The sequence below is a fragment of the Chryseobacterium sp. UF-81 genome (assembly GCF_058245105.1).
This window is the reverse complement of sequence record NZ_JBSIBX010000014.1, coordinates 1-57,671: the sequence shown is the minus strand read 5'-3', so window position 1 is coordinate 57,671 and position 57,671 is coordinate 1. Positions and strand designations below refer to the sequence as shown.

The 57,671-nt window shown below is 37.6% G+C and carries 49 protein-coding genes and 1 CRISPR repeat array; of the genes, 22 read left to right on the top strand and 27 right to left on the bottom strand.

Annotated features, from left to right (window positions below):
- Positions 1–212: 212 nt before the first annotated feature.
- Complete coding sequence (locus AC4IFE_RS17515) at positions 213–851, bottom strand: MBL fold metallo-hydrolase (RefSeq protein ID WP_490758430.1); 639 nt, start codon at positions 849–851, stop codon at positions 213–215.
- Between the two features lie 70 nt (positions 852–921).
- Between AC4IFE_RS17515 and AC4IFE_RS17510 the strand changes: the two genes are divergently transcribed.
- Positions 922–2,136 (top strand): type IX secretion system plug protein, encoded by a 1,215-nt coding sequence (locus tag AC4IFE_RS17510; RefSeq protein WP_490758429.1) that lies wholly within the window; start codon positions 922–924, stop codon positions 2,134–2,136.
- Positions 2,137–2,530: 394 nt separating this feature from the next.
- Positions 2,531–4,495: a M4 family metallopeptidase gene (locus tag AC4IFE_RS17505; RefSeq protein WP_490758428.1), complete on the top strand. Its 1,965-nt coding sequence runs from the start codon at positions 2,531–2,533 to the stop codon at positions 4,493–4,495.
- A 74-nt stretch (positions 4,496–4,569) separates the two neighbouring features.
- Here AC4IFE_RS17505 and hemH read toward each other — a convergent pair whose 3' ends face one another.
- Genes hemH through AC4IFE_RS17490 form a run of 3 tightly spaced genes read right to left on the bottom strand, consistent with a single transcriptional unit; the run spans position 4,570 to position 7,030 of the window.
- Positions 4,570–5,598 (bottom strand): ferrochelatase, encoded by a 1,029-nt coding sequence (gene hemH, locus AC4IFE_RS17500; RefSeq protein ID WP_490758427.1) that lies wholly within the window; start codon positions 5,596–5,598, stop codon positions 4,570–4,572.
- 11 nt (positions 5,599–5,609) lie between these two features.
- The gene (locus tag AC4IFE_RS17495; RefSeq protein ID WP_490758426.1) at positions 5,610–6,140 is read right to left on the bottom strand and encodes an NADPH-dependent FMN reductase; all 531 of its coding nucleotides are present in this window, start codon (positions 6,138–6,140) and stop codon (positions 5,610–5,612) included.
- Between the two features lie 11 nt (positions 6,141–6,151).
- Positions 6,152–7,030 carry a NifU family protein gene (locus AC4IFE_RS17490; RefSeq protein ID WP_490758425.1) on the bottom strand — a complete coding sequence of 293 codons (879 nt, stop codon included), beginning with the start codon at positions 7,028–7,030 and terminating at the stop codon, positions 6,152–6,154.
- Between the two features lie 168 nt (positions 7,031–7,198).
- Here AC4IFE_RS17490 and AC4IFE_RS17485 point away from each other — a divergent pair, with 168 nt between their 5' ends.
- Positions 7,199–7,732, top strand: coding sequence for a gamma carbonic anhydrase family protein (locus AC4IFE_RS17485; RefSeq protein ID WP_490758424.1), 534 nt, complete (start codon positions 7,199–7,201; stop codon positions 7,730–7,732).
- Positions 7,733–8,042: 310 nt separating this feature from the next.
- On the opposite strand, the gene AC4IFE_RS17480 is transcribed toward AC4IFE_RS17485, so the two are convergent.
- Positions 8,043–8,492: a hypothetical protein gene (locus AC4IFE_RS17480; RefSeq protein ID WP_490758423.1), complete on the bottom strand. Its 450-nt coding sequence runs from the start codon at positions 8,490–8,492 to the stop codon at positions 8,043–8,045.
- 83 nt (positions 8,493–8,575) lie between these two features.
- On the opposite strand from AC4IFE_RS17480, the gene AC4IFE_RS17475 reads away from it, so the two are divergent.
- Positions 8,576–10,702 carry a helix-turn-helix domain-containing protein gene (locus AC4IFE_RS17475; protein WP_490758422.1) on the top strand — a complete coding sequence of 709 codons (2,127 nt, stop codon included), beginning with the start codon at positions 8,576–8,578 and terminating at the stop codon, positions 10,700–10,702.
- A gap of 25 nt (positions 10,703–10,727) precedes the next feature.
- Here AC4IFE_RS17475 and AC4IFE_RS17470 read toward each other — a convergent pair whose 3' ends face one another.
- Positions 10,728–11,027, bottom strand: coding sequence for a hypothetical protein (locus tag AC4IFE_RS17470; protein ID WP_490758421.1), 300 nt, complete (start codon positions 11,025–11,027; stop codon positions 10,728–10,730).
- Positions 11,028–11,366: 339 nt separating this feature from the next.
- On the opposite strand from AC4IFE_RS17470, the gene AC4IFE_RS17465 reads away from it, so the two are divergent.
- From AC4IFE_RS17465 to AC4IFE_RS17455, 3 genes are all read left to right on the top strand, one after another.
- Positions 11,367–12,371, top strand: a complete 1,005-nt coding sequence (locus tag AC4IFE_RS17465; RefSeq protein ID WP_490758420.1) for an LLM class flavin-dependent oxidoreductase — start codon at positions 11,367–11,369, stop codon at positions 12,369–12,371.
- A 67-nt stretch (positions 12,372–12,438) separates the two neighbouring features.
- The gene (gene ribB / locus AC4IFE_RS17460; RefSeq protein WP_490758419.1) at positions 12,439–13,560 is read left to right on the top strand and encodes a 3,4-dihydroxy-2-butanone-4-phosphate synthase; all 1,122 of its coding nucleotides are present in this window, start codon (positions 12,439–12,441) and stop codon (positions 13,558–13,560) included.
- 99 nt (positions 13,561–13,659) lie between these two features.
- Positions 13,660–14,241 carry a Crp/Fnr family transcriptional regulator gene (locus AC4IFE_RS17455; protein ID WP_490758418.1) on the top strand — a complete coding sequence of 194 codons (582 nt, stop codon included), beginning with the start codon at positions 13,660–13,662 and terminating at the stop codon, positions 14,239–14,241.
- 176 nt (positions 14,242–14,417) lie between these two features.
- Here the strand turns inward: AC4IFE_RS17455 and fmt are convergent, their stop codons facing one another.
- The 5 genes from fmt to folK all read right to left on the bottom strand — a co-directional run bounded on the left by fmt (position 14,418) and on the right by folK (position 21,048).
- Positions 14,418–15,362, bottom strand: coding sequence for a methionyl-tRNA formyltransferase (fmt, locus tag AC4IFE_RS17450; protein ID WP_490758417.1), 945 nt, complete (start codon positions 15,360–15,362; stop codon positions 14,418–14,420).
- 275 nt (positions 15,363–15,637) lie between these two features.
- Entirely contained in the window at positions 15,638–17,551 is a 1,914-nt protein-coding gene (locus tag AC4IFE_RS17445; protein ID WP_490758416.1) for a RecQ family ATP-dependent DNA helicase, read from the bottom strand.
- A 77-nt stretch (positions 17,552–17,628) separates the two neighbouring features.
- Positions 17,629–19,074, bottom strand: coding sequence for an OmpA family protein (locus AC4IFE_RS17440; RefSeq protein ID WP_490758415.1), 1,446 nt, complete (start codon positions 19,072–19,074; stop codon positions 17,629–17,631).
- Positions 19,075–19,107: 33 nt separating this feature from the next.
- On the bottom strand, positions 19,108–20,610 hold the full coding sequence (locus AC4IFE_RS17435; RefSeq protein WP_490758414.1) for an OmpA family protein: 1,503 nt from the start codon (positions 20,608–20,610) through the stop codon (positions 19,108–19,110).
- 21 nt (positions 20,611–20,631) lie between these two features.
- Positions 20,632–21,048 (bottom strand): 2-amino-4-hydroxy-6-hydroxymethyldihydropteridine diphosphokinase, encoded by a 417-nt coding sequence (gene folK, locus AC4IFE_RS17430; protein ID WP_490758413.1) that lies wholly within the window; start codon positions 21,046–21,048, stop codon positions 20,632–20,634.
- 20 nt (positions 21,049–21,068) lie between these two features.
- On the opposite strand from folK, the gene sppA reads away from it, so the two are divergent.
- Positions 21,069–22,823: a signal peptide peptidase SppA gene (sppA, locus tag AC4IFE_RS17425; RefSeq protein WP_490758412.1), complete on the top strand. Its 1,755-nt coding sequence runs from the start codon at positions 21,069–21,071 to the stop codon at positions 22,821–22,823.
- A 73-nt stretch (positions 22,824–22,896) separates the two neighbouring features.
- Here sppA and AC4IFE_RS17420 read toward each other — a convergent pair whose 3' ends face one another.
- The 7 genes from AC4IFE_RS17420 to rpmB form a co-directional block, all read right to left on the bottom strand.
- Positions 22,897–23,151: a GlsB/YeaQ/YmgE family stress response membrane protein gene (locus tag AC4IFE_RS17420; RefSeq protein WP_111960539.1), complete on the bottom strand. Its 255-nt coding sequence runs from the start codon at positions 23,149–23,151 to the stop codon at positions 22,897–22,899.
- Between the two features lie 70 nt (positions 23,152–23,221).
- Positions 23,222–24,175 carry a signal recognition particle-docking protein FtsY gene (gene ftsY, locus AC4IFE_RS17415; RefSeq protein WP_490758411.1) on the bottom strand — a complete coding sequence of 318 codons (954 nt, stop codon included), beginning with the start codon at positions 24,173–24,175 and terminating at the stop codon, positions 23,222–23,224.
- 9 nt (positions 24,176–24,184) lie between these two features.
- Complete coding sequence (locus AC4IFE_RS17410; protein ID WP_490758410.1) at positions 24,185–24,652, bottom strand: RidA family protein; 468 nt, start codon at positions 24,650–24,652, stop codon at positions 24,185–24,187.
- Positions 24,653–24,841: 189 nt separating this feature from the next.
- On the bottom strand, positions 24,842–25,798 hold the full coding sequence (locus AC4IFE_RS17405; protein WP_490758409.1) for an MBL fold metallo-hydrolase: 957 nt from the start codon (positions 25,796–25,798) through the stop codon (positions 24,842–24,844).
- Between the two features lie 80 nt (positions 25,799–25,878).
- Positions 25,879–26,031 carry a DUF4295 domain-containing protein gene (locus AC4IFE_RS17400; protein ID WP_002976755.1) on the bottom strand — a complete coding sequence of 51 codons (153 nt, stop codon included), beginning with the start codon at positions 26,029–26,031 and terminating at the stop codon, positions 25,879–25,881.
- A gap of 19 nt (positions 26,032–26,050) precedes the next feature.
- On the bottom strand, positions 26,051–26,233 hold the full coding sequence (gene rpmG, locus AC4IFE_RS17395; protein WP_007841812.1) for a 50S ribosomal protein L33: 183 nt from the start codon (positions 26,231–26,233) through the stop codon (positions 26,051–26,053).
- 6 nt (positions 26,234–26,239) lie between these two features.
- Positions 26,240–26,482, bottom strand: a complete 243-nt coding sequence (gene rpmB, locus AC4IFE_RS17390) for a 50S ribosomal protein L28 (protein WP_002976757.1) — start codon at positions 26,480–26,482, stop codon at positions 26,240–26,242.
- A gap of 240 nt (positions 26,483–26,722) precedes the next feature.
- On the opposite strand from rpmB, the gene AC4IFE_RS17385 reads away from it, so the two are divergent.
- Positions 26,723–28,435, top strand: a complete 1,713-nt coding sequence (locus AC4IFE_RS17385) for a T9SS type A sorting domain-containing protein (protein WP_490758408.1) — start codon at positions 26,723–26,725, stop codon at positions 28,433–28,435.
- A 260-nt stretch (positions 28,436–28,695) separates the two neighbouring features.
- On the opposite strand, the gene lnt is transcribed toward AC4IFE_RS17385, so the two are convergent.
- Positions 28,696–30,330 (bottom strand): apolipoprotein N-acyltransferase, encoded by a 1,635-nt coding sequence (gene lnt, locus AC4IFE_RS17380; protein ID WP_490758407.1) that lies wholly within the window; start codon positions 30,328–30,330, stop codon positions 28,696–28,698.
- A gap of 55 nt (positions 30,331–30,385) precedes the next feature.
- Between lnt and AC4IFE_RS17375 the strand changes: the two genes are divergently transcribed.
- On the top strand, positions 30,386–30,808 hold the full coding sequence (locus tag AC4IFE_RS17375; RefSeq protein ID WP_490758406.1) for a VanZ family protein: 423 nt from the start codon (positions 30,386–30,388) through the stop codon (positions 30,806–30,808).
- Here the strand turns inward: AC4IFE_RS17375 and proC are convergent.
- From proC to AC4IFE_RS17355, 4 genes are all read right to left on the bottom strand, one after another.
- Positions 30,789–31,592, bottom strand: a complete 804-nt coding sequence (proC, locus tag AC4IFE_RS17370; RefSeq protein ID WP_490758405.1) for a pyrroline-5-carboxylate reductase — start codon at positions 31,590–31,592, stop codon at positions 30,789–30,791. The two genes, AC4IFE_RS17375 and proC, sit on opposite strands and share 20 nt — an antisense overlap.
- Positions 31,593–31,672: 80 nt before the next feature.
- Complete coding sequence (gene murB / locus AC4IFE_RS17365; RefSeq protein ID WP_490758404.1) at positions 31,673–32,686, bottom strand: UDP-N-acetylmuramate dehydrogenase; 1,014 nt, start codon at positions 32,684–32,686, stop codon at positions 31,673–31,675.
- Between the two features lie 4 nt (positions 32,687–32,690).
- Positions 32,691–33,176: a hypothetical protein gene (locus AC4IFE_RS17360; protein ID WP_490758403.1), complete on the bottom strand. Its 486-nt coding sequence runs from the start codon at positions 33,174–33,176 to the stop codon at positions 32,691–32,693.
- Positions 33,177–33,185: 9 nt separating this feature from the next.
- The gene (locus tag AC4IFE_RS17355; RefSeq protein WP_490758402.1) at positions 33,186–34,391 is read right to left on the bottom strand and encodes a pyridoxal phosphate-dependent aminotransferase; all 1,206 of its coding nucleotides are present in this window, start codon (positions 34,389–34,391) and stop codon (positions 33,186–33,188) included.
- Positions 34,392–34,791: 400 nt separating this feature from the next.
- Between AC4IFE_RS17355 and AC4IFE_RS17350 the strand changes: the two genes are divergently transcribed.
- The 6 genes from AC4IFE_RS17350 to AC4IFE_RS17325 all read left to right on the top strand — a co-directional run bounded on the left by AC4IFE_RS17350 (position 34,792) and on the right by AC4IFE_RS17325 (position 41,260).
- Positions 34,792–36,588: a T9SS type A sorting domain-containing protein gene (locus AC4IFE_RS17350; RefSeq protein ID WP_490758401.1), complete on the top strand. Its 1,797-nt coding sequence runs from the start codon at positions 34,792–34,794 to the stop codon at positions 36,586–36,588.
- Between the two features lie 123 nt (positions 36,589–36,711).
- Entirely contained in the window at positions 36,712–37,194 is a 483-nt protein-coding gene (locus AC4IFE_RS17345; RefSeq protein ID WP_490758400.1) for a DUF1801 domain-containing protein, read from the top strand.
- Positions 37,195–37,240: 46 nt separating this feature from the next.
- The gene (locus tag AC4IFE_RS17340; RefSeq protein WP_490758399.1) at positions 37,241–37,912 is read left to right on the top strand and encodes a YiiX/YebB-like N1pC/P60 family cysteine hydrolase; all 672 of its coding nucleotides are present in this window, start codon (positions 37,241–37,243) and stop codon (positions 37,910–37,912) included.
- 249 nt (positions 37,913–38,161) lie between these two features.
- Complete coding sequence (locus AC4IFE_RS17335; protein ID WP_490758398.1) at positions 38,162–38,473, top strand: NIL domain-containing protein; 312 nt, start codon at positions 38,162–38,164, stop codon at positions 38,471–38,473.
- A gap of 309 nt (positions 38,474–38,782) precedes the next feature.
- A complete protein-coding gene (locus AC4IFE_RS17330) occupies positions 38,783–39,331 on the top strand; it encodes a LemA family protein (protein WP_490758397.1) in 549 nt (182 codons plus the stop codon).
- 3 nt (positions 39,332–39,334) lie between these two features.
- Positions 39,335–41,260, top strand: a complete 1,926-nt coding sequence (locus tag AC4IFE_RS17325; RefSeq protein WP_490758396.1) for a DUF2207 domain-containing protein — start codon at positions 39,335–39,337, stop codon at positions 41,258–41,260.
- Positions 41,261–41,337: 77 nt separating this feature from the next.
- Here AC4IFE_RS17325 and murA read toward each other — a convergent pair whose 3' ends face one another.
- Both murA and AC4IFE_RS17315 read right to left on the bottom strand, forming a co-directional pair.
- Positions 41,338–42,645: a UDP-N-acetylglucosamine 1-carboxyvinyltransferase gene (murA, locus tag AC4IFE_RS17320; protein ID WP_306844771.1), complete on the bottom strand. Its 1,308-nt coding sequence runs from the start codon at positions 42,643–42,645 to the stop codon at positions 41,338–41,340.
- Positions 42,645–43,322 (bottom strand): DUF4290 domain-containing protein, encoded by a 678-nt coding sequence (locus AC4IFE_RS17315; RefSeq protein ID WP_490758395.1) that lies wholly within the window; start codon positions 43,320–43,322, stop codon positions 42,645–42,647. The genes murA and AC4IFE_RS17315 overlap by 1 nt, the downstream gene beginning before the upstream one ends.
- A 188-nt stretch (positions 43,323–43,510) precedes the next feature.
- Here AC4IFE_RS17315 and AC4IFE_RS17310 point away from each other — a divergent pair, with 188 nt between their 5' ends.
- On the top strand, positions 43,511–44,944 hold the full coding sequence (locus tag AC4IFE_RS17310; protein WP_490758394.1) for an alpha-amylase: 1,434 nt from the start codon (positions 43,511–43,513) through the stop codon (positions 44,942–44,944).
- 99 nt (positions 44,945–45,043) lie between these two features.
- On the opposite strand, the gene AC4IFE_RS17305 is transcribed toward AC4IFE_RS17310, so the two are convergent.
- Complete coding sequence (locus AC4IFE_RS17305; protein WP_490758393.1) at positions 45,044–45,457, bottom strand: thiol-disulfide oxidoreductase DCC family protein; 414 nt, start codon at positions 45,455–45,457, stop codon at positions 45,044–45,046.
- A 12-nt stretch (positions 45,458–45,469) separates the two neighbouring features.
- A complete protein-coding gene (locus AC4IFE_RS17300; RefSeq protein ID WP_490758392.1) occupies positions 45,470–45,931 on the bottom strand; it encodes a heme-binding domain-containing protein in 462 nt (153 codons plus the stop codon).
- A 324-nt stretch (positions 45,932–46,255) separates the two neighbouring features.
- Here AC4IFE_RS17300 and katG point away from each other — a divergent pair, with 324 nt between their 5' ends.
- From katG to cas2, 5 genes are all read left to right on the top strand, one after another.
- Positions 46,256–48,535 carry a catalase/peroxidase HPI gene (gene katG, locus AC4IFE_RS17295; protein WP_490758391.1) on the top strand — a complete coding sequence of 760 codons (2,280 nt, stop codon included), beginning with the start codon at positions 46,256–46,258 and terminating at the stop codon, positions 48,533–48,535.
- Between the two features lie 132 nt (positions 48,536–48,667).
- Positions 48,668–49,903, top strand: coding sequence for a phage tail-like protein (locus AC4IFE_RS17290; RefSeq protein WP_490758390.1), 1,236 nt, complete (start codon positions 48,668–48,670; stop codon positions 49,901–49,903).
- A gap of 733 nt (positions 49,904–50,636) precedes the next feature.
- Positions 50,637–54,929 (top strand): type II CRISPR RNA-guided endonuclease Cas9, encoded by a 4,293-nt coding sequence (gene cas9, locus AC4IFE_RS17285; RefSeq protein ID WP_490758389.1) that lies wholly within the window; start codon positions 50,637–50,639, stop codon positions 54,927–54,929.
- On the top strand, positions 54,926–55,819 hold the full coding sequence (gene cas1, locus AC4IFE_RS17280; RefSeq protein ID WP_490758388.1) for a type II CRISPR-associated endonuclease Cas1: 894 nt from the start codon (positions 54,926–54,928) through the stop codon (positions 55,817–55,819). Before cas9 ends, cas1 begins: the two co-directional genes overlap by 4 nt.
- Positions 55,816–56,154 carry a CRISPR-associated endonuclease Cas2 gene (gene cas2 / locus AC4IFE_RS17275; RefSeq protein WP_490758387.1) on the top strand — a complete coding sequence of 113 codons (339 nt, stop codon included), beginning with the start codon at positions 55,816–55,818 and terminating at the stop codon, positions 56,152–56,154. Before cas1 ends, cas2 begins: the two co-directional genes overlap by 4 nt.
- Positions 56,155–56,211: 57 nt before the next feature.
- Positions 56,212–57,645: a CRISPR direct-repeat array (repeat unit 47 nt; unit sequence GCTGTGACTAATCACTAAGATAATAATTTTTGAAAGCAATTCACAAC).
- Positions 57,646–57,671 lie beyond the last annotated feature (26 nt).

The following is a 57,671-nucleotide window of genomic DNA, read 5'->3' as shown; positions in this document are numbered from 1 at the left end:
CCGCCGGGAAATTTTCCCGGCGGTTTTTTATTTTTGTTGAAGAGAACAGAGAGGTAGGAATCAAGATTTCTGACATGAGATTATAGACATGAGACTTTTCGCCGGTGAATTTTAATAAAAGTTTCAGGGGAACTAGCAACTGTCAACCGGCAACTCATTCCCAACTCTCATACTCTGAAACCCTGATACACTCGAATTCCGGGAACCCGAAACTATTTGAAAAACGGATTATACTGCTTTTCAAAGCCTATTGTTGTAGGATTTCCATGCCCCGAAAAAACTTTTGTTTCAGCATCCAGTACAAATAGTTTATTGGTGATGCCGTTGATCAGCTGTTCATGATTTCCTTTGTAAAGATCAGTTCTTCCGATGCTGCCTTCAAAAAGAACATCACCTGAGATCATGAATTTCTGGTCTTCATTATGATAAACCACACTTCCCGGAGAATGCCCGGGGACATGATAGATTTTGAATTTTTCTCCGTCCAGGTCTAAAACTTCCCCTTCGCTGATGTATTTGATATCTGCTTTTACGGGCTCAACAGAAAATCCGAATCTCATGCCGCTGGCCTGAAGCATATCCAATACTTCCTGGTCTTCTTTGTGCATATAGACAGGAACTTTAAAAGTATCAAAAGCCCACTGCAGGCCCAGAACGTGATCAATATGAGCATGGGTTAGAAGGATTTTTTCGATCTTAAGACCGTTTTCAGAAATAAAGCTTTCTATAGCTTTAGTTTCCTGCTCATTCATGTTTCCCGGGTCAATCAGCCAGGCATTTTTATTTTCATTGTAAAGGATATAAGTATTTTCGCTGGCAAAATTGAAAACGAAGCCTTGAATCTGAAGCATAACTGATATTTTTTATTTCAAAAATACGATATTATTAAGAAAATCCCGATTTTTCGTTATCTTCGTCATAATGAAAACTTTGCGAATACTTTTACTTTCTTTGGGCGGAATGGTTTTTGGACAAAACATCCAGAGTATACAATTATTCAACCCTCAGACGAACGATGAAACCCCTGTCATAAGGTTCGGCGAACAGCTGGTTTTAAGCTTTGACGATCTTACCAATGCCAGCGAAATCTACAGGTATACCATCAAGCATTATGACCGTAACTGGAATGATGACAATTTATTTTTTACAGAGATTGCCAATGGAAGTTTAAACGGGCTTTTAGATAAGTTTGAATATTCTTTTAATACCATACAGGCCTATACCCACTATAAGCTTACCTTCCCGAATGATAAGATGCAGCCGAAGATTTCCGGAAATTTTGAGCTGATTGTTTATAAAGATTCAGCTGACAGGCCCCTTTTCAAAAAGCGTTTTTATCTGGTGGAAGATGCTGCAACGGTTGCTTTGAATGTCTCAAGAATTGCAGATGCCAAAAAACCGAATATCAATCAAAGAGTGGAGGTAAAAGCGACTTCAAAAGCCGGAGATCTTTCTTCCAATGTCAATTCCATGACGTTGAATGTAATGCAGAATAACAATCCTAATGAGGTGGTTAACAATTTGAAGCCAAGCGCAACATTAGGTAACCAGTTGCTTTTTCAGCAGATGAATTTAACATTTTCCGGCAATAACGAATTCTATTATTTTGATAACAAGAATATGAATATGGCTGCTGATATGGTGAGTGCTACAGAATTAAAAGACGGTGTAAATCATACCTATTTACATCCGGTATGGGCCTTTCCCCTGAACTATCAGTATCAGCCTGACGTAAACGGAGCATGGTTCTATAGAAGAAATGACCTTGGACTGGAAAGGAATGCTGAAAGAGAGGCAGATTATTCATGGGTATATTTTTCTCTGGATTCTGACCCTGTGGATAAAGAAATTTATGTACTGGGAGGATTTAATAACTTCAAACCCGGCAAAGAAAATCAGATGCAGTATGATGCTGCTAATAAAAAATATGTTGCTAAAATTTTCCTGAAACAAGGATTTTACAACTATATACTCGCTACTAAAGAAAGCGACGGATCTCTGAACTTTGGAGAGATAAATGGTAATTTCTGGCAGACTGAAAACCTGTATCAGGCATTTCTATATTATGCACCTTTCGGGCGTAATTATGACGGACTGATGGGATATGGAGAATTCAGAACACCTATCGGAAAATAATTTTGTGATAAACCGTTCCCTTTTTACCAAATTTTATACAATACTCATTTATTTAAAGTAAAAAATATAATTTAGGAAAACCGTCTCGTAAGAGATGGTTTTTTTTTGAAACTGTGATGGATAAATAACTTGTCGGGGAATTAAGAGAATACTAAGATAATTATTTATTATGCATAGCATATTGAAAAAAATATTTCATAAAATATTGAATTATATAAAAATTATTAGTCTATAATTTTTATAGGAATAAAAATATTTTCAATTAATTGCAATGTTTTTAAAAATATTTTAAATTTAAAACAATTGTTCTATTTATTTATTGAATTTTATTTATTGATATCATTGTTTTTTTGCAGAAAAAATATAAATTCGTTTCACATTAAACAATTTTTTTATGAAAACGAAATTTATCTTAGCAGTAAGCGTTGCAGCTTTCTCCTTTACTTTTGGACAGGAAACTCCATCAAAACTAATTCCGGGTAAGAGTGGCCTTCATGCAGAATTCATGCGATTTGATAAGAACGGTCCTGATTTTAAAGGTGAGCCTGTTTTATTTAATGAAACATCTCAGAGACTTTCTCCGGGGCAGGCACGTAAACTGGGATCAGAAAAGGATCAGTTAGGTTTTGAGACACACAGGTTTCAACAGACCATAAATGGAATTCCTGTAGAATATGGAATGATGGCTGTACAGACCAAAGGTGGGAAAATAGTAGGAGAAACCGGAAAATGGATCCTTAAAGAAACTGCTGCTGCAGAGAAAAAAGCAAATATTTCAGAAAGTACCGCATTGCAGAATGCCTTATCTTTTGTAGGAGCCGACTCTTACAAATGGCAGAACAAAGAAGAAGAGGAATTCATTAAAAATGAATCTAAAAATGCTAATGCCAGCTTTGCTCCAAAAGGTGAGTTGGTATACTATTCAGATCCTTCTGATGAGAAGCTTGGAGATGTAAAGCTTGCATATAAATTCGATATTTATGCAGAAAAGCCATTAAGCAGACAATATGTTTTTGTGGATGCTAAAGATGGTAAAGTGTTAGGAACAAATGCTTTGATTCATGAAACCAATGCTCCGGGGACAGCTACAACAGCTTACAGTGGGAACAGATCTATTGTTGCCGACTCATATAACGGAAGTTACAGATTAAGAGAGGCAGGAAGAAATGGCGGAACCGCTGTAGAAACATATAATCTGAAAAAAGGAACAAATTATTCATCAGCCGTAGATTTTACTGATACGGACAACAACTGGAACAATGTCAACACAAACAAAGATCAATATGCTACGGATGCGCATTGGGGAGCCGAAATGACATTGGATTATTATTACACGAAATTTGGAAGAAAAAGTATAGATAATAATAATTTTGCCATAAAATCTTATGTTCATTACTCTACCAATTATTTTAATGCGTTCTGGGATGGCTCCAGAATGACTTACGGTGACGGTAGCTCTACGACAAACGGAGGTAAGCCATTAACGGCTCTTGATGTTTGTGGGCACGAAATTACCCATGGTCTTACCACTAAAACGGCAAACCTTGCTTATCAAAGAGAGTCAGGAGCTCTGAATGAAGGTTTTTCTGATATCTTTGGAAATACCATTGAACTTTGGGCCAGACCAACACAGGCAAGCTGGAAATTAGGGGAAGATTTCAGCTATGTAATCAGAGACATGGCCAATCCTAATGCTTATAGCCAGCCTGATACTTATAAAGGAACTTATTGGAAGGATGCGAGCAGTACATGTACGCCTCAGGGAAATCCAAATTTACCTGGGTATAACGATTCTTGTGGTGTACATACCAATTCAGGAGTCCTTAACTTCTGGTATTATTTACTGGTAAACGGAGGATCGGGAACTAATGATAAAGGCTTTGCTTATAATGTTTCAGGAATAGGGCTGGATAAAGCAGCAGCTATTTCTTACAGAACATTGACAAATTACCTTATTTCTTCATCCACATATGCTAATGCAAGAACATATTCACTTCAGGCAGCTGCAGATTTATACGGAGCAGGAAGTAATGAAGTAACGCAGGTGACCAATGCATGGAATGCAGTAGGTGTTGGCGGAGGTACTTCTGCAGCAGGAAAAATAGCTGCTCCTGATGCTGCACTTTACACCATCAGCCCAAATCCGGCTACCGACAAATTTACTGTTGAATTTGAAGGAAAAGAAGGAAACGGAATTGTTGAATTAGTGAGCCTGGCAGGAAAAAGAGAGCTTTCAGAAAAGATCAAGATTACCAACGGTAACAATAAAGTAGATGTTCAGTTACCTTCTAATATACTTTCAGGAGTATACGTAGTAACGGTTAACGGACAAAAAGCAGGAAACCTGATCAAAAAATAAATTTTAATATATTTCTAAAAAGGGCTGCAAAATTTATTTTGCGGCCCTTTTGCTTTTTTTATGTATTGAGAAATTTATACCAGATAAAAATCATTCAGTTTTTCTTCACAGAGTGTCTTTACCACATCAATCCAGCGGTCTTCATCATTCAGGCATGGGATATAGTGGAAGTTTTCACCGCCTCCATGCTGAAACTGTTCCTTACCTTCTACCGAAATTTCTTCCAGAGTTTCAAGACAGTCGGAAACAAAAGCCGGGCATACAATAGCCAGATTTTTTACTCCTTTTTTAGGAATCGTTTCCAAAGTCTCATCCGTATAAGGCTCTATCCATTTGTCTTTTCCTAATCTCGACTGGAAGGAAACAATTGTTTTTTCTTTGGGAAGTCCTATCTTGGCAATAACAGCTTCTGTCGTTTTATAACACTGATGGCGGTAACAAAACTGGTGGCTTGGGTTGTTATCCCGTGAACAGCAGTCATTAAGATTACAGGTCTTTGTAGGATCTGTTTTGTAAATATGTCTTTCCGGCACACCATGGTAAGAGAACTGCAAAACATCAAAATTTTCAGGAAGCTTTTCCTTAATGCTTTCTGCAAGACAGTTGATATAGATTTCCCGGTTGTAAAAGGGCTGTATATAATTGATCTTTACTTTTGGGAACTTCTTTTTCCGTACTTCCTCTGCTTTTTCAATTACCGTTTCCGTAGTACTCATCGCATATTGCGGGTACAATGGGAACAGAACAATCTCAGAAACTCCCTGATCTACTAACTTTTGAATACCTGTTTCAATGCTTGGCTCAGCATACCTCATTCCGATTTCTACCGGAACGTCAACTACTTTCTGCAGTTTCTTTTGGATTTTTTCAGTAATGACAATCAAAGGTGAGCCTTCATCTGTCCATACTGTTTTATAGGCTTCTGCAGATTTTGCAGGACGTGTTTTAAGAATAATTCCCTGAACTAAAAGAGCACGGAAGATCCAGCGGTAATCGATGACCCTTTCATCCATCAAAAATTCATCAAGATATTCCTTTACATCATTTACAGCCGTAGATTTTGGAGAACCAAGATTTACCAGTAAAATTCCTTTTTTATCCAATATTTTTAATTTTAATTATGAAACAGCGTTTCGAAATCTGTTATCAATGTTGATACCTGGGCAAAGGTATTATTTTCAACTAAGCCGTTATTATTAAATTTACCCTTTATTCCTTTTATTAAAAGCTGATGCCGGTCTTCTGCCTGAGCTCCCAGTGTTTTCAAAATCATTACCAGTTCTTCATGCCCTTTTTCTCCATTGGCAGATGCTGTAATGACAGCCACTGGCTTTTCAGAAAAAACAGTCGTAGAAACACACCATTCCAACAAGTTTTTCAACCTGCCGGGAATGCTGAAAATATATTCCGGAGTTGAAAATAAGACCCCCGCCGAATTTTCAATTTCTTTCCTGATCTTCAATACTTCGTCTGGTGTACCGGTATCCGTTAATGAAGTGTCAAAATGCGGAAGAGCAGAAAGATCATCATAGATGTGAAAATTAGTATCCGAATGTTTTTCCAGAACCTGTTCTATCAATTTCAGATTGCTGGAATTTTTTGTGGCACTTCCAATAATGACCAAGATCTTCTTTCCGGGGAGCATTTTATAATCCGTTATCCGTTTACAGCTTCTACTTTTTCCACTAAATCCGGAACGAACTGTTTTAAAATACTTTCAATTCCGTTTTTCAAAGTAGCCGTAGAGCTTGGACATCCTGAGCAGGCTCCCTGTAATAGCATTTTTGCTGTTTTACTTTCCTGATCGTATTCCATAAGGGAAATTTTCCCCCCATCATTTTCCACGGCAGGCGCTACATATTCATTTAAAATATCCGAAATTTTCTGCTCATCATCAGTATAATCTCTGTTGATGATTTTTTCAACAGGATTTTCATGTTTCTGAGGCTCAAGATTTGAAATTTCGCCTCCACTCTGCAGATATTCAGCGATAAAACCACGTACAGCCATCATTACCTGATGCCATTCCACAGAATCATCTCTTGTTACCGCTACAAAATTGTCAGAAATGAAAATTTCTTTAGCAAAATCAAATTCATTAAAGATAGCCTGAGCCAAAGGAACACCTTCGGATTTTTCTCTCGATTTTACTTCCACAAAACCTTCCATAAGAAGTTTATTGGAAACAAACTTCATTGCATTAGGATTAGGAGTCATTTCAGCATAAATCTGATACATTTCCTTTCTCTTCTGAAGGTAAATTCTAGGATTAGCCAGTAATTCATCCTCTATGATATTTTTCAGGCTGTCTGCTACATGTTCCCATTCTACAGTATCCTGTTTCGCTACAGCCACAAAATTAGCCGTAATAAAAACTCTTTCCACAAAAGGATAGTTGAAAAGTTCCTGAGCTAAAGGAATTTCTGAAATATCTGAACTTCTGTCCAACTCTAAAGAGCCCGGGATCAGGTTATAATCCGCGACAAATTTCATCACTTTCGGGTTTTCAGTTGGTTCTATAAGTATCGTACGCATTTTTTCGTTAAATTTGAGATACAAAAATACGCAATTAGAAATTAGAAGTTAGAGATTAGAAATTAGATTTTTGCTATCACGGTTATTTAAAATTAGAAGTTAAGACTAACCACTGCAAAAATTATTATTTTCAGATTGACTTATTTTCCAAATTATCAAATTAAAACTATGGCAATTGTAAAAGAACTTTTAGGGAAAATTCCTCAGATAGGAGAGGGTACATTTTTGGCAGAAACGGCAACCATTATCGGTGACGTTACGATGGGAAAGGACTGCAGTATCTGGTATAATGCAGTGATCAGGGGAGATGTACATTACATCAGAATGGGCGATAAAGTAAATGTTCAGGACAATGCCATGCTGCACTGTACCTATCAGAAACACCCTTTAAATATTGGAAATAACGTTTCCATCGGACATAATGCAATCGTTCATGGCTGTACTATTAAAGATAACGTACTGATCGGTATGGGAGCTATCGTTATGGATGACTGCCTGGTAGAAGAAAACTCCATTGTAGGAGCAGGTTCTGTAGTGATACAGGGAACGCATATTAAATCCGGAGAGGTCTGGGGCGGAGTTCCTGCAAAGAAAATTAAAGATATTTCTGCCCAGTTATTGGAAGGAGAAGTCAATAGAATTGCAGATAATTATGTAAAATATTCTTCATGGTATAAGGAGAATCTTGAGATGGGGAGTTAGTTTAGAGTTTCCGAGTTAGAGAGTTTTCGGGTTTGAGAGTTTATGTAGTTGATTCTTGCTGGCTCGAACCGCGAATCCCGCATCCCGAAACATTACTTGCTAAACTTCACTGGGAAAACTTATATTCTGAAATCTAAAATCTTGATTCTTGGCTCTTGCATCTTGGTTCTCAAATCTTGAAGCAAACACCACAAATAAACAAAAGCTCCATCATACGATAGAGCTTTTTTCAATCCTTAGTATAAACCCCTGAATGAGTTTTTGTTGATTTTTTCAACAGGATATATAACCTTTGCTTTGATTTTTCTTCTTATTGCTCTGCTGTTATAAGCTGCGCTTTTCCATTGATACATTTCACAGATGTTGGCAGCATCACCATCATACAGTCAGAAGTGATATTGTATTTTTCATTGAAGGCTTTTACTTTCTGAGTATATTCTTCAATTCTTGGGAGAATGGTTGTCTCTATTTTTTTAGGGTAAGCAATATATTGCTGAGGTCCGCCACAGGCTTTAGCTCCCATCGGGGCAAAAGTCCATTCTGAAGCGGCAGTACATTTTTCTTTGGATACTTCAGATTCAATGGATGCTTTCAACTTATCCAGCTGGGCCTGTTCATATTTTTGACTGTCTTCATCAGCGGGCCTTTCAGAAATATCTTTAGGTAGATTGGTATTGGCGTTCTTGGATGTATTGCATGAAACTAAGGCAAACATAGTGCATAATACTAATAGTGGAGTGTATATGAAATTTATTTTCATTATAATTTCTTTTCTGTTAAAGAATTTTCAAAAGTTATGCCAAGGTAAGAAAATCAAATTCATTTCCGTAATTTTGAAGCACAATGAACAATCATTTTTTTGACTTAATAGAGCACACGAACAGAAGCGTTTTTCTTACGGGGAAGGCAGGGACAGGTAAAACAACCTTCCTTAATGATTTTGTAAAGAAAACAAGGAAGAAGTATATTGTGGTTGCGCCTACCGGAATTGCCGCGATTAATGCAGGAGGAGTGACTATCCATTCTATGTTTGGATTGCCTTTAAGAACTTTTTTACCAACTACAGACCGTATCGACGGAAGCTTGGCAAATAATATTGCTGACCTGATGCCTCATTTCAAATACAGAAAAGATAAACTCAAACTTTTAAGAGAAGTGGAGGTTCTTATCATTGATGAGGTTTCCATGCTGAGAGCTGATGTTCTCGATATGATGGATTTCTCGCTGAGATTTATCAGAAGAAATAACCAACGGTTCGGCGGAGTGCAGATGCTGTTCATTGGAGATCTTTATCAGCTTCCGCCGGTGGTGAGAGACGAACATATTTTAAAGATCTGCTACCAGTCACCGTTTTTTTTCGACAGTCTTGCTATTAAAGATATTCCTCTTCTGACCATTGAACTCACCAAAGTCTACAGACAGTCGGATGAAAAATTCCTGGACATTCTGAATGCGATCCGTGACGGTGACGTCGCCAATATCAACTTTGAAGAACTTAACAAAAGATATGATCCGGATTTTAAGGCAGGAACTGAATCTTACGTTTATTTGTGTTCACACAATAAGATGGCGGATGAGATCAACCAGGAAAAGCTGGAAGAAATTGATTTGACCGTTAAAACTTATGAAGCCAAACTATTTGGAGATTTCAAGGAAAACCAGTTTCCGAACGAGCAGTTTTTAGAATTGAAAGTCGGGGCACAGGTTATGTTCATCAGAAATGATATTACCGGTGAGAAAAAATATTTCAATGGAAAGCTCGGTGAAATCTCTGCTTTGGATGATAATGAGATCACAGTTGTTCTTGATGGCAGTGAAAGGGAAATTACAGTAAAAAGAGAGGTCTGGGAACAGAAAAAATATTTCCTCGATACCGAAAAAAATATCAAAGAAGAAGTTTTGGGAAGCTTTGAACAGTTTCCGATAAAGCTTGCGTGGGCGGTTACTATTCATAAAAGTCAGGGATTAACGTTTGATAATGTGATCATTGATGCCGGAAAAAGCTTTACAGCCGGACAGGTTTATGTAGCCCTGTCAAGATGCCGTACGCTGGAAGGAATTGTTTTGAAATCTAAAATTACCCCTGAAGTGATCTTCAAGGACAACAGGATTCTGCAGTTCCAGGGGGATACTTTTGCCAATGATAGTGTGGAGGCTATTCTTAACCGTGAAAAATATGACTACAGCATCAAAAAAGTACTTCGTACGGTAAACTGTCTGTGGTTCCTGAATGAAGTAGAGGAGTGGAATAAGCTTTCCATTACCACGAAAAGCATTGATCATGTAAAAACAAACCAGCTGTATCTTCAGCTGAAACACGAAATCGTCAATCTTGGAAAGATCTTCGAAAAACTGGAAAGGGTAATTTCCCAGAAGGTTAATAATTTTATTGAAAACAAAGAAGAATGGTCTGAGATTGAAAGCAAAACCAAAGGGGCGGTTAATTTCTTTTTCACAGAAATCAGAGATAAAATATTCAGTCCGCTGAAGGAATTCTATGCCGAAATTAAAGGGGCAAAAGGCCTGAAACAATATAATGAAGAATTCAGGAACTGGCTGGAAGATACTGAAGAATATCTGAACAGCCTGAAAGAGATCCATCTGCTGGAAACGAAGCTTTTAGATGAAAAAAATGATAAGGAAATCAATTTGAAGATCGCAAAAGTTCCTTCACAGGTTCTGACCTTCCAATTATTTGAGCAGGGAAAAACTATTGGTGAAATAGCCATGGAAAGAGGTCTGGTAAAAGAAACTGTAATCGGGCATCTGGCAAAATTTGCAGAACAGGGGCTGCTTGATATTTCAAGAGTGATTACTTCGGATAAGATCAAAGCCTTTGAAAAAGAATTCTATGAAAATCCTCATGAAACCCTAACGGAATGGAAAAATGCATTGCCTAATGATTTTGAGTTTAATGAGATCAGGATTTTGATTAATCATTATAATTTTAAGAAGGAGAGGAATAAGTAAATTCACTTAATGAAGTATTGTGAAATTATGGAACAATTTCGTAGGTCGTGTTTTCATTGTTTCCAAATATCTGATTCTGAATATGCGTTGCGAGCTGTACGGTTTGCTCAATATTCGTATTTGTTTTAACTATTAGATAAGGAATACCATTATTAGTTTCTTCTTTATACGTGTAGTTATTTCTTATAGCAAAGCTTTTAATCTTTTCCAAATAAGGAAGCTGGGTTCCTTCTGTTGCTTCAAATTCTATATTGAAATTGTTGCCCTCTTTTTTAAAGTAAAGACAATCACTACCATTCGAGTAGATTCCGATAAAATCAAACACAGTTTTATCTTGATTTAATAGGATAAGTTGTTCATGTAAACCACTCATTTGTATTTTCTTGGCAATTTTTACACTAATGGGAATCACCTTTAAACTATTCAAAATTGACTTAAAAATATTCATATATGCTATTGCAGATTGATTATAAATTGTATTACTTTTCAAATGTAATGAATAAAGAAAGACTTTTATATCTGTGTAGTAAAAAGTAAAGGAATAATTAATAAATTCCGATAGCTTTTTCCTGAACTAGCTAATCCATCCTATCAATTACAAAAAGTAACTAATGCAATTTATAAGCTTTAAATTTGTTTGGTTTTTAAACCTAAAATTTAAAATATGAAACATTTTGAAATATCGGTGCTTGATCTTGCTCCTGTAAAGCAAGGGAAAAGTATTCATGATACCTTTCAGGACAGTTTGTCTTTAGCAAACCACGCTGAAAATTTGCACTATAAAAGATTCTGGCTGGCTGAACATCATAATATGGAAAGTATTGCCAGCTCCGCCACCACAGTTCTGATCGGCTTTATCGCCAACGGGACAAAAACAATAAGAGTGGGATCCGGTGGAATCATGCTTCCCAACCACAGTTCGTTAATCATTGCAGAACAGTTCGGCACCCTGGAATCTCTTTTTCCGGGAAGAATAGATCTTGGTCTGGGAAGGGCACCCGGTACCGATGGTCTTACAGCCCAGGCTTTGGGAAGAAATCCTGCGATTATCAACCAGCAGTTTCCGAGACAGATTTTAGAGCTGCAGACGTATTTCTCGAAAGAAAATTCTGATGCTTTAGTCCGTGCCATTCCCGGAGAAGGTCTTGATATTCCGCTTTACATCTTGGGATCCAGTACAGATAGTGCGTGGCTGGCTGCGGAACTTGGACTTCCATATGCTTTTGCAGGACATTTTGCTCCTGAGCAGATGGAGATGGCTTTTAAAATTTACAGGGAACATTTCCAGCCTTCGGCGCAGCTGGATAAACCTTACGTAATGGCATGCGTCAACGGAGTGGCGGCAGAAACTTCGGAAGAAGCCCATAAAATTTCCACAACCTTATTCCAGGCATTTATCAATATCATAAGAAATGACAGGAAACCTTTTGCGCCGCCTGTAGATGATATGGATGATATCTGGTCGCCTATGGAAAAATCAATGGTGCTTCAGAAACTAAAATATACATTGATCGGAAATCAGACAGAAATTGAGGAAAAGCTTAAAGATTTTCAGGAAAAATTCAATGCAGATGAATTAATTATCAATTCACATATCTACGATCACCAGAAGAGACTGAGATCTTACGAAATTTTCAGAGAGGCGATAAACTCTTTATCCAAAGCCTAACAAACCCTACATATTAATTGGCAGATGCCTATTTTTATAAGTATCTTTGCACAAATAAAAAGTAAACATGTCTGATATTAAATTAAATACTATTCCAGAGGCTATTGAAGACCTTAAAAATGGTAAAATAATCATAGTAGTAGATGATGAAGACAGAGAAAACGAAGGTGATTTTCTTTGTGCTGCAGAATTGACAACGCCGGAAATTATCAATTTCATGGCACTCCACGGAAGAGGGCTGATCTGTATGCCGCTTCCTGAAAAAAGATGCGACGAGCTTGGCCTTGAAGTAATGGTAAGCAGAAGCAGTGATCCTAAGGAAACCGCTTTTACCGTTTCTGTTGACCTTCTTGGTAACGGAACCTCTACAGGGATTTCTGCCGGTGACAGAGCCAAAACTATTTTAGCTTTGATGGACGAAAAATCCAAGCCGACAGATTTCATGAGACCGGGCCATATTTTCCCGCTTCGTGCAAGAAAAGGGGGAGTTCTGAAAAGAGCGGGACATACTGAAGCTGCTATCGATCTTACGAATTTAGCAGGATTAAAAGAAGGAGGAGTGATTTGTGAAATTATGAATGAGGACGGTACCATGTCACGTTTACCGGAACTTCATGCTTTTGCCCAAAAACATGATATGAAGATCGTTTCCATCGAAGATCTGATCCATTATCAGCTTAAAAAAGGAAACCTTATCGAAAGGCTGGAAGAAAGAAAAGTAAAAACCGCTTATGGTGAGTTTGACTTTTTTGCATTCAGAGAAACATCAAATGACCAGATTCATTTTGCCTTGACAAAAGGTTCATGGACGGTTGATGAGCCTGTTTTGGTAAGAGTTCAGTCTTCAGATTCATATTTTGATGTACTGACAAGACTGAATAACGGTGAAAAACCGCTTTTGGAGAAAGTAACCAATATGGTGAATGAAGCAGGAAAAGGAGCTGTTATTTTCATCAATAATGTTTCGAATTCTGAAAATACGCTGAGAAAACTTCAGCAGTTCCTGAATTACCAGGACGGACAGGAGCAACATCCTACTTTAGCATACAATTACAGAGATTACGGTATCGGAACGCAGATCCTGAAAAATCTGGGAATCAATAAATTCAAAGTAATCACACAAAACCCTAATATCAAACCGCAGGTTGGTGGGTATGATGTGGAAGTTACAGAGATGGTTCAGCTGTAAAAGTGAATGGTCAACGGTAAATTAACAGATACCGGAGATTAAATAAATTTCAATATAAAAGGTTTAGGATTTTTCTAAACCTTTTTTTATTTTTAAACCATGACAGAATCTTTAAAGAAACACATCAGGGCATATATTGAGATTTCAGAGGAAAAGCTGGACAAATACTGTAGTGCATTCCGTCTTCAGAAAATAAAGAAAAAAGATTTTCTTTTAAAAGAAGGAGATATATGCGAAGCGGAAGGATTTGTATTAAGCGGATGCTTTAAAGTTTACCGTACAGATAAAAATGCAGATGAACAGATTTTATATTTTGGAGTGGAAGACTGGTGGATTTCCGATATAGACAGCTTTATTAATCAGATTCCGTCACAGCTCAATATCCAGGCCATTGAGGACAGTGAGATCCTTTTGATTTCAAAAGAAGACAAAGACAGACTCTACCGTGAAATTCCCGAAATTGAAAGGCTGATGAGACTGAAGTTTCAGATGTCTATCATTGCCCTGCAACGCAGAATTGTTGATAATTTAAGCAAACCTTCTGACGAACGTTACCAGGACTTTTTGAAAGAATATCCTAAAACAGCCCACCGTTTAACGAATATCCAGATCGCTGCCTATTTAGGAGTAACTCCTGAATTTATCAGCAGGATCCGCCGGAAAATTGTGAGCAAAACTTAGGAAGAAGATTTCAGTTGGCAGAATTTTAAGGTGAATTGTCAACTGTGAATTTTGATTCGCAAGTGAATAGTCGATTTTAGCAAAACAAAGACCTGAGCTACAGGTTCAAGTTCCGGACTCAGCAACTGCCTCCCACGCATATACTCTCAAATTCTAATCCTCCAACTCCGAAACTCCTATAAACTTATTTCTTCAAAATTTCTAAACCCATTAAGAAAATCTTTTACATTCATTCTTTTCTTGCCTTCAAGCTGAAGTTCCTGTGGAAAATAAAGGCCGTCTTCTGTATGGATTTTAAATTCATTCTTCGAAATATCCAAAGTTCCCGGTACTTTTCCATGATTGGCTATTTCAAACTTTCCGGCAAAGATTTTTAATCCTTTTTCCTCTTCTCCGATTTTTATAGTTGTGAAAGCAGCCGGATAAGGTGACATTCCCAAGATAAACTGGTGAACTGTTTTTGAAGGAGCCTTCCAGTTGATTTTAGTGTCTTCTTTAAATATTTTATAGGCATTTTTAGGATGCTCCACATCAGGCTGAGGTCTTTCAGTGATAGTGTTTTCTGCCAGACCGTTAAGTGTTTTTACCACCAGTTTGGATCCCATTACCATTAATCTGTCATGGAGGCTTCCTGCGTTTTCGTCAGGCAAAATTTCAAGTTCTTCCTGAAGAAGAATATTTCCTTCATCTATTTTTTCGTTAATAAAAAATGTAGTTGCACCGGTTTTTTCTTCACCGTTGATCACTGCATAATTAATAGGAGCCGCACCCCTGTAATCAGGAAGAAGAGACGCATGAAGATTGAAAGTTCCCATTTTAGGCATCTCAAAAAGAACCTTGGGCATCATTCTGAAAGCTACCACTACAAATACATCAGCGTCCAGTTTTTTAAGTTCTTCCAGGAATTCCGGGTTTCTCAGTTTTTCCGGCTGAAAAACTGGAATGTTATTTTCTGAAGCATACATCTTTACCGGTGACTGGTTGATCTTCTGTCCGCGGCCACTGGCTTTATCGGCTACCGTTACAACACCTACAACTTCATGATTTGACTGATGGATTGCCTCTAAAGAAGTTTTAGCAAATTCCGGGGTCCCTAAAAAAACGACTTTCAATGATTTCATAATGCAAAGATAAGGGTTTTTGGCAGTTGGAGAGTATTAGGGTAGGAGAGTTTTAGAGTATATGCGTGGGGGATAATTGCTGGTTGCGAGCTGGCGGGTGATAGTTCGATCCTCATATCTAGGAACGCACATCTCGAAATTTTTTAACGATTAAAATAAATCTAAATTCCTAGTTTACCACATTCTGTCTGAAATCTCATGTATGATATCTGAGGTCTAAAATTCACCATTCACTTGCGAAGCAAAATTTACGGTTCACCACTAGTCATTACCCATTACTCATTACTTATGTTCAATGCATACGTTCTGAAATTCAGCATTTTTACCTTTCCGGAATCTAAAAGGAAAATCAGGTTTTCTAAAATGTTGTTTTTAGAATGATAATTCAGCTGCACTGAAAGGTCTTCGATAGACGAGGGCTTGTTAGCCAACAGATTAATGATCTGCTGGGAAATGTTTTTTCCGAAAATAGATTGCTTATTCTTTTCACAGACTGAGCATTGTCCACAATTTTTTGTATTCTTTTCCCCAAAATAGGCAAGAATAAGTTTCATCTTACAGTAATCACTATTTTCTATAAAAAACTTAATTTCTTCCCACTTCTGGATTTTGTTTTTTTGGATATGTTCAAAAAGCTTCCAGTAGGCCGCATTAATGGCTCTTTCATCGCGTGGCTTCAGAAATTTGATGCTTGAGAGGGCTCCGTCTACATATTCCAGATAATTTTTTTGCTGGAGTTCTTTAAGTCTTTCTTTGATAAGTGGAACACTTACCCCGATCTTGTTGCTCACCTGTAGCTCACTGAACATTACCTTGTGGGTAGTAATTCCTGATATCGTACGAAGCAGGAGTTCTATGAAATAAGCGTCTTTCTGAGGCAGCTGGTCTATTTCCTCAGCATTGAAGAGAAGCTCCAGGGAAGACAGGCTTTTATTGTCATTATGGTAGATGATTTCCTGATTGTGCAGGAAATTAAGAACATTGCTTATTTTTGCCTTTGATAGTCGGGTGAAATTTTGTATCCCCTGTATGTTCAGCTGGAAAACTTTCTCCGGAAGCTCAAATTCTGCTACCTGAAAAATAGAGTAGAGGTAGGTGATGATCTTCAAAAATTCAGCTTTGCTAGGGGTCTGGTTTTTTAGGATTTCATCAAAATTGAGTAATTCCTGTTTGTTCCACAGAAGGAATGCAAAACTATCCTTACCATCTCTTCCCGCTCTTCCGATCTCCTGGTAATAATTTTCCAAGGACGGAGCAGGAGAGAAGTGAATCACAAACCGGACATTGTCTTTGTCTATTCCCATCCCGAAAGCATTGGTGGAGATAAGAACCTGGTTATCACTGTTATTCCAGTGAGCTTGTTTGGCATTTTTCTCTTTCGTCGTTAAGCCGGCATGAAAATAATCTACGTTTTGCAACTGGTTCTTTTTGAGAAATTCTGCCAGCATTTCTGCATCCTTCCGGGTTCTCACATAAACAATTCCGGAATCGTTATTATGTTTTAAAATATCGAAAACACGCTGAAATTTGTCAGAAACTTCATCCAAAAATATTCTGATATTTTCTCTCCTAAAGCTTTTCTGAAAGACAAACGGATTTTTAAGTTCCAGTTTATTTTTGATCTCTTCCAAAACTTTGGGGGTTGCAGTGGCTGTTAAAGCCAAGCACGGGATTTTGGGATGGTTTTTCCTGAATTCTTTGATATTCTGATAGCTGGGACGGAAATCTTGTCCCCATTCTGAAATACAGTGAGCTTCATCTACGGCTATAAATGATAACTTAATTTCGTCAATATTTTGAAGAAACTGTATGTTAGTCAGCCTTTCCGGGGAAACATAAAGCAATTTTGTAAGACCATCTTTACAGCGGTCATATACGGCTTCTGCATCATATTCATCAAGCTCGGAAGATAGATATTCGGCTTCTATACCGCGGTGTTTAAGCTGGCCTACCTGATCTTTCATTAATGCAAGAAGGGGGGAAATCACAAGGCAGGTTCCTTCCTTTAATAATGCTGGAAGCTGGTAACAGAGAGATTTTCCTGCTCCGGTAGGCAAAAGAACGAGGCAGTCTTTTTCATTAATGACAGCATCAATTATCCCTTCCTGAGAATCTCGGAAAGCATCGTAGCCCCAAAAATATTTTAGGGTATCATATTTTAATTTTTGGAAATCATGCTGAGAAATCATAAGGTAAATGTAATAAAAGTATTACAACAAAAAAAGCCGTGCATGGCACGGCTTGATATATTTACTAATAATTTTTATTATTTAGCTTCGAAATATACTCTTCTGTTAGCTCTGTTTTTCCATTCAGGACATTTAGTAGCTGGTTCACACTCAGGGTATTTAAGGTCTTTTTCACCTCTACCGATTGCGTTCAGTTTAGAAGATTCTACTCCGTTTTTGATCAGATAATTCTTAACGCTATTCGCTCTTCTTTCAGATAGCTTTTGGTTATAAGCATCAGAAGCTCTAGTATCTGTAGCTCCGATTACGTTATAAGCTCCGGTTGAAGAATTGATATATGAAACAGCATTATTTAAGATTGGAGTGTTTGAAGGTAAAATTCTGTCAGAATTTAAATCAAACTCAATTCCTTCAAGCTTAGTTTCTGTTTCTACTACAGGTCCTGCAGTTGTTGTAGGACATCCGTTGTTTTCAACAGGTCCAGGAACTGTTACACACTTGTCGTAAAGGTCGATTACACCATCAAGGTCTGTATCAAGAGCAACACCAGCACCATCCACTCTTGCTCCAGCAGGAGTATCAAGTTGTCTGTCCCAATCATCACAAACTCCATCGTTATCAGCATCACCTTTTTTACATACTTCAATATCCTGGTTTTTGTTAGCCAAAACATCAAGTTTGTAATAGATTTCCTGAAGTGGGTCATGCCACATTAGGTGAGATTCGTGTTTTCCTAACTTCAGGGTAAGACCTAAAGTTGCATTAAAGAAGTTGTCTGATACCTGCTCTTCACGCTTGTTGATTGCACTGTATTTATCACCTCCTCCATCGAACTCATCATCACCAGTTACTACATACATCAATCTACCTTCAAGATCAAGTCTTCTGTTGATTTTGTATTTTAGACCAGCACCAGCCTGCATAAACATTGATCCTAGTTTGAAAGGTTTGATTTCAGTTACTAACCTTTGTCCTGCTAAGTCTTTTTGGTATGCTCTGTATGCAATAGTACCAATACCTGCGTAACCGTGAAGTGCCCATCTGAAAGGTGAGTGGTTATCAACTCTTCTCAATAAATTAGAGAAGTTGATGTCTCCCAATAAAGAGATCGCGTCATACTGAGTTCTTGCTCCTACCTGCTGATAAGGTATTGTAGAAGGTGCAGCATCTTTAGTGTTGAACCATCCTTGTCTTGTTTCACCTCTGTCATATTGTAATTTTAAACCGAACGCATGAGTGATTGCTTTATCAATACTTATATAAGCAGAGTATCCGAAAAGGTTTTTACCGTTACCATTCTTGATAGATGTTAAATCAGCTGACTGTACAAGTGGTACACCTGCACCGGCTGAAATAGACCAGTCATTGAATCTTTTAGACTGATTGGTAAACGGAGAAACATTGGCAGAACCAGAAGAAAATGTGTTTGGATATTCTCCATTTGAAACTGCTGTTGAGTCTTGCGCGTAGCTTACGGCTGGGATTGCCATTGCTAATGCTACAATTGCTAAACTTAATTTCATAGTGTATTTTTTTATTTAGTTAATTAAATGATTTTATTTTGCTTGGAAGTAAACTCTTCTGTTTGCTTCGTTTTTTTCTTCAGAACATTTAGTTGCAGGATCACATTCCGGATATTTAAGGTCTGTTTTTCCTCTTCCTTCAGCGATAAGCATACCTGTAGAAACACCTTTACTATTAAGATATTTTACTACAGCATTAGCTCTTCTCTGAGATAATTTCAAATTGTATTCTGCAGAACCTCTAGCATCAGTTGCACCAATTACTAAAAATTTATCATTAGAATCCAACCCTTTGATAACATCAGCTGCGTGATTTAATTTATCGTAAGATTTAGTTCTGATTTTATCACTGTTCAATTCAAATTCGATTCCTTCAAAATCTTTATTGATATCTCCTATTTTGTCTACTGGAGCTACTGGAGCAACAGGAGTCGTAGGACAACCGTTGTTTTCAACAGGTCCGGGAACCGTTACGCATTTATCATACAGATCAATCACTCCGTCAAGATCCATATCTAAAGCTACACCGGCACCATCTACTCTTGCACCTGCAGGAGTGTCTAACTGTCTGTCCCAGTCATCACATACGCCGTCATTATCTGCATCACCTTTTTCACATACTACAAGCTCTGTAGCTGCATTTTCTAAAACACTTGTTCTGTAGTATGCTTCCTGAAGTGGATCATGCCATGCTAAGTGTGATAATTTGTTTCCTAACTTGAAAGAAACTCCTAAAGTCACTGTCCATACATTATCAGATCTTGAATCACTGATCATATTATACTTTGAACCTGGAGTTGCCGGATCGTAGTCGTTAGGATCAGCCCATCCGCCTCCGTCGAATTCATCATCACCGCTTATGATATACATCGTTCTTGCTTCGATATCAATAAGCTTTGATACTTTGTATTTTAGACCTGTTCCAAACTGGTAGTATAAAGAGCCAATGTCTAATTTCTTATTAATAAATAAAGGAATTCTCTTTGGACTATCGCTCCATCTGAATTCATTTCCGTCATGTAAAGAAGTGTTGAAACTCTGGAACCCAATTCCTGCATAGCCGTGTAGTGCCCATCTGTAAGGAGAATGGTTATCAACTCTTCTCAATAAATTGGAAAAGTTAACATCCCCCATTAAAGCAACCTGATCAAATTTGGTAGTTGCCGTACCCACTCCGGCTGCAGCACCTGCTGAACCTGGTAACATTGCTTTCTGTTTTGTTTCACCTCTCTGATAGATAAGGCTTAATCCAAAAACATGCGTAATCTGCTTATCAATACTCACGTAAGCATTATACCCCCAGTTTACCTTTTTGTCATAAAAAGATTTTAGATCAGAATGCGCCATGAATGCAGCACCTCCACCAACGGAAATAGACCAGTCGTTGAAACGTCTGGCTTTGTTGTCAAAACGCTGTACATTAGCTGAACCTGAAGAGAAGGTATTAGGGTACTCACTGGATGAGTTTACTGTGGTACTATCCTGGGCATAAGCCGCGATTGGTAGTGTGGCCAATAATAATAAACCTAATTTCATATATGTTTTTTATGTTTTATTTTAGATAAAATCTTTCAACAATATTTTAGAAAATTCCCTTTCATATAAATGCTTCTGATGGGGTATTTCTAATTTCTCTGACCTGAACTTCAAGTCGTTATATTTAATGATATCAATATCTATTATTCTGTCGCTGTAACCGCCGGATGCAGATGAATCTTTAGTTCTTCCCATCTCAACTTCTATGTTTTTGATAAATTCAAGCAGTTGAATCGGCGAGAAAGACGTGAATATTTCTGATGCAATATTACAAAAAATATTGGAACTAACAAATTCTACAGGTTCAGTTATTAAAAATTCGCTTAATTGTGAAATGTAATTACCGCCCTCACTGATTTTTTGTAAGGCCAGTTCTAAATTTTTTTTTTGATTTCCCAGGTTACTTCCTAGTAACAAAACTACCCTATGCTGCGACATATTGGAAAATTGATTGATTTATGAGAAGTTTCTTTAAAAACGTACTGGCAAATATAGTGGCTATTGTCCTATTATGTGCCTTATTTTTCGTCTTTTTCATTATGATGCTTGTGTTCAGTTCTATGGGGAATGACAAATCTGTTGTGGTGAAAGATAATTCTGTTCTTACGATTAATTTAAAGACTAATATAATAGATAGCCCTACTGAAGAGGGAATGGGACTGTTCAACATCAGTGACAAACATAAGAGTGTTATGTTGTATGATGCATTGGAAGCTATTAAAAAAGCTAAGACAGATGACCGTATTAAAGGTATAAGTATCGAAGCTGATGACTTTCATGCAGGCCTGACCCAGATTGATGATATAAGAAATGCTATTGAAGACTTTAAAAAGAGCGGAAAATTTGTATACGCCTATGGAAATGCTGTTTCTCAGGCCTCTTATTATTTAGGATCTGTTGCTGACAAGTATTATCTTAATCCATCAGGAATGATAGAGCTGAAAGGACTGGCTACTGAAGTGACATTCTTTAAAGACTTTGCTGATAAATACGGGATCGGTATAGAAGTGATAAGACACGGAAAGTTTAAATCTGCGGTTGAACCTTTTTTAAGGAATGATATTTCTCCTGAAAATAAAGAACAGCTGGGTACTCTTTTAAATGATATCTGGAAAAACACATCCACTAAAATGGCCGTTTCAAGAAAAATTGATACAGCACAATTTAAAATGGTTGTTGACAGCTTATACGGAATGATCCCTGAATTAGGATTAAAGTACAAGCTTGCGGACAAACTGATCCATAAAACAGAATATGAGCAGATGATAAAATCGAAGCTTAGCCTTAAAGAGAAAGAAAAACTGAACAAAGTGTCACTGGCGGGCTATATCAGTTCTTATGAAAATGAGGATAAGTCCGGAGAAAAAGTAGCGGTATTGTACGCGTCAGGAGGAATTAACAATGGTGACGGTTATAATGAGATCTATTCTGAAAAATATGTGAAATACATCAAAGATCTTCAGAATGATGATAAAGTAAAGGCTGTTGTTTTCAGAATCAATTCTCCAGGGGGAAGTGCTAATGCTTCGGATGAAATTTTATTTGAATTGCAGCAGCTTAAAAAGAAAAAACCATTAGTGGTTTCTTTTGGTGACTATGCAGCTTCAGGAGGATATTATATTGCGATGGCTGCAGATAAAATTTATTCAGAGCCTAATACGCTGACAGGTTCTATCGGAGTTTTCGGAGTGATACCTTATTATAAGGATATTGCAAACAAAAACGGTATCCGTTCAGATATTGTCGCTACCAATGCCAATTCCCAATATTACTCACCTCTGAATGGTGTTACCCCTTACGGAGTGAACCTGATCACCAGAAGTGTGGAAGGAACGTATAAAAGGTTTGTACATTTCGTAACGCAGAACAGAAAGCAGACTTTCGACCAGATTGACAGTGTTGGCGGAGGAAGAGTATGGAGTGGGGTACGTGCTAAACAGATCGGTCTTGTTGATGAACTGGGAACTCTGAATGATGCGGTAAAATTTGCAGCACAGAAAGCAGGATTGAAATCTTACCATGTGTCTTCTTATCCTAAAAAAATGTCTCCGTTTGAACAGATTTTCAAAGATCTGAACGAGGAAGATATTTCTGCAAGAATCATTAAAAATAAAATAGGTAAAGCCAACTATGAAATTCTTCAGCAGATTACAGATCAAAAACTGCAGTCTGAAGTAAAAATGGAAATGCCTTACCAGATCAGGATCAACTAAACTAAATTATATTGTACAAAAAATCCCGGAACTGAATTTCAGTGCCGGGATTTTATTTTTTTATCTGCTTGTGTTAGCCTTTCCTAGTAGCCATTCCGTAAATCCAGAGAACGATAAGTGCTCCTCCTACGGCTAAAAGCATACTTCTGAAATCGAAACTGTCTGTAGTTCCCCATCCCAAAAGGCTGCCTATAAATCCTCCTACGAAAGCTCCAACAATCCCTAAAATAATCGTCATCAGCCAACCGCCACCCTGTGTTCCAGGCATAATAAGTTTTGCAATTGCACCTGCGATAAGACCAAATATGATCCAAGTTAAAATTCCCATAGTTCTAAATTTTTAATTGTTAATAATGTATAAACTTGATATCTAAGTTAAAGATAAAATATGATAAAAATCATCTTTTCTTGAAAAAAGAGTCTACAAATTCTGTACCATTGAACAATTGGAGGTCTTGCATCTTTTCGCCTACCCCTATATATTTTACCGGAATCTGGAACTGATCTGATATACCTATGACAACACCTCCTTTAGCTGTACCGTCAAGTTTTGTTACAGCTAACGCATTCACTTCTGTGGCTGCTGTAAACTGTTTTGCCTGCTCAAATGCATTCTGCCCTGTAGATCCGTCAAGTACCAGCAGGATCTCATGCGGGGCATCAGGAATTACTTTCTGCATTACTCTTTTGATCTTCGAAAGTTCGTTCATCAGGTTGATCTTATTGTGAAGCCTTCCCGCAGTATCAATGATCACTACATCTGCGCCCTGGGCAACAGCGCTCTGTACAGTGTCAAAAGCCACAGAAGCCGGATCTGAGCCCATATCCTGTTTTACGATAGGAACTCCCACTCTTTCACTCCAGATGGTCAGCTGGTCTACGGCTGCAGCCCTGAAGGTGTCTGCTGCCCCTAGGACAACCTTTTTTCCTTCAGACTTAAACTGATGCGCCAATTTTCCGATTGTAGTGGTTTTTCCCACTCCGTTCACACCAACTACCATGATGACATATGGTTTTTTTGAACTGTCTATATTTCCTGTTCCTGCATGAGGATTTTCAAGAAGAAGTCCGGAGATTTCTTCACGGAGAATATTATCAAGCTCACCAACACTCACATATTTATCGCGGGCAACGCGTTCTTCAATTCTTTCTATGATTTTGATGGTTGTGGATGCGCCTACATCAGATGCAATCAGTATTTCTTCCAGGTTATCCAGTACTTCATCATCTACTTTGCTTTTACCGACTACGGCTTTCGTCATTTTTTCAAAGAAACCCTGGCTGGATTTTTCCAGACCTTTATCTAAAGTTTCCTTTTCTTCTTTTTTGAAAATATTTTTAAACCAACTCATAGTTCATTCTTATTTGTTTTTTATAACTGCCGTAGCCTCTACTTCTATAAGCACATCATCTCTGAAAAGACGGCTTACTTCCACAAGGCTGCTTACGGGAGGATTTTGAAGGTTGATATATAAGTCACGGATTTTTCTAAAGTCTGGTGTTTTGGAAATATCAGTAATGAAGATTCCCAGTTTTACAATATCCTTTCCTGTAGCTCCATATTCTTTCAGGATCAATTCAATGTTTTTAAAAACCTGCTGAGTCTGCTTCTCCATATCGTTTCCTGCAAGATTACCTGCTGCATCCAACGGAACCTGCCCGGACAGCAATATCATTTTAGAAGTTCCACAGTCTATACTTACCGATTGTGAAAGTCCTTTGATGGTAAATACCTCAGGGGAACCTTTATATTCTACATTATTCATTTTTTCCTGACCGAATGAAAATAGAAAAATTTCTGTGAAAGCCAGAATAAAAATCTTTTTCATAAGGATATATTTAATTGATTAATAATCTGGTGAACAAAGATAACAAAAAAACCACCCAAAATCTGAGTAGTTTTTTATATTGTAAATAAAGTATGTATTATTTTAAAAAATATATTGCAGTTTTTTGGTCATCCTAGCTTTTTTATTTTACGTAAAGTCAAGACTATAATAGCTGCTTAATAATTGTTATTATAATGTTACCTCATCTCCTAATCTGGCAATATTAAAACCATTGGCTAAAACCATTTTAGTTTCCTTGCTGCTTGGAATTAAAAGCTTATTAGTATGATTAAAATGGATGAAGTGAATCTTCTTTTTGTCACTTGCGGGTAAATTTTTGAACATCTCCATACTTTCTACAACAAAAGGGTGTGGAATATCTGAAATGTTTCTGTATCCTATTTCTTCCGCATCATAAAATGTAGCATCCAAAAAAGCATAATCTACATTTTTTATTAGATCGGTGATATTGTATTTCCACTTGCTCCACTTATCAATATCCGGAATAAAGAGAGCTTTTTTATTAGGTCCTTTAATTATATATCCTACTGTTTCTGAATATTCATCACGATGAGGAACCTGTATAGGAGTTACCTGCAGTCTGTTGCTGATCTGTGTGGGAATTTCATTTTGCAGCTCCTGGATGGCAATATTATTTATATGTACCAGCTGAGACCAGGGTCCATTGTTTTCAAGAAAATTTTTAAGTCTGGGCATTGCATATACCGGGACTTTCTCTGAATTCATGGCTTCTTTTCCTAAAAATATCAATCCTGCGTAATGGCCAATATGTGCGTGTGTAATAAATATTCCATCAGGTGCAGTTTTTTTTGGAGTACCGGATCGTTCTTGCAGCATCTGGACCTGTTGAGTAAAATCAGGACTTATATCAAAAAGATAATTTTTCTGTACATCATAATCTATTACTCCTATTGAAGTTATTTTTCGGTTTTGTACCGGATGTTTCCAAAGATCAGCACAGCACTCTTTCTTACAGCCAGCCTGGGGTGAACCTGCATCCTGAGTATTTCCTAAAACGATAAGCTTTACGCCTTTATCCGGAGTTTTTATATTTTCGGCATTCTGGCTTTTATAAGATTGGCAGGACAGAGGGATGATTAACAGAAGAATAAATAAGCATTTCATATTTTGTGTTTTGAAAAGCTAATATATAAAAAAAACTACTCAAAATCTGAGTAGTTTTTATATTGTAAATAAAGTGGAGATTATTTCTTCAAATAACCGTCTACTTCGTCTGCATTCATTACTTTTTCTTCGAAAACGTAAGCACCTGACTTAGATGACTTAACCATTTTCACAACTTTAGTCATTTTCTTTGACTGACCGCTTTGTAGGGTTGCTACTACTTTCTTTGCCATGGTAAATTATATTTATAAATTACTTGATTTCTTTGTGAACTGTAACTTTCTTAAGAACAGGATTGTACTTTTTCAATTCCAGTCTCTCAGTAGTGTTCTTTTTATTTTTAGTAGAAATGTATCTTGACATTCCCGCCATACCACTCTCTTTGTGCTCTGTACATTCAAGGATTACCTGAACTCTGTTTCCTTTTTTTGCCATGATTTATTAATTCTTTTTAATCAATCCGTTTCTAGTAGCTCTTTCAATAGCTTCCTCGATTCCAATCTTGTTAATCACTCTCAATCCATGAGCTGATACTTTCAGTGTTACGTGCTTATCTTGCTCCGGAAGGTAAAACTTCTTCTCCAATAAGTTAATTTCAAAACGACGCTTCGTTTTGTTATTAGCGTGAGAAACGTTGTTACCAACCATTGCACGCTTTCCTGTTATTTGGCAAATTCTTGACATATCTCGATGTTCTTATTTGTATAATATTTGAGGTTGCAAAATAACGAAGAATTTTTTAGATAGACAAATCTTTTGAAAAATATTTACAAATAACTGGCTGATTAATAATCATGAATTTTAAAATAAAATAATTCCCGAGACACGCTGAAGCAAGTGACTGATATATTTCATGTAAACTTTGCAGGGAATGCAAATCTGAATGTTCTATCTTTGTTTTTAATTAATCTAAATAAAAATAATATGAAAAGAATTTGTATTCTTTTATCCTTGCTTCCTGTTGGGATGATGGCGCAGAACTATGCTGAAGTCCAGACCAATATGAAGAATTTTTACTACGGATCGGCTGATACGGCTGATATGGATGGTGACGGAAAGCAGGATGTAGTGATCAACGGAGCTATTGATACGGATCATGACGGCAATGTTGATACGTCTTTTAACGAAGTATACAAAAATAATGGGATTTCACTGGAACCGTATGCTGATCTGGGAGTGAATGCAACGCATCTGGGCGATATAAAATTCATGGATTTTAATAATGACGGTCTTCTGGATATTATTTCTACAGGATTAAGCTATAATGATGTTGTTAATTATAAGCATTACAGATTCCGGAACTCAGGAACGGGTTTTATTAATGAAGCTGTGCTTGACGGCAAAATATACGGATCTTTAGAGGCTTTTGATTTTAATAATGATGGTAAGGTAGATTATGCCATTAACGGGACTCAATATGTGGAAGGGTCTGGTTTTCTGAATAATCTTGATTTTTATAAGAATACGGGAACTGATTTCGAGATCTTTAAGGGCTGGCAGCCGGGAACACAGAATGGAAGCTTTAAGTTTGTAGATCTCAATAATGATCATCTCCTCGACCTTGTTATTCTGGGAATGGAGCAGGGTGATCATCCGGTCTGTAAAGTGTATCTGAACCAGGCAGGAACACTGATGCCTTCACAGGATCTTACTGCCCTGACAGGTGGGAAAATGGATTTCGCAGATTTCAATGCGGATGGCTATCAGGATGTGGTCATTACAGGTCAGGATAGTAGTTATTCCGGATTTCTTGCCGTACTGATGAATGACGGGACCGGGCATCTGAACCCACAGCAGATAAATGTTGCTGAAATCTCAGATTCATCTGTAGCTGTGGGTGATCTGAATAATGACGGATACTATGATTTTATTGTTTCCGGGAACGATGAGAACAATGATGCTGTGGTAAAGACTTTTCTATACAATCCTTCCAACCAGAATTTTACTGAAAATATCCCTACAGGACTGCATGCTTTAGGAGGGCCGGGCTTTGTGAATTTACTTGACCTTGACAATAACCACCGTCTGGATATTGTATTGGCCGGATTTGATTGGGCAGATCCGGGCATGCCTTCACTGACCAAAATGTTCAAAAATACTTCTACAGAAGTTAATCTGAAACCTGTACCTCCTGCAGTCCTTCATGCAACAAAAACCGGAAGCCGTTTTAATTTTTCATGGAGCGGTGCATCCGATGATAAGACACCAACGAATGCCCTCCGTTATGAGATCAAAGTGGGATCTGCTCCCGGAGCCGCCAATATTGCAAAATATGTAGTAACAACACCGTCCTGGTTTCTGGATCTTGATCCTTCTGTTCAGAATGTATATTGGAGCGTAAGATCAATAGATGCTTCCAGGGTCTTTTCCGATGCTTCAGTACAGGGCGCATTGGGAACACGTGATGTAGCCATAAACAGTAAGATTTCGGTGTATCCGAATCCTGCATCAGATAAAGTATTTATTAAAGGAGAAAAAGTTTCGGATATTGAAATATATTCCATGGACGGAAGAAAACAGCATGCTGTTTTGAATAATGATCAGTCGGTCAACGTCTCACATCTTATAAAAGGAGCTTACCTGCTAAAACTGAAAACTAAAAACGAAATAACCACTCAAAAACTTATGATTAAATAAAACTGAAGAGTTCTATTAGTAAGAAAAGCCAGGCGTCCAGCTGGCTTTTCTGTTTTTTTCAGTGTGAGATTTATTTAAAAGAACTTTATCTACGGGATAAAGTTCTTTTATATTTGGTTGTATTGTTGTGAGTCACCCATCAATCAAATTAATTGTACAGGTAGTAGATAAATTTAGATCTTTAAAAAAGCTTAAGTGTACTTTTTATAAACTTTAAACTAAAACTTAAATGTTTATCTTTTGTGACTTTGTGGTCAATATTAAGCTTTCTTAGTCCTGTTCCTGAACTTTTCGATCAAAAAGTAAAACAGTAAGAATCCCAGGGCAAAGATGGAAAATCTTGATAGCAGGTCTCCGGCTCTTGTATAGAAGGTCATCGTTTCGTAAAGATTCACTTTGGCGAATAGTGTTGTTTTATCACCATAGAAAGTATCGGCTACCACTTCTCCTTTTGCATTGATATGGGCAGATATGCCACTGTTGGCTGCACGCGCAATTTCCCTTCTGGTTTCAATAGCTCTTAGCTTTGCATAAGACAGAAGCTGTTTGTGTCCTTCTGTAACGCCCCACCAGGAATCATTGGTCATAATGCCTAAGAAATTGGCTCCTTTTTTCACATAATCTGTTGTGAATTCTCCGTAAATACTTTCGTAGCAGATGATAGGTGCTAATCTGCCTTTGTTGTACGGATTCGAAAAAGATTTTCTTTCCTCATCTATTCCTAAAGAAGCCACCGTTCCGCCCAGATTAAGCATTGCATCGCCTAAAAGAGGTTTTAAAACACTCATGTACGGGAAGATTTCAACGCCGGGAACCAGTTTTCCTTTGTGATACACCTGAATTTTTTCTTGTGACGCAATCTGAATAGCGGTGTTGTAGCTTTCCACCCAAAGCTCCGGATTGACCTGATAAGCTTCCTTCGGAATATTCTCCTGGTTTTTGTAGAAGCGGTGGGAAGAAATTCCTGTGGCAAAAACAGCTCCCGGATGTTTGGATAAAAAACCTTTCACATTATTTAAAAGCAGACTCTTTTCGAAAGCGGTTTCGGAGATAGACCCTCTTCCGGGAAGTGCTGTTTCCGGAGCAATATAATAATCAATCTTTCCTTTTGAATTGTTTTCTGCCAGGGTTAAAAGATCATTTTCAATAGTCAGGCTGTCTTTTGAATATTTTTCGGCATAAGGATCAAGATCCGGCTGAAGCATCAGGACATTGACCTGCCCGGAAGGCTTTTCATCAAAATTATTGTATTTGACCAATGAGATGATCATCGGAAGAATGATCAAAGCAGCAACAATTGAGGTGTTTTTGATCAGGTCTTTTCTTTTTCTTCCTGCTTCCCAGGTTCTTAAAGTATAAAAAATCAGAACATTGATGGATAAGATCCAGAAACTTCCTCCGGTTGCTCCCAGGGTGTCATACCATTGTATTAATTTAGGATAATCTGAAAATACATTTCCTAGATTCAGCCACGGCCAGGTCAGTTCCCAGTTCAGGTGGAATTTTTCAAAACTCATCCATACGGCAATCAGAAATCCTAATCCCCAATACGTTCCCTGTGCATTTTTGTACCAGTGATAGCACTGGAAAACAAGAGAATAAAGGAAAGAGTTAACCAAAACGGGAAATACAACCGCCATCATGGAGTGACTTCCGTCCGGGTTCCTGGAGCCATACAGCCAGCCGGTCGTTACAATATTCCAGATCACAAAACAAAGATAGGAGAGTCCGAAAACCATCCAGCTTTTTCTTTTGTACGATGAAAATTTTGAGATTCCGTGTTCCATCATTAAAAGCGGAACAAGGGCAAAAAATATAAAGAAAGGAACTCCGTAAGTAGGCCACGAAACAGACAGCAGCATTGCTGAAATCAGCGTAAGTAAAATGTATTTCATTAAATTAATTTAACACACAAATTTAATGTTTTTGAAATGAATAAATTTGTACCTGATGTTAAAGAAATTTTATAAAATTATTATTGTTCCGTATACATTGTTTTTGCTTTATCTTATGTTTCTGGGGATGGGCAGGTTTCAGTATGAAGATAACCTGATCAGGATACAGCCGGTTTTGTCTACCGTGCAGTTTATCCTCAACACGATTGGATGGAAGGATATTGTCATTATTGTTTTGGGCAATATTATCATGTTCATTCCTTTTGGCTTTCTCGGCTGGATCTTTCCTCAGCTGAAAGAACTGAAAATACTGCTCTATGCTTTTGTTTCTGCCATCGTTATCATTGAAGCGCTTCAGTATTTTACCAGAATGGGAATATTCGAGGTAGATGACATTATTCTTAATACTTTCGGTGTATATTTCGGATGGCTGCTCTGCAGGTTTGTTGAAAAGAGATTTAGCCGTTTAATTCTTTAGCCCGTTTTTCCGCATTTAAAATTCCTCCTTTTAAAATTTCTTTAAAATTGTGGTCTTCAAATGTTTTTAACGCAGCTTCAGTGGTTCCGCCTTTGGATGCTACGTCTTTGATGAGTTCTTCAAGGTTTTTTTCGGAATTGTTGATCAGGTGATAGGCGCCTAGCATCGTCTGCTGTACAAACAGTTTAGAAAGATTTTCATCGATACCCATTTCTACGCCTGCTTTTATCATGGCATCTACAATATAATAGAAATAAGCTGGCCCGCTTCCTGAAAGTGCTGTAACGCCATCCAGAAGGTCTTCATTTTCCAGATAAACCGATCTGCCGGTACTGTTCAGTAGTCTCTCAATATTGATCAGCTGGCTGAAAGAAATACCTCCGGCAGCGGTATAGCCTGTAATTCCCATTCCCAAGAGGGTAGGAGAGTTGGGCATAGCTCTTACAACGAGTGGATGGTTTAATAATTTCTGAATTTTTTCTATCTTAATTCCTGCCATGATGGACAGAACCATCTGGTTTTCTTTTAATGTAAATTGAAAATTTTCAGTAACATGCAGAAAGTCCTGCGGCTTTACAGCTATAATAATAAGATCTGCATCCAGTTCCTGAGTTTCTTCAAAAGTGGAGATCTGTGATTTTGGAAACTCTTCGGCTATTTTAGAAATCTTAGCCTGGCTGCGGGTGATCAGGTGAAGATCTTGTGGCTTGATCAGTTCGTACTTTAAAAATGATTTTGAAAAAGAAAGGCCCATATTGCCGGCTCCGAGGATCGCTATTTTCATATTTGTGTACTTTTTTCAGCTAAAATAACATTTTTCTCCGTAAAAAAGGCTGTTCAATAGATTTGAAAACAGCCTCTGTATTATAAAATATTCACTTCTCTTTCCAATTCTATCCCGAACTTTTCTTTTACGGAATGGATAATCTCAGTAGAAAAATCAAAAATTTCTTTTCCGGTGGCATTTCCTGTAGCATTAACAATAACCAGTGCCTGGAGTTTATGTGAGGCTGCGTTTCCAATTTGTTTTCCCTTCCATCCGCACTGTTCGATCAGCCATCCGGCAGGTACTTTTACAATGTCTCCGTTCGGGTATCCCGGAATGTTTTCAAATTTTAGCTTTAAATCTTCAAACTGGGTGAGAGGAATAGTCGGGTTTTTAAAAAAGCTTCCGGCATTCCCTGTTTCTTTAGGATCCGGTAATTTGCTCTGTCTGATATGGATCACCGCTTTGGAAACATCCTGAATGGTAGGATGGGTGATTCCTAAATTTTCCAGTTCCGTTTTTATCGCGCCATATTCTGTTTTGATGTGATGGTCTTTCTTTGTTAACTTAAAACTGACTTCCAGAATCACATACCTTCCTTTTCCTTCCTGCTTGAAAATAGAATCCCTGTACCCGAAACGGCACTGTTCAAGATTAAATGTTTTAAGCTCAAGATTTTCAAGGTCTAAAACAGTACAGCTGACGAAAGTATCCTTTATCTCAGTTCCGTAAGCTCCGATATTCTGCATCGGGGAGGTGCCTACATTACCCGGAATCAATGAGAGGTTTTCCAGTCCGCCGTAGTTTTTTTCAAGACTGTACATCACAAATTCGTGCCAGTTTTCCCCGGCTTTTGCCGTAACAAGAACTTCATTTTCATTAAGGTCTTCTTCAGAAATTCCTTTTAAGCTGAGCTTAATGGCAAGGCCATCAAAATCTTTCGTCAGCAGAATATTGCTTCCGCCTCCTAAAAATAAAATCTGAAGATGATGATCTTGGGAATAACTGATCGCGTCTCTGAGCTGTTCAAGGTTTTGTACTTCAATAAAATATTTTGCCTTGGCATCAACACCAAATGTATTGTAAGGTTTTAACGAAAAATTTTCTTGCATGTTTTTATTGGTATTCTGTGGGAAGGATGAGATTGAGTTGTTCTTTAAACTGTTTCAGCTGTCTGTAATGCAGCGTATCTGCATAAGAATTGACATAAATATGTGACTTTTTCGGAGTCCTGATCTGAAAGGTTTCATCAATGCCGTCTACGGACTGTTGGCTTGGAGAACTTTGTATCACATCCAGATCTTTAATATTAATAGAAGAGATAAGGTTGTTCCAGGTCTGTCTGCTGATGGCTGAAGCCCATTCTTGATGAATTTGGCGGGCTGTGATGCCTTTTTCTGCGTGTATGGAGTCTTTTGTAACTTTGATGATCTTATAATCACCTTGGTCGCCACCGATATTGGATACACTGATGAACGTTATCTCATTCGGATTTTTATGGGCAGAAGTTGGTTCTTTCTTTTTGTCACATGAAAAAAATGCCGGCAGCAAAAACATTGAAAACAGGAGTTTCAGATAAGTACTTTTTATTGCCGGCATCATAGATTATATTTAGAGACTGAATTCTTCTCTGTATTTCTTTAAAGCATCTTTAAGGATCTCTGCGCTTCTCTTAAGATCTTCTTCTTTTAAAACGTAGGCAATTCTTACCTGTTTTTTTCCCAATTCAGGGTCGCTGTAGAAGCCTCCTGCAGGAGCTACCATGATCGTTTCCTTGTTAAGGGAATATTTTTCTAAAAGCCACTGTGCAAATTTCTCAGTGTCATCTACCGGAAGTTCTGCTACACAATAGAAAGCTCCTCTTGGTTTAGGACAGATAACTCCGGGAATGGCATTCAGAAGATCTACCAGGATATTTCTTCTGTGTGTGTATTCTTCTCTTACTGCTCTGATATAGGCTCCGTCATTCTGGTGTGCAGCTGTTGCTGCGATCTGTCCTAAAAGAACGGGGCTCAGTCTTGCCTGTGCAAAAAGCATTGCTGCATCATGGATCTTCTTGGAGCGGGTTACCATACACCCGATTCTTACTCCGCACATGGAATAACGCTTGGATTCTGAATCAATGATGATACAGTTGTCGCTCAGTTCAGGGAAATCCAGCATAGAGATCTGCTGCTTTCCGTCATAAACATATTCTCTGTATACCTCGTCAGAGATAATAACGATATCATATTTTAAAGCAATTTCCGCCAGCTTCTGAAGCTCTTCACGGGTATAAAGATATCCCGTAGGGTTACCCGGGTTACAGATAACGATTGCTCTTGTTTTTTCTGTGATTTTTTTCTCAAATTCTTCAATTGGAGGAAGGGCAAAACCAGTGTCAATAGTAGACGGAACTGCTACAACGTTAACGTTGAATGTACTGGTAAAACCATTATAATTAGCATAATAAGGTTCAGGAATGATAACTTCGTCACCGTCATCACATAAAGTGGAGATCGCGAAGTTTAATGCTTCAGATCCGCCATTGGTTACAATGAAATTATCAGGCGTCAGATCAGAAAAACCTAAAGTGTGATAATATTCCGTAAGGGCTTTTCTGTATTCTATATTGCCTTCAGAAAGCGCATATTCCAATACTTTAAGATCAATATTCTTTAAAGCATTTAAAGCTGTTTCCGGCGTTTCAATATCAGGCTGCCCGATGTTGAGATGATATACTTTTATTCCCTGCTGTTTTGCTTTTAAAGCATAAGGAACCAGTTTTCTTACCGGCGATGGCGGCATATGCTGCGCTCTGTTTGAAATATTTGGCATTGTTCAAAAAATTTGTATGGCAAAAATAAGATTAAATTTCTCAATAATAAAATAACCTGTTACCCATTTTAAATGCTTTTTAAGTGTTTTGTAAATCAGTGAATTAAAATTGATTGTTGGTAGTTCTTTTTGATGGCCACTGTAATCTTTTTATTTGGGTTTGATGCTGGTCAGTAATTTCTTAAAAATACAGGCTATGGGAAACTATTATGGATAAATGACTGAAATTGTTAAAATAACATATTAAAATGTGAATAAAGTATTTGGTTAGAAATTTATGTTTTTATATAGATTAATATATTGATATCTTAAAGTAATCATATAATGTTTAATAATTTTGCAATAATATCGATTTTGTATTGGCTTTTTTATTAAATTTAAGCACTAATTAAAAATAATTATGAAAATACATTTACCATTGAGGATTTTATCTGTTATGACTCTTTTTGCGGCATCTACCATGAATGCCCAAAATTTTCAGACCATGCCTGTCCAGTCCGGATATACGGCAGATGTCATTGCCAACGGTGTTGGCTCGGCGATGGCGTCTACTACAGAAGATGTTGACGGAGTATCTTTTGCATTTGTATCAAGGGATTTTCAGCTCACTTCCAGCAGTGCGCCGCTTACCTACGGACTTCCCACCAACGGAATCATAAATTCTGCAGTAAGTTCTACTCCCGGACTTACTTTTAAATTGGGGGATCTGTCCGGAAACAATTCCTTAAAGATTTCAAGCAATGCTGCCGGCAGTAACAGCGGAACGCTTGCATTTGTAACACCGGCTGCAGCTTTCAAAGTGTATATGCTTTCAACTGGCGGAAGCGGAACATGTACAGTTAATGTAACCGTCAATTTTACGGATAACACTTCCCAGACATTTTCGGGGGTAGCGATCTCCGACTGGTATGGCGGATCGAATTATGCCATACAGGGAATCGGACGAATCAACAGAAGCAATAATGTTTTAGAGCCCAATTCTTCGAATCCGAGACTGTATCAGTCTGCCTTGACTATCGATGCTGCCAATCAGACAAAACCTATTCAAAGTGTTACGGTAACCAAAGTCAGCGGAACAGGAATCGCTAATGTTTTTGCTTTCTCTGCTGATGCCTATACAGATTGTGTGGCACCAACGCTTCAGCCTGTAGGTACGCTTACTTCAAATTCTGCTCAGGTTTCATGGACGATACCGGCCAGTGTTCAGGCAGTAAGCTATGATGTTTATTACAGCACCAGCAATACAGCGCCTACAGCAGCAACAGTGCCTAACCATCCCGGAGTTACAGGAACTTCTTTTACCATTCCTTCTTTATCGCCAAGCACAGTTTATTATTATTGGGTAAGAAGCAATTGCAGCACAGCAACGTCTCAGAGTGGCTGGTCATTATCCGGAACATTTACCACTTTGTGTGGGGCTGTGGTTCCCACTTACACTAATGATTTCAGCAGCTTTCCGGGAACATGCTGGACCGGAGCCCTTTCCGGAGGTACTCCTGCTACAGGTCCTACGGGGACATCGTCTTATTGGATGTCTGGTGGATTCTTAGGCACCGGATCCGGAGGATCAGCGACGATCAATCTATATTCAACAGGCAGAACGGGCTGGTTAAAAACAGTGCCTTTCAATCTTTCTGCGGGAACATATAAAGTTAAATTTAATTATGGTGTGGCAGCGTATCTTAGTACGAATGCTTCACCGATGGGATCCGATGATGTTATTCAGTTTTTAGTATCCAATGATGGCGGAACAACCTGGACTGTTTTAGAAACATGGAACCAGGCTAACGCGCCGACCAATACTTCAACCCAATATGCTTACACTTTAGGAGGATATAACAGCGCCAATACCGTATTTGCGTTTTACGGGACAGACGGAACAGTGAACGATGACCCTGACTATAATTTTTATGTAGATAATTTTACTGTTGAGAGTGCCCAGCTGGGTACTTCAGAAGTGAAAGACGGTATCAGGAAAGTATCGGTACATCCAAATCCGTTTAAAGAAATTCTTTATATTTCAGATCATAGAGAAGTGAAATCTGTAACGGTAGGGGATTCTTCCGGAAGAACTGTAAAAACAATTGCAGGAGCTGTAAAAGAGCTTGATCTGAGTACACTGAATGCAGGTCTGTATTTTGTTACCATCTACTTCAAAGACGGATCACAGTCTACGGTGAAGGCTGTTAAAAAATAATTTTTTTAATGTCAATAAAGTTGAGCGGCAGTGCATTCATGTACTGCCGTTTTTTGTTGATTAAATTTCGTTTACAGTATTCATAAATTTTGTTATTTTGAAAGAAATTAAAACGTACTGAAAATGCAAATTCCAGCGGACTCTATAACCGATTATATCTCAAAAATTCCTGAAGAAAGACAGGAAGTATTCAAAAAGCTATTTGATACCATAAATGATAACCTGCCAGAAGGCTTCCGGGAAAATATCAGCTACGGCATGGTTGGCTGGGGTGTTCCGCTCGAAACCTATCCGGCCGGCTACCATTGTGCACCAGGTACACCATTACCGTTTATGGCTCTGGCTTCCCAGAAAAATTTTATCGCATTCTATCATATGGGAATTTATGCAGATCCTGAATTGTTAAACTGGTTTGTAGCTGAATACCCCAAATACTCAAAAAGAAAGCTCGATATGGGGAAATCCTGTGTAAGGTTCAAGAAACTGGATGATATTCCTTTTGAACTCATTGCTGAGGTCAGTAAAAAAATGACCGTTGAAGACTGGATCAATATCTATGAAACACAGTTTAAAAAAAGTAAGGAATCTGCTTCAAAAGAAAAATAGACTTAATAATAATTGTAAATCCCGATTGTATCAGGCAATCAATACTATGTTTAAATTTAAAAAAGATCTGTTTCAAAAAATTCCTGAAATTCTGACCTGTGCTGTTTTCATCGCTGTTATTTTGTTGTTGCAGCAATGTAACTCTCAGGCTAAATCCGGGAAGCTGATGAACGGAGATCTGCTTTTTGTTACTGCAAAAGAAACCGGCCTCTCGGGAGCGATCAATAATGTTACTCAAAAGCAGAAAGAGGCCTCGTTTGATCATATTGGAATTGTAGAAAAACAAAACAATCACTGGTACGTTCTGCACGCGGCTCCCAAAGGAGGTTCTCAAAAACAGGATCTGATATCTTTTCTTAAAGATCAGGCTGATGACGGTCAGAAAGTAATAATCTACCGCCTCAGGCCCGAATATCAGAAATCTATTCCGGCTGCTCTTAAAAAAGCAGAATCCATGATAGGGAAGCCATATAATTTCAACTATATCCTGGACGAAAACTCTTACTACTGCTCAGATTATATTGAAAGAGCATTCAGGGAGAACCATATATTCAGGCTGGAGCCTATGACATTTATTGATCCGAAAACCGGTAAAACCAATGAATTCTGGACAGAATTTTACAAAAAGAAGAATCTGGAAGTTCCTGAAGGGCAACCGGGATGCAATCCCAATGGGCTGGCTGCTTCAGAAAAGCTGGAAAGGGTAGGAGAATTATAAATGACGCTTAAGGAATAACATTACCCTTAAAGATGCAATGATCTTTAGGGGTATTTTTTTGGTTAAAAATTGGACCAAAAAGTTTGATGTAGTAATTCTTTAATATTAAACTTAAAAAAAATTTTAGTTAAAATTTAAAATTATTAGTCCACTAATTTGGTGGACTAATAATTTTTTATACTTTTGTCAAAGATTTAACGCAAAAGCAACCATGATCTAGAAAATGTTTAACCAAAAAATTGTTTAGTGATGATTACACCTAATCCTACGCTGCAGGTATTACCCAACAAAATGGGCCTGCCTAAAAAAGAACTGATACTTGAAATAGAATTAAATGGCAAAATGAAATTTGAGCATTTAATGAATACCATCTATAATCAGTTCGGGATCTGTCACAGGGTGCTGTCTGCTAATGTAGAATATATCAACGGAAACAGTTTTGGTTCGGTACAGTTATACATTAATGTTAATTCAGAAGATTACCAGCAGCTGGAATTTTATCTGAATAAAAATAAACTTTTAAGTACCATGGTGGAATATAACTGCCGTAAGTATTTTTAGGGGAGATTCATATAGTTTTAATTACAAGAAAGTATCCGGTTTTTATCGGATACTTTTTTTATAGGTGTTTTGGCATCAACATAATTAAACTTCTGTTTTCTGATCATTAAGACTAATAAGCTGTTAAATGCATTAAAACAATCCTTACAAGGCCTTACAGGATCTTAATAATTGATCTTGATTAAATTTCCACAAATTCTTCTTAATGTCTTGAAAATAATAGTTATTCAGCTTAAATAGGCTAAAATAATTAATTACTCTTCCGATTCAAAAAAACAGTATTTTTAAAGAATACAAAACATAAAAATTATGACCATAGTTATTATTGCTTTAATTGCAATGTTCCTTATTTACGCCGTATCCATCTACAACCGTTTGGTAAAATTGAAAAATCTGGTTCAGGAGGCCTGGAGCAGTATCGATGTGATGCTTAAGAAACGGCATGATCTTATTCCCAATCTTGTGGAGACCGTGAAAGGCTATGCTACCCACGAACGGGAAACCCTTGACAGTGTGATAAGAGCCAGAACCCAGGCTGTGGGTGCAGATTCCGTTCAGGCTAAAGAAGCAGCAGAGAAAAACCTGAATCAGGCTATGATGAATCTGTTTGCCGTAGCAGAACAGTATCCCGATCTGAAAGCCAATACCAACTTTCAACAACTGCAGAGCGAGCTTACGTCTATTGAGAATGATGTTGAGAAATCAAGGAGGTATTATAACGGAACTGTCCGTGAGAACAACACTTTAGTTGAATCTTTTCCGAGCAATATTATCGCCAATATGTACAAGTTTGAAAAATCGCCTTTCTTCGAACTGGAAAATATTGCGGAAAGAGAAGTTCCAACCGTAAAATTCTAAGAAATGAAAAAGTTGCTGCAGCTTTTCCTTCTTCAGTTTTTTTTCATAGCCTTTGCCCAGAACGAATTGGGACGGACAGATCAGCTGTCCATTACCGGACCGGAAAAAATCATTTCCTTCCATTCCGATATTGATATTGATAAAAATTCAGGTGCTACCGTTACTGAAAATATTAAAGTATACAGTCTCGGAAATAATATCAAAAGAGGAATTTTTCGGGCGCTCCCTTTATCCAGAAATCTGAACCATAAAACCCAGAAAGTAAGATATCATATTATTTCAGTGAAAAAAAACGGGGAAGAGGAAGACTATCATGAAGAAAAAGAAGATGGCTATCTAAAAATATATGCAGGAAATAAAGATGTGATCCTGGATCCCGGAACCTATGACTATGAAATAAAATATAAAACAGAAAACCAGATCGGCTTCTTTGCCGGATATGATGAGTTTTACTGGAATGTAAACGGTACCTATTGGGATTTCGATGTGGACACTATTTCGGCAAAAGTACACCTTCCTGCCGGAGCCGGGATTATCCAGAACTCTTGCTATACCGGAGCTTACGGCAGCAACAGCCAGAACTGTACTGCCAAAGTGCTGTCCGGTGAGTCCATAGAATGGGGCGCTTCAGACCTTCGTGCCAATGAAGGTCTTACCATCGCGGTAGGTTTCAAAAAAGGAATTATGGTTCCGCCTCCGCCACCTACTTTCCTGGAAAAATATGGAGTGTTGATTGGGGGATGTATCATATTCCTGGGATTGCTTCTGTATCTTTATTCAACCTGGATGAAATATGGGATAGATCCGGAAACCCCTACCGTTTATCCGCAGTTCAATGTTCCTGAAAACCTTTCACCGGCCTCTCTGGGGTATATCAATTCCGAAAGCTTTAAGAACAAATACCTGACGGCTGCTATTGTCAGCCTTGCTGTAAAAGGATATGTAAAGATCATAGAAAGCGAAAATTCCGGTCTGCTGGGCTTTTTCAATACCAAAACCTTTATACTTAAAAAATTAAAAGAAGCAGATGAAACCCTTCCGAAGGAAGAAATTAACCTGATGAACAGTCTTTTCTCAGCATCTGAAGATTCTGTAGAGTTTGATGGGAAATACAATTCTAAAATTGAAACTGCTGTTCAGAATTTTAAAGGAACACTGAGTTTTCAGCACGATGATTTTTTAAATGAAGGAAACAATAAGAAAAAACTGGTGCTTCCATGGCTTATTATCAGTCTGATGTATGGTTTCGGCTTATTCGTAAGTTATAATATATTGCCCGAGCCTGAAAAGGTATTTGCCGGAGTAATTTTATATATTATTATTTTTATTGCATTTGCTTTAATAGCATTTTTAGCAAAGAAACTGTCGTGGAAACTTTTATTTTTTATTCCTATTCCTCTCAGTATTGCTTTAGGAATTGGAGGGGTAGTTTCTCAGGAAGGAACAGATGGCGGGAGCATCAATTTTAGTGTCTGCTATATTTTTCTTGTGCTGGCATTTTCGGTAATGGTACTTTATCAATATTTAATCAAACAGCCCTCCAAAGAAAAGCTGAGAAAACAATCCCTGATAGATGGTTTCAAAATGTATATGGGGGCAGCCGAAAACGAACAGCTGAAATTCCATAATCCTCCTCAGATGACCCCGCAGATTTTCGAAACTTTGCTTCCTTTTGCCATGGTCATGGGAGTGGATCAGATCTGGGGACAGAAATTTGATGACCTGTTGAAAAGAACAGCAGCTGAATATCATAATACCTGGTATTACGGAGGTGTAATGAATCATCATGCTTTTGCCAATACCTTGAACTCAAGTCTTACGCAGTCCATACAGTCTGCATCTACCCAACCATCCAGTTCCGGCAGTGGTTCAGGTGGTGGTGGATTCTCCGGTGGCGGAGGCGGCGGAGGTGGCGGCGGAGGCTGGTAGCCGTTAAAGCCTGTAAAAAAATAAAGCGTTCAAAAATTAATTTGAACGCTTTTTTATTGGATTAGAATAATATATTTCTAAATTCTTTCAATATCAGCACCAATCGCTTTCAGTCTTCCGTCAATATTCTCGTAACCTCTGTCGATTTGCTCGATATTGTGGATGATGGACTTTCCTTCTGCAGAAAGCGCTGCGATAAGAAGGGCATTTCCTGCTCTGATATCCGGGGAAACCATTGTAGTTCCTCTCAACGGAGCTTCCTGGTTCAGTCCGATTACGGTTGCCCTGTGCGGATCACATAAAATAATCTGTGCACCCATATCAATCAGTTTATCCACAAAGAATAATCTGGATTCAAACATTTTCTGGTGAACCAGAAGACTTCCTTTTGCCTGAGTGGCTACTACCAGGATAATTGATAGTAAATCCGGTGTAAATCCAGGCCATGGAGCATCTGAGATGGTAAGAATAGATCCGTCGATAAACTTCTGGATCTTATAATTTTCCTGGGCAGGAATGAATATATCGTCATTGCTCTGCTCAAGCTCGATTCCTAATTTTCTGAAAGTGTTAGGGATAACGCCAAGCTGGCTCCAGTTGACATTTTTAATAGTGATCTCAGATTTAGTCATGGCAGCAAGACCAATCCATGATCCGATCTCTACCATATCCGGAAGCATCGTGTGTTCCGTACCGTGAAGATGTTCTACCCCTTCAATCGTGACCAGGTTGGACCCGATCCCGGAAATATTGGCACCCATTCTGTTCAGCATTTTACACAGTTGCTGAAGATAAGGTTCACAGGCAGCATTATAAATTCTTGTTTTTCCTTTGGCAAGAGCTGCGGCCATTACAATATTCGCAGTTCCGGTTACAGAAGCCTCTTCCAGAAGGATAAACTTCCCTCTGAGTTCCTTAGCTTTTAAAGAATAAAAATATTCATCCTCGTCGTAATTAAATTCAGCACCAAGTTCTACAAGTCCCTGGAAATGAGTGTCTAATCGTCTTCTTCCTATCTTGTCACCTCCCGGAGTCGGCATATACGCTTCACCATAACGGGCAAGCATAGGGCCCATCAGCATGATGGAACCTCTCAGTTTGGCACCGTCTTTTTTAAATTCATCAGACTTGATATAATCGAAATTGACCTTATCAGCTTTAAATGTGAAATCGCCCTGACCATTCTTGGTTACCTTAACCCCGAAATCGCCCAGAATTTCAATCAGTCTGTTTACATCATGAATGTCCGGAATATTTTTAATTCTTACCTCCTCATCTGTTAACAGGACAGCACATAAAATTTGTAGGGCTTCATTTTTTGCCCCTTGTGGAGTGATTTCACCATGCAGTCTTTTCCCTCCTCTTATCTGAAATGTTCCACTCATTACTTTCTGTTTTTATGGTTGTTGTTATGCCTTCTCTTATTGGTCTGGTTTTTATTATTGTTGTTGTTATTACTGTTGCTGCTTCTGCCGCTGTTACTGTTGTTTCTGCTGTTGTTGTTATTGCTGGTATAGTAGATTTTGCTTTTCTCCAGAGATTCTATTCCCGTAAGATCCAGCCTGTTTTCAGAAAGCTCCTTCAGGTGGCGGAAGATAACGTCATCCGTTACATGTTCCTTATTATATACATTATAAGATTTCTTCATGTTGTTGGCAATCACTTCGATCAGGGCTTCCTTCTCGTCGCCGGGTTCCAGCTCGATAGCTTTTTCTATCAGCTGAAGAATACTTTTTCCGTAGAATTTAAAATCTCCCTGAAGTTTAGGGTAATCCATTTTTTTAGGCTTTTCGGCAAGCTGTTCTCTGGTAGGAAAAGGGTATGGGGAATCCACATCAAGATCATATTCCGCTAAAATGAAAAGATGATCCCAAAGTTTATGTTTATAATTTTCTTCGTCACGGAGCTGAGGGTTTCTCTGACCCATAAAATCGATAATGGCCATAGCCATTTCACTCCTTTCCTCTTTGGTAGGGAGCTCTTTGCAGCGTTCAACCAGCTGCTGTATAATTCTGCCGTATTCCGGCATATGAAGCTGAGTTTTTTGGGTATTGTATTCCATAGTATGCAAATATATGGATTAAAAGAAAAATTGCTTTGAAATTATTAAAAGTTTATGATTTTTTAATGAATTTTTTATACAGCCATTGTCGGGAATCTTTTGGTGAAAATGAAAATTTTTTGTATTTTATATGTTTTGTTTCAATAAAATTGTAATTTAGTTAATAGATTAATAATTAAAATACACGTATGAAAAAAACACATTTCTTAGTTTCGATGCTGTCTTTAGTACTTTTAAGTTCCTGTCGGAGCAGTGATGAAAACGATAATGAAAGCCTTCAGAAAGAAGAAGTTCATGCTAAAACCGTAAATGTTACCAACCATGACGGGCGGCCCTTCAGTACAGGAAGCGGATCTGTAGCCGGAAAGTTTGTATCCGGTCCCGGAGGCGGGGTCCTGATGCAGGGGTTTTACTGGGATGTTCCCGAGGGTGGAAATTGGTGGAACACTGTGAAAGACAAGCTTACAGGCTGGTCCGACTCCGGAATTAGTGCAGTATGGCTTCCACCCGCTTCAAAAGCTCAGAATGGAGCTTATTCTATGGGATATGATCCTACAGATTACTATGATTTCGGAAATTTTAACCAGAACGGAAGTGTAGAAACCCGTTTTGGCTCCCGGACCGAGCTGGAAGCATTGATCACAAAAGCCCATGCAGAAAATATGCAGGTGTATGCAGATATTGTCATCAATCATAACAGTGGCGGCCAGTCTCAGGCCAATCCTTTCACCGGAACGAATACCTGGACAGATTTTTCAGGAGTGGCTTCCGGAAAATTTCAGCGAAGCTATAATGACTTCTACAAAAATTCTTACGGGAATAATGATGAAGGTGCTTTCGGAGGATTTCCGGACCTGTGCCATGCCAATCCTTATGTACAGGACTGGCTCTGGGGAAGAGATGATTCTGTAGGGAAATATTATAAGAATGTCATGAAATTTGACGGATGGAGATTTGATTATGTCAAAGGCTTCGGCCCTTGGGTGGTCAATAACTGGAATTCCAACGTAGGTGGATTTTCCGTTGGCGAGCTGTGGGATTCCAACGTAAATACCCTGGAATGGTGGGCCAATAACGCGAACAGCTCTGTATTTGATTTTGCGGCCTACTATAAAATGGATGAAGCTTTTGACAACGGGAATTTAAATGTTCTGAATGATGACATGATGTGGAAAAGAAACCCATATAAAGCAGTGACTTTCGTAGCCAATCATGATACCGACATCATTAACAACAAAATGCCAGCCTACGCCTATATCCTTACTCACGAGGGGTATCCTACCATTTTTTACCGTGACTACGAAGAATGGTTAAACAAAGAAAGGCTGAACAATTTGATCTGGATTCACAATAATAAAGCTACGGGAACCACTTCCATACTCTATACGGATAATGATGAATATATTGCAAGACGTAATGGCTATAACGGGAATCCCGGTCTGGTCGTTTATATCAATAATTCATCAAGCTGGCAGGAAAGATGGATAGAGACCAACTGGAGCAGTAAGCAGATAAAAGATTTTACAGGTAATTCTGGCTGGTATCCAACCACGCAGGGAGATAAATGGGTAAAAGTTCAGGCTCCGCCAAACAGTTACTCAATCTGGTCATTGAACCAATAAAAATTTAAGAAGAGCAAGGATGAATTCATCTTTGCTTTTTTTATTATTTAAAGTACTGATCAAGAGAAATGAGCTTTAGTCTGCAATTCAGAATTTAAGTTATATTTCAATAAATTTCTTTTTTTGCTCACCATCCGGAAGAAAACATTTCTGGTTGGCCAGTTTTATCCTGTTTCTTGAGATAAGGTCATATATAGGATCACTTAAAGATACAGGAATTACTTTTCCTGTGGCCAACAGCTTGTAAATACCACCCAATACAGCAGCAATCTGAAGTACCGCACGTGACTTGATGAAGTAATACTGTCCCGGTTTCCAAAGGTAAAGGGTATTGAATGCTTTAGTTTCAAGACCTCTTTCAGACAGAAATTTCTGTCCAAAATCAGACTGCAGGGATGCAAACATAAATCTGTCATTTTTATCCCGTTCAAGGACCCATTGCACCCAAAAATTACAGAAGCCGCAGTCGCCGTCAAAAAATACGATATGCTTATCTTCCCATTTCTCCTTCATGACTTTGATTTTTTAAAATAGCATCTTCCTTTCGGTATCTTCTTTTACTTGTTTGAAATACTTTACCAGCTCCTTACGTTGTTCAGCTGTTAATTTGGCATCCTGATGGCCTACATAATAGGATTCCAGTGGCATTTCCTCTTTTTCTGTCATTTCTATGCATTCTTTCAGTTTATGAGCCTGCCTCTTAGGTTCATATACTGCAAAAGTAGAGAAATTAAGATGCTTTCTGCCTTCTTCTATATGATTTTTAACAAACCATGAAGCTGGTGAAATGCTGGCGTACCACGGATATTCAGTTTCATTGGAATGGCAGTCATAGCAGGAAGTTCTGATGATCTTTGCAATAGGTTCCGGCGTGTTTTTAATCTTAAGGAAATCCATTCCCGGCGTTGGAGCCGGATTGGTCCTGTCGATCGGAAAAAACTGTATAATAATAAATGCAACAAGCAGAACAACCAGGATTTTTTTCATATCAATTATATTCTTGAACTATAAAAATAATCAAAATTTATTAAATCGAACGAATTGATTATCAAAACATAAATACTCATTTGAATCATTCTAAATATGGCAGCCTGGTCTTGCTTTTTATATACCTGTTCCTGAATTTTTATTAACTTAATTGCATTATTACCTCTTTTAAGATCCTGTAGGCAACAATGATGTAAAATTCAATTTATTATAGTTTTTAACTATTGTTTAAATAAAAATTAATAGATTGTATTTATCGGTTAAGCTTTGTAAGTTTGTGTTTATAAAAATAGAAATTGTATATCAACATAAAAATAAACGACAATGGAAAAAGATTTGAATGACATTAGTAAATGTCCGTTCCACAACGGAACAATGAAAAAAGAAGCTGTGGCCGGCGGCGGAACCAAGAATCTTGACTGGTGGCCCGATCAGCTTAGGGTAGACATCCTGCGCCAGCACTCATCTCTTTCAGATCCTATGGATAAAGATTTTGACTATGTGGAAGCATTCAAAAGCCTTGATCTTGAAGCTGTAAAAAGAGATCTCCATGCATTAATGACAGATTCTCAGGACTGGTGGCCTGCCGATTTCGGGCATTATGGTCCCCTGTTTATCCGTATGGCATGGCACAGTGCCGGTACTTACCGTGTTGGTGACGGAAGAGGAGGAGCAGGTTCAGGACAGCAGCGCTTTGCCCCTCTGAACAGCTGGCCTGATAATGTGAGCTTAGATAAAGCCAGAAGACTACTTTGGCCTATCAAGCAAAAATATGGAAATAAGATCTCATGGGCAGACCTTTTGATCCTTACAGGAAACATCGCTCTGGAATCTATGGGCTTTAAAACGTTCGGTTTTGCAGGAGGGCGTGAAGATGTTTGGGAACCGGACATGGATGTGTATTGGGGTACAGAAAAAACATGGCTTGGAGGTGATCTGCGTTATGCTCACGGTTCTGAAGGCGTAGTAGAAGGAAGGGGAGTACTTCCAACTGATGATGATGCAGACGGAGATATTCACTCCAGAAACCTCGAAAAACCTCTTGCTGCCGTACAGATGGGACTTATTTATGTAAATCCTGAAGGTCCGGACGGAAATCCTGATCCTATTGCAGCTGCCAAAGATATCCGTGATACTTTCGGACGCATGGCAATGAATGATGAGGAAACTGTAGCTTTAATTGCCGGCGGACATACTTTTGGAAAAACGCATGGAGCGGGGCCTGCTGATAACGTTGGAAAAGAGCCGGAAGCAGCGGGAATTGAACTTCAGGGATTAGGATGGAGCAGTACTTATAAATCAGGAAAAGGGACAGATGCTATTTCCAGTGGCCTGGAAGTAACCTGGACGGAAACACCAACCGAATGGAGCAATTATTTCTTTAAAAATTTATTTGAAAATGAATGGGAACTGACGAAAAGCCCTGCCGGAGCTCACCAATGGGTCGCCAAAGACGGGGCAGAGATCATTCCTGATGCTTTTGATCCGGCAAAAAAACATAGACCTACAATGTTGACAACAGATCTTTCCTTAAGGCTGGATCCTGTGTATGCAAAGATATCAAGACATTTCTATGAAAATCCGGATGCATTTGCAGATGCCTTCTCCAGAGCATGGTTTAAGCTTACCCACAGAGATATGGGACCTAAAGCAAGATATTTGGGACCGGATGTACCTCAGGAAGAACTGATCTGGCAGGACCCAATTCCTCAGGTTGATCATGAACTGATCAATGATGCGGATATTGACCTCCTAAAAGAGAAAATATTAAATTCAGGATTAAATGTTTCAGAATTAGTATCTGTTGCATGGGCTTCCGCATCCACATTCAGAGGAAGTGATAAGCGCGGTGGTGCCAACGGAGCGAGAATCAGGCTGGCTCCTCAGAAAGATTGGGAGGTAAACAACCCTGTTCAGCTTCAGAAAGTTTTAGGGGTTTTGGAAAATATTCAAAAAGAATTCAATAACACTCAAGTTGTCAATAAAAAAGTATCATTGGCAGATGTAATTGTTCTTGCAGGAAGTGCAGGCGTTGAAAAAGCCGCAAAAGATTCAGGGCATGATATCAAAGTTCCTTTTGCACCCGGAAGAATGGATGCCTCACAGGAACAGACCGATGTAGAATCCATGAGCTATCTGGAGCCTGCAGCAGATGGATTCCGAAACTATCTGAAAAAGAAATTCAGTGTATCTACAGAATCCTTACTAATTGATAAGGCACAGCTTTTAACCCTGACGGCACCAGAGCTTACCGTACTTATAGGCGGAATGCGTGCACTGGACACGAATTTTGACGGATCAAAACATGGGGTATTTACCAGCCGTCCGGGAGTACTTACCAATGACTTTTTTGTTAATCTTCTCGACATGGGAACGCAATGGAAAGCTATTTCGGAAGATCAGGAACTGTATATGGGAACCGATCGGTCGACAGGACAGCCAAAATGGACAGCGACCCGTGCAGATCTTGTATTCGGTTCCAATTCTGAATTGAGAGCGATTGCGGAAGTGTACGCGAGTTCCGATGCCCAGAGAAAATTTGTAAATGATTTTGTTTCTGCCTGGGTTAAAGTGATGAATTCTGACAGATTTGATTTAAAGTAACTACAAACTTAACATAATATTATGAAGACAGCTGTGAAAGCTGTCTTTTTTTATAGATATTTATCTTAATTGATTTTAAAATGACAAAATATTCAAATTAATTATATATTTGTTAATAAAAAACAAATAGATATGTTAAGAAAATTATTTCCTGCCCTATTATTGGTAGGGTCTTTTAGTTTTGGTCAAGTCGGTATTAATACAGATCTTCCGAACGCAACACTGGATGTAGCTGGAAATCCGGCCGATACCTCAAAATTTGACGGGATTATCGCACCAAGAATTACAGGTGACCAACTCAATCTTAAACTTTATACACCTTTACAAACAGGAGCATTAGTATATGTAACTGCTGCAGGGGCTTTAAGTGGGCAAACTGCTGACGTAACCACCGTTGGATATTACTATTTTAACGGAGATTTGGATAAATGGGTAAAGCTGAATACCGGAATTTCCGCATCTCCATGGAATTTACAAAATACAGCCAATCCTGCCACCTCTAATGGTCAGAACATTTATCAAAATGGAAAGGTAGGGATTGGATTTACTGCTGCTGATGCTGTGTCCGACAGACAATTTGAAGTGAAAGGTGATATGAAGGCTCAATACGGAAGCGGAAGCAGCTATTTTGGTATAGATACCCATCTTCTAGGAACAACAGCCAATGGATTTTATTATGCTGATAATAGTGACCTTTCTGCTGCTACAAATACAAGTGTAGTAATGACAAGGCCGGGAATAAGCAGTTTACAATCCAATAATGGGTTAGGTGGAGGAAGCATTGCTGCTTTTTCAGAGTCTACCGGTGGATCCTTTGCCTTAGTTTCAAATAACCTGGATCAAAGTGTAAATGCTTCTATATGGGGGATAAGTAATGGAAGTATCAGTAATCTTGCCTTGAGCCATAATGGAGTTGGGACAGGATCAACAGATATTACCCTTGAAAAGCTTAAAGGAGTTACTTTTTCTTATAAAGATTCTTCCGGTACCCCACAGGGAAATTATACTTTTCCAAGAACGAGCGGGCAGGCCAGTCAGGTTTTAGCGACAGACGGGGCCGGAACGTTATCCTGGAAAGATGCTTCATCTTTAAATGCAAAAATACGGACAATGTCTTCAGGGCCTGTTGCAGCAGATGATTACACCATCCTTGTTACAGGAAATATTTCACTTCCGGCTGCAACGGCAGCCAATCAAGGAAAAGTTTATAATCTGGTCAATGATACAGCTGGAAATGTTACTGTTAATGGAAATTTTAGGATTAACGGAGGCAATTTTACCAATTATGGTTTGAATAACAGTGATTGGGGAAGAGCAATTGTAGTGCAAAGTACCGGCTCAGCCTGGGTGGTGATTTCGAGATATTAAAATCTTTATTAATCAAATGGAGCTATTCTAAAGAATTGTTTTTCGCATTAAAACACAAAAGCCTTTAAAACTATTTATTTTAAAGGCTTTTGTGTAGTTGCAGTTGATCACGTAGATTTATGAGTAATCATAAGAATACATAAATTTTATCTCAAATAGTTTTACATGTTCATATAGATACTTTAGAATTTCTGCAAAACTATTATCTAGAAATAATAGAATGTGAAGTTAAAAAATGCCCCGAAGATAGTCGAGGCGCTAAATGTTTTCACAACGGAATAATCCTTATTGTGAATTGCTTTTCAAAATTATTAAGACAAATATAAATTAAAAATTGATTAGTTGATTTACGGAAACCCATAATTTGAATAACTTTTTTCTTTCTATTTTTATATAGTTATGAAAAATAAGATAAATAATACAAGGAAGATAGCTTCAATATAAGAATTAGAAAAGGCTACTCAAAAGATGAGTAGCCAATTGTAAAAGCAATTCACAACTAACTCCGCACAATCTTAAATTTTGATCAAAATTTTAGTTTTTGTGTAGTTAGCATTTGTATAGGTTTGTTACATATCCTCGGGAGAGATGTATGTTAAGTTTGGACCTTAGCATATTCAACTCGTCAGTCGAATACTTACCTATATTTAAAACAAATATAAATAATTTTATTAAATTGGTACGGAGTTAAAAAATAAACGTTTTATTTTTATCTAAATAATTGATAGTCAATATGAAAAATATACTTGGATTAGATTTAGGAACAAATTCTATCGGTTGGGCACTGGTTCAGCAGGATTTTAAAAATAAACAAGGTAAGATTCTTGGAATGGGAAGCCGGATTATTCCTATGTCTCAGGATATTTTAGGTGAATTTGGAAAAGGCAATTCTGTTTCTCAAACAGCAGAGCGTACAGGCTATAGAGGGGTAAGGAGGCTGCGTGAAAGATTTTTATTACGCAGGGAAAGACTTCACCGGGTTTTGAATGTCTTAGGATTTTTGCCGGAACACTATTCCTCTCAGATTGATTTTGAAAAAAGATTTGGGAAATTCAAAGAAGAATCCGAACCCAAACTGGTTTATGATAGCAGTAGATTTATTTTTAAAAATTCTTTTGAAGAAATGCTGTCAGATTTCAAAAAACATCAGCCTCATCTTTTAGAAAATAATAAGAAAATTCCTTCTGACTGGACAATTTATTATCTTCGAAAAAAGGCACTTACTCAAAAAATAGAGAAAGAAGAATTGGCCTGGATTCTTTTGAACTTTAATCAGAAGCGAGGGTATTACCAATTACGTGGTGAAGAAGAGGAAGAAAATCCTAATAAATTGGTAGAATTTTATTCTTTAAAAATTGTGGATGTTTTAGCTGACGATCCTCAAAGAGGAAAACCAGACATTTGGTATTCATTGATTTTAGAGAACGGATGGATCTATAGGCGTTCGAGCAAAATCTCTTTATTTGATTGGAAAGATAAGATAAGAGATTTTATCGTAACGATTGATCTAAATGATGATGGAAGTGTTAAAACTGATAAGGAAGGAAATGAGAAAAGGAGTTTTCGTGCACCAAGTGAAAATGACTGGACGCTTGTAAAAAAGAAAACGGAACAGGAAATCGATAAATCTCATAAAACTGTCGGAGCATATATTTATGATGCCTTACTTCAAAATTCTAAGCAAAAAATTAAAGGAAAACTCGTTCGTACGATTGAAAGAAAATTTTATAAAGCTGAACTGAGACAAATCCTGGAAAAGCAAAAAGAATTTCACTTGGAATTGCAAAATACGGATTTGTATAATGACTGTATAAGAGAACTATACCGTAATAATGAAGCTCATCAAATAACATTGAGTAAAAAAGATTTTGTTCATTTATTTTTGGATGATATTATTTTTTATCAAAGACCTTTAAGAAGTCAGAAATCTTCTGTTTCCAATTGTACTCTGGAGTCCAGAAAATATAAATATAAAGATGGAGTGGAACAGATACAATATTTGAAAACGATTCCAAAATCAAATCCTTATTATCAGGAATTCCGTATTTGGCAGTGGATGTTTAATTTGAATATTTACAGTAAAACTGATGATACGAATGCAACAAACGAGTTTTTAAGTAATATAAAAGATTACGAAGCCCTGTTTGACTTTTTAAATAGCAGAAAGGAGATTGACCAAAAAGCATTGCTTAAACATTTTAAGTTAAATGAAAAAACACATCGATGGAATTATGTAGAAGACAAAAAATATCCTTGCAATGAAACCAAAATAATGATTTCGACAAGGCTCGAAAAAGTTGAAAATTGTCCGGTCAATTTCCTGACGAAGGAAATAGAACACAGTATATGGCATATGATCTATTCTGTCAAAGATAAAACAGAATACGAAAAAGCATTAAAATCATTTGCTCGTAAGAAGAACTTGGATGAAAAATCATTTTTTGAAACTTTTAAAAAATTTCCTCCTTTTAAAAGTGAATATGGTTCTTTCTCAGAAAAAGCTATCAAAAAACTCTTGCCCATGTTGCGTTTGGGGAAATATTGGAATTGGGAAAGTATTGATGGAGAATCTCAGGAAAGAATTGGAAAAATCATCACAGGCGAATTTGATGAAAATATAAAAGATAGAGTCAGGGAAAAAGCATTACATCTTACGCAAGAAAATCATTTTCAGGGTTTGCCACTATGGTTAGCGCAATATGTAGTTTATGGCCGTCATTCAGAAGCCTCTGTTTTAGGAAAATGGAATTCTGCAGATGATTTGGAAGAGTTTTTAAAAGAATTCAGACAGCACTCACTTCGTAATCCAATCGTAGAGCAGGTGATTACAGAGACTCTTCGTGTCGTGAAAGATATTTGGGTTAAATATGGGAATGGTGCAAAAGATTTCTTCAATGAGATTCATATCGAATTAGGCAGGGAAATGAAAAACACTGCAGAAGACCGTAAAAAACTGACCAATATGGTTACAGAAAACGAGAATACCAATCTCCGCATCAAAGCTTTGTTAGCCGAAATGATGAATGATAATGAGGTGGAAAATGTTCGTCCTTTTTCACCGATGCAGCAGGAAATTCTTAAGATTTATGAAGAGGGTGTTTTAAATTCTGAAATTGAAATTGAAGATGAATATTTAAAAATCAGTAAAACAGCACAGCCACCTTCTTCAGATTTAAAACGTTATAAGCTTTGGCTTGAGCAAAAGTACCGCTCGCCCTATACCGGAGAAATTATTCCATTGAATAAATTATTTACACCGGAATATGAAATTGAGCATATTATCCCCCAAAGCCGTTATTTCGATGATAGCTTTAACAATAAAATTATCTGCGAGTCTGCGGTTAATAAATTAAAAGATAACTATATCGGACTCGGTTTTATCAAACAGTTTCATGGAGCTACAGTAGAATGTGGCTTTGGAAAAACTGTGAGGGTATTTGAAGTCGAAGCTTATGAAGATTTTGTAAAGAAGCATTATGCCAAAAACCGGAGTAAAAGAACTAAGCTTCTTTTAGAGGATATTCCTGAAAAAATGATTGAACGCCAATTAAATGATACACGGCACATCAGTAAATATATTTCAGGAGTGCTTTCCCATATTGTTCGGGTAGAAGATGGAACTGATGAAGGCGTAAATTCTAAAAATATTATTCCAGGAAATGGAAAGGTCACAACACAACTGAAACAAGACTGGGGATTGAATGATATTTGGAACGAATTAATACTTCCTCGTTTTGAAAGGATGAATCAATTGACCAATTCGAATAATTTTACAGCTTGGAACGAAAACCATCAGAAGTTCTTACCTACTGTTCCTATTGAGCTTTCAAAAGGTTTCTCTAAGAAAAGAATAGACCATCGTCATCATGCCATGGATGCTTTGGTAATCGCATGTGCAACCAAAGACCATATTAACCTGCTTAATAATCAATCAGCAAAATCTGATATAAAAAGATATGATTTAAAAAGAAAGCTGATGAAGTTTGAAAAGGTAGTTTACAATCATCCTCAAACTAGCAAAAAAACAGAGAAAGAAATTCCTAAACAGTTTTTGAAACCCTGGGATAGTTTTACTGTTGATGCTAAAAATAAATTAGAGACAATAATTATCAGCTTTAAACAAAACTTACGGGTGATTAATAAAGCCACTAATTATTACGAAAAATGGGTTGAAAAAGATGGTGTTAAAACAAAAGAATTAGTAAAACAGGAGGGGGTAAATTGGGCGATACGAAAGCCGATGCATAAAGAAACTGTTTCAGGGAAAGTAGATTTATCCTGGGTTAAAGTCCCGAAAGGGAAAATATTAACTGCAACAAGAAAGAGTTTGGATGCTTCATTTGATTTGAAAACAATAAACTCAATTACAGATATGGGTATTCAGAAGATTCTAAAGAATTATTTAGAATTTAAAGGAAGCTCTGAAGTAGCATTTTCACCAGAAGGAATTGAAGATTTGAATAAGAATATTGAAAATTTTAATGACGGTAAACTACATCAGCCTATCAGTAAAGTTAGGATTTTTGAATTGGGAAGCAAATTCCCTGTGGGTCAAACAGGAAATAAAAAAGATAAATATGTGGAAGCTGCCAAAGGTACAAATCTGTTTTTTGCAGTATATACAGATGGTAAAGGAAAAAGAAGCTATGAAACCATTCCACTAAATGAAGTCATTGAAAGACAAAAACAAGGGTTGGATTCTGTTTCATTTAAGAATAAAGAAGATTTTTTACTTTCTCCGAATGATTTAGTCTATATCCCTTCGGGAGATGAGCTTGAAAATATGCATAGTATCGATTTTAAGAATTTAGTAAAAGAGAAGCAGAGGAATATTTATAAAGTAGTCAGTTTCTCAGGAAGTCAGATTTTTTTTATTAGACAAGATGTTGCCACATCTATTGCTAACAAAGCAGAATTTTCAACTTTAAATAAAATGGAACGTGCAATTGACGGATCAATGATTAAAGAGAATTGTATTAAACTGAAAATAGATCGTCTCGGTAATATCTCAAAGCATAATAAATGATCACCCGCTCAATCTATATAGGAAATCCGGCATATCTGAAACTCAAAGATGAGCAGATGAAAATTCTTTGTCCTGAAACGAAATTGGAGAAGGGAAGTGTTCCTGTAGAAGATTTAGGGTTATTGATGTTAGATCATTTTCAAATTACAATTTCACATAATCTAATTCAGAAAATGATGGGAAATAATATTGTAATAATAAGTTGTGACGCTCATCATTTACCACACGGAATAATGCTGCCGATGTATGGACATACTGAACACTCTGATAGAGTGAAAGATCAGTTACAAGCCAGCGAACCACTTAAAAAACAGCTGTGGAAACAAACTATTGAATGCAAAATTGAAAACCAGAAAGAAGTTTTGTTAAGATTAGGTAATTATTATGAACCAATGCTGGAATATCAAAAAAATGTAAAAAGTGGCGACATTACCAATATGGAAGGCATTGCTGCTCAACATTACTGGAAGTATCTTATCAATTTGGATTTTCTTAGAGAGCGTTTTGGAGATTCTCCCAATCAGTTTTTCAATTTCGGATATTCTGTTTTACGAAGTATTGTTGCCAGAGCAGTTGTAGAAACAGGATTGCTGCCTGTTTTAGGAATTTTTCATAAAAATAAATATAATCCTTATTGTCTTGCCGATGATCTGATGGAGCCTTATCGCCCCTTTGTTGATATACTGGTTATGGGTTGGCTAACAAAAAAATCAAATTCTGATGAGCTGACAAAAGAGTTTAAAGCTCACATATTGCAGATTGCAACAAAAGATGTAAAGATTGATAATAAAACTAGACCATTAATGGTAGCTGTAAAAACAACAGTTACTTCACTTTATAAATGTTATACAGGAGAAAAACGTCTGATCTCTTATCCTGAACTGATATGAATGCTGAAAGGTTTAATGCGTACCGAATTATGTGGGTTTTAGTACTATATGATCTGCCAACTGAGACCAAGGCTAATATGAAAGATGCGAACCGTTTCCGGAAAGCGCTTATTGATGATGGATTTACATTATTTCAATTCTCAATGTACGCGCGCCATTGTCCGAGTCGAGAAAATGCTGAGGTCCACATCAAAAGAGTAAAATTTATGCTTCCTAAAGCCGGAAAAGTAGCCATTATGTGTATTACAGATAAACAATTTGGTGACATTGAAATCTTTTTTGCCAGAAATAAAGAAGAGCCACCACCAACCTTCCAGCAGCTTGAATTATTCTAATTTTTAAATCCTAAATAATAAATAAACCCACTGTTATTCAGTGGGTTAAATTTTGAGGCTGTGACTAATCACTAAGATAATAATTTTTGAAAGCAATTCACAACGTATTCACATCATGGTACTGATCCATGTTCGCTGTGACTAATCACTAAGATAATAATTTTTGAAAGCAATTCACAACATAAAATTATTAAAGAATACAGCATGAAAAGCTGTGACTAATCACTAAGATAATAATTTTTGAAAGCAATTCACAACACTTCGACCAATGGAATGTCGAATCAAGATGCTGTGACTAATCACTAAGATAATAATTTTTGAAAGCAATTCACAACTTGTTTGACTATGTAAAGATACGAAAATCCGCTGTGACTAATCACTAAGATAATAATTTTTGAAAGCAATTCACAACTGGCGTGGTTTGATTGTGAAAGACAGCCTTCGCTGTGACTAATCACTAAGATAATAATTTTTGAAAGCAATTCACAACGGTAAAGATAAATATAGCCTGTTTTATCTCGCTGTGACTAATCACTAAGATAATAATTTTTGAAAGCAATTCACAACTGACGGGCGACGATGGCGGCGGCGAATTTTGCTGTGACTAATCACTAAGATAATAATTTTTGAAAGCAATTCACAACACGAAGTTATACAAGTGCCGACAAAATGGGGCTGTGACTAATCACTAAGATAATAATTTTTGAAAGCAATTCACAACTAACGGCGTGGCTACTTTCGATACGCTAGGGCTGTGACTAATCACTAAGATAATAATTTTTGAAAGCAATTCACAACAGCGGGTTAATAGACGGCGGTACGTCTTGCGCTGTGACTAATCACTAAGATAATAATTTTTGAAAGCAATTCACAACCCACTAACGCGCGTACCGCCCGAATAGTCTGCTGTGACTAATCACTAAGATAATAATTTTTGAAAGCAATTCACAACGACATCGACGAAGAATTGTATAGCGGTGTGGCTGTGACTAATCACTAAGATAATAATTTTTGAAAGCAATTCACAACTACCCCGGATTATGGCAGACGAAAAGAAACGCTGTGACTAATCACTAAGATAATAATTTTTGAAAGCAATTCACAACGGCGAACATTAAAACGAAGATTGACGCCAAGCTGTGACTAATCACTAAGATAATAATTTTTGAAAGCAATTCACAACCGTGATGTTAAAACCTGTTCAAATGTTACTGCTGTGACTAATCACTAAGATAATAATTTTTGAAAGCAATTCACAACAATGAGACGCAATAATAAAAAAGAAACCTTGCTGTGACTAATCACTAAGATAATAATTTTTGAAAGCAATTCACAACACAGAATAATATTTATCTGACACAGAATTCGCTGTGACTAATCACTAAGATAATAATTTTTGAAAGCAATTCACAACTTGGCCGGCCATCAAAGGATAGCAGCTATGGCTGTGACTAATCACTAAGATAATAATTTTTGAAAGCAATTCACAACATAGACATGAGATTACAGTACTATTC

Coding starts and splice junctions, on each gene's coding strand:
- AC4IFE_RS17515 (WP_490758430.1), bottom strand. CDS start 851: ATGCTTCAGATTCAAGGCTTCGTTTTCAATTTTGCCAGCGAAAATACT.
- AC4IFE_RS17510 (WP_490758429.1), top strand. CDS start 922: ATGAAAACTTTGCGAATACTTTTACTTTCTTTGGGCGGAATGGTTTTT.
- AC4IFE_RS17505 (WP_490758428.1), top strand. CDS start 2,531: ATGAAAACGAAATTTATCTTAGCAGTAAGCGTTGCAGCTTTCTCCTTT.
- AC4IFE_RS17495 (WP_490758426.1), bottom strand. CDS start 6,140: ATGCTCCCCGGAAAGAAGATCTTGGTCATTATTGGAAGTGCCACAAAA.
- AC4IFE_RS17490 (WP_490758425.1), bottom strand. CDS start 7,030: ATGCGTACGATACTTATAGAACCAACTGAAAACCCGAAAGTGATGAAA.
- AC4IFE_RS17485 (WP_490758424.1), top strand. CDS start 7,199: ATGGCAATTGTAAAAGAACTTTTAGGGAAAATTCCTCAGATAGGAGAG.
- AC4IFE_RS17480 (WP_490758423.1), bottom strand. CDS start 8,492: ATGAAAATAAATTTCATATACACTCCACTATTAGTATTATGCACTATG.
- AC4IFE_RS17475 (WP_490758422.1), top strand. CDS start 8,576: ATGAACAATCATTTTTTTGACTTAATAGAGCACACGAACAGAAGCGTT.
- AC4IFE_RS17465 (WP_490758420.1), top strand. CDS start 11,367: ATGAAACATTTTGAAATATCGGTGCTTGATCTTGCTCCTGTAAAGCAA.
- ribB (WP_490758419.1), top strand. CDS start 12,439: ATGTCTGATATTAAATTAAATACTATTCCAGAGGCTATTGAAGACCTT.
- AC4IFE_RS17455 (WP_490758418.1), top strand. CDS start 13,660: ATGACAGAATCTTTAAAGAAACACATCAGGGCATATATTGAGATTTCA.
- fmt (WP_490758417.1), bottom strand. CDS start 15,362: ATGAAATCATTGAAAGTCGTTTTTTTAGGGACCCCGGAATTTGCTAAA.
- AC4IFE_RS17445 (WP_490758416.1), bottom strand. CDS start 17,551: ATGATTTCTCAGCATGATTTCCAAAAATTAAAATATGATACCCTAAAA.
- AC4IFE_RS17440 (WP_490758415.1), bottom strand. CDS start 19,074: ATGAAATTAAGTTTAGCAATTGTAGCATTAGCAATGGCAATCCCAGCC.
- AC4IFE_RS17435 (WP_490758414.1), bottom strand. CDS start 20,610: ATGAAATTAGGTTTATTATTATTGGCCACACTACCAATCGCGGCTTAT.
- folK (WP_490758413.1), bottom strand. CDS start 21,048: ATGTCGCAGCATAGGGTAGTTTTGTTACTAGGAAGTAACCTGGGAAAT.
- sppA (WP_490758412.1), top strand. CDS start 21,069: ATGAGAAGTTTCTTTAAAAACGTACTGGCAAATATAGTGGCTATTGTC.
- AC4IFE_RS17420 (WP_111960539.1), bottom strand. CDS start 23,151: ATGGGAATTTTAACTTGGATCATATTTGGTCTTATCGCAGGTGCAATT.
- ftsY (WP_490758411.1), bottom strand. CDS start 24,175: ATGAGTTGGTTTAAAAATATTTTCAAAAAAGAAGAAAAGGAAACTTTA.
- AC4IFE_RS17410 (WP_490758410.1), bottom strand. CDS start 24,652: ATGAAAAAGATTTTTATTCTGGCTTTCACAGAAATTTTTCTATTTTCA.
- AC4IFE_RS17405 (WP_490758409.1), bottom strand. CDS start 25,798: ATGAAATGCTTATTTATTCTTCTGTTAATCATCCCTCTGTCCTGCCAA.
- AC4IFE_RS17400 (WP_002976755.1), bottom strand. CDS start 26,031: ATGGCAAAGAAAGTAGTAGCAACCCTACAAAGCGGTCAGTCAAAGAAA.
- rpmG (WP_007841812.1), bottom strand. CDS start 26,233: ATGGCAAAAAAAGGAAACAGAGTTCAGGTAATCCTTGAATGTACAGAG.
- rpmB (WP_002976757.1), bottom strand. CDS start 26,482: ATGTCAAGAATTTGCCAAATAACAGGAAAGCGTGCAATGGTTGGTAAC.
- AC4IFE_RS17385 (WP_490758408.1), top strand. CDS start 26,723: ATGAAAAGAATTTGTATTCTTTTATCCTTGCTTCCTGTTGGGATGATG.
- lnt (WP_490758407.1), bottom strand. CDS start 30,330: ATGAAATACATTTTACTTACGCTGATTTCAGCAATGCTGCTGTCTGTT.
- AC4IFE_RS17375 (WP_490758406.1), top strand. CDS start 30,386: ATGTTAAAGAAATTTTATAAAATTATTATTGTTCCGTATACATTGTTT.
- proC (WP_490758405.1), bottom strand. CDS start 31,592: ATGAAAATAGCGATCCTCGGAGCCGGCAATATGGGCCTTTCTTTTTCA.
- murB (WP_490758404.1), bottom strand. CDS start 32,686: ATGCAAGAAAATTTTTCGTTAAAACCTTACAATACATTTGGTGTTGAT.
- AC4IFE_RS17360 (WP_490758403.1), bottom strand. CDS start 33,176: ATGATGCCGGCAATAAAAAGTACTTATCTGAAACTCCTGTTTTCAATG.
- AC4IFE_RS17355 (WP_490758402.1), bottom strand. CDS start 34,391: ATGCCAAATATTTCAAACAGAGCGCAGCATATGCCGCCATCGCCGGTA.
- AC4IFE_RS17350 (WP_490758401.1), top strand. CDS start 34,792: ATGAAAATACATTTACCATTGAGGATTTTATCTGTTATGACTCTTTTT.
- AC4IFE_RS17345 (WP_490758400.1), top strand. CDS start 36,712: ATGCAAATTCCAGCGGACTCTATAACCGATTATATCTCAAAAATTCCT.
- AC4IFE_RS17340 (WP_490758399.1), top strand. CDS start 37,241: ATGTTTAAATTTAAAAAAGATCTGTTTCAAAAAATTCCTGAAATTCTG.
- AC4IFE_RS17335 (WP_490758398.1), top strand. CDS start 38,162: ATGATTACACCTAATCCTACGCTGCAGGTATTACCCAACAAAATGGGC.
- AC4IFE_RS17330 (WP_490758397.1), top strand. CDS start 38,783: ATGACCATAGTTATTATTGCTTTAATTGCAATGTTCCTTATTTACGCC.
- AC4IFE_RS17325 (WP_490758396.1), top strand. CDS start 39,335: ATGAAAAAGTTGCTGCAGCTTTTCCTTCTTCAGTTTTTTTTCATAGCC.
- murA (WP_306844771.1), bottom strand. CDS start 42,645: ATGAGTGGAACATTTCAGATAAGAGGAGGGAAAAGACTGCATGGTGAA.
- AC4IFE_RS17315 (WP_490758395.1), bottom strand. CDS start 43,322: ATGGAATACAATACCCAAAAAACTCAGCTTCATATGCCGGAATACGGC.
- AC4IFE_RS17310 (WP_490758394.1), top strand. CDS start 43,511: ATGAAAAAAACACATTTCTTAGTTTCGATGCTGTCTTTAGTACTTTTA.
- AC4IFE_RS17305 (WP_490758393.1), bottom strand. CDS start 45,457: ATGAAGGAGAAATGGGAAGATAAGCATATCGTATTTTTTGACGGCGAC.
- AC4IFE_RS17300 (WP_490758392.1), bottom strand. CDS start 45,931: ATGAAAAAAATCCTGGTTGTTCTGCTTGTTGCATTTATTATTATACAG.
- katG (WP_490758391.1), top strand. CDS start 46,256: ATGGAAAAAGATTTGAATGACATTAGTAAATGTCCGTTCCACAACGGA.
- AC4IFE_RS17290 (WP_490758390.1), top strand. CDS start 48,668: ATGTTAAGAAAATTATTTCCTGCCCTATTATTGGTAGGGTCTTTTAGT.
- cas9 (WP_490758389.1), top strand. CDS start 50,637: ATGAAAAATATACTTGGATTAGATTTAGGAACAAATTCTATCGGTTGG.
- cas1 (WP_490758388.1), top strand. CDS start 54,926: ATGATCACCCGCTCAATCTATATAGGAAATCCGGCATATCTGAAACTC.
- cas2 (WP_490758387.1), top strand. CDS start 55,816: ATGAATGCTGAAAGGTTTAATGCGTACCGAATTATGTGGGTTTTAGTA.